Source organism: Paenibacillus sp. 1_12, from assembly GCF_900114475.1.
Lineage (GTDB): Bacteria > Bacillota > Bacilli > Paenibacillales > NBRC-103111 > Paenibacillus_S.
On the sequence record NZ_FOTE01000001.1, the window covers coordinates 428,649 to 486,319 of the forward strand.

The 57,671-nt window shown below is 44.7% G+C and carries 51 protein-coding genes and 1 tRNA gene (1 of these 52 only partly in view); 13 read left to right on the forward strand and 39 right to left on the reverse strand.

The genetic code is table 11. The features are described from left to right. Window positions 1–59: 59 nt before the first annotated feature. A complete protein-coding gene (glpK, locus tag BM210_RS01875) occupies window positions 60–1,553 on the reverse strand; it encodes a glycerol kinase GlpK (protein ID WP_091163904.1) in 1,494 nt (497 codons plus the stop codon). A 320-nt stretch (window positions 1,554–1,873) separates the two neighbouring features. Here glpK and BM210_RS01880 point away from each other — a divergent pair, with 320 nt between their 5' ends. Beyond that, window positions 1,874–3,550: a glycerol-3-phosphate dehydrogenase/oxidase gene (locus tag BM210_RS01880; protein WP_091164680.1), complete on the forward strand. Its 1,677-nt coding sequence runs from the start codon at window positions 1,874–1,876 to the stop codon at window positions 3,548–3,550. Window positions 3,551–3,560: 10 nt separating this feature from the next. Here the strand turns inward: BM210_RS01880 and BM210_RS01885 are convergent, their stop codons facing one another. The 14 genes from BM210_RS01885 to BM210_RS01950 form a co-directional block, all read right to left on the reverse strand. Further along, window positions 3,561–4,112, reverse strand: a complete 552-nt coding sequence (locus BM210_RS01885; protein WP_091163905.1) for a glycerol-3-phosphate responsive antiterminator — start codon at window positions 4,110–4,112, stop codon at window positions 3,561–3,563. A 163-nt stretch (window positions 4,113–4,275) separates the two neighbouring features. Continuing rightward, window positions 4,276–5,259: a YihY/virulence factor BrkB family protein gene (locus tag BM210_RS01890; RefSeq protein ID WP_091163907.1), complete on the reverse strand. Its 984-nt coding sequence runs from the start codon at window positions 5,257–5,259 to the stop codon at window positions 4,276–4,278. Between the two features lie 131 nt (window positions 5,260–5,390). Beyond that, window positions 5,391–6,497: a sensor histidine kinase gene (locus BM210_RS01895; RefSeq protein WP_091163909.1), complete on the reverse strand. Its 1,107-nt coding sequence runs from the start codon at window positions 6,495–6,497 to the stop codon at window positions 5,391–5,393. Between the two features lie 203 nt (window positions 6,498–6,700). Continuing rightward, window positions 6,701–9,085 carry a heavy metal translocating P-type ATPase gene (locus tag BM210_RS01900; protein WP_091163910.1) on the reverse strand — a complete coding sequence of 795 codons (2,385 nt, stop codon included), beginning with the start codon at window positions 9,083–9,085 and terminating at the stop codon, window positions 6,701–6,703. Window positions 9,086–9,258: 173 nt separating this feature from the next. After that, the gene (locus tag BM210_RS01905) at window positions 9,259–10,476 is read right to left on the reverse strand and encodes an MFS transporter (RefSeq protein WP_091163912.1); all 1,218 of its coding nucleotides are present in this window, start codon (window positions 10,474–10,476) and stop codon (window positions 9,259–9,261) included. Continuing rightward, window positions 10,473–11,081 (reverse strand): TetR/AcrR family transcriptional regulator, encoded by a 609-nt coding sequence (locus BM210_RS01910; RefSeq protein WP_091163914.1) that lies wholly within the window; start codon window positions 11,079–11,081, stop codon window positions 10,473–10,475. The genes BM210_RS01905 and BM210_RS01910 overlap by 4 nt, the downstream gene beginning before the upstream one ends. A gap of 169 nt (window positions 11,082–11,250) precedes the next feature. Then, on the reverse strand, window positions 11,251–12,318 hold the full coding sequence (locus BM210_RS01915; protein WP_091163916.1) for an HD-GYP domain-containing protein: 1,068 nt from the start codon (window positions 12,316–12,318) through the stop codon (window positions 11,251–11,253). 234 nt (window positions 12,319–12,552) lie between these two features. Beyond that, complete coding sequence (locus tag BM210_RS01920; protein WP_177237574.1) at window positions 12,553–12,990, reverse strand: MarR family winged helix-turn-helix transcriptional regulator; 438 nt, start codon at window positions 12,988–12,990, stop codon at window positions 12,553–12,555. 91 nt (window positions 12,991–13,081) lie between these two features. Beyond that, entirely contained in the window at window positions 13,082–14,815 is a 1,734-nt protein-coding gene (locus BM210_RS01925) for a hypothetical protein (protein WP_091163921.1), read from the reverse strand. A 63-nt stretch (window positions 14,816–14,878) separates the two neighbouring features. Further along, the gene (locus tag BM210_RS01930) at window positions 14,879–16,489 is read right to left on the reverse strand and encodes a DHA2 family efflux MFS transporter permease subunit (RefSeq protein WP_091163923.1); all 1,611 of its coding nucleotides are present in this window, start codon (window positions 16,487–16,489) and stop codon (window positions 14,879–14,881) included. Between the two features lie 13 nt (window positions 16,490–16,502). After that, on the reverse strand, window positions 16,503–17,825 hold the full coding sequence (locus tag BM210_RS01935) for an efflux RND transporter periplasmic adaptor subunit (protein WP_091163925.1): 1,323 nt from the start codon (window positions 17,823–17,825) through the stop codon (window positions 16,503–16,505). Window positions 17,826–17,842: 17 nt separating this feature from the next. Further along, window positions 17,843–18,496, reverse strand: coding sequence for an HlyD family secretion protein (locus BM210_RS01940; protein ID WP_091163927.1), 654 nt, complete (start codon window positions 18,494–18,496; stop codon window positions 17,843–17,845). A gap of 87 nt (window positions 18,497–18,583) precedes the next feature. Continuing rightward, window positions 18,584–19,021, reverse strand: a complete 438-nt coding sequence (locus BM210_RS01945) for a MarR family winged helix-turn-helix transcriptional regulator (protein WP_091163928.1) — start codon at window positions 19,019–19,021, stop codon at window positions 18,584–18,586. A 293-nt stretch (window positions 19,022–19,314) separates the two neighbouring features. Beyond that, window positions 19,315–20,916, reverse strand: a complete 1,602-nt coding sequence (locus BM210_RS01950) for an MDR family MFS transporter (RefSeq protein WP_371263413.1) — start codon at window positions 20,914–20,916, stop codon at window positions 19,315–19,317. Window positions 20,917–21,448: 532 nt separating this feature from the next. On the opposite strand from BM210_RS01950, the gene BM210_RS01960 reads away from it, so the two are divergent. Both BM210_RS01960 and BM210_RS01965 read left to right on the forward strand, forming a co-directional pair. Beyond that, a complete protein-coding gene (locus tag BM210_RS01960) occupies window positions 21,449–22,498 on the forward strand; it encodes a LacI family DNA-binding transcriptional regulator (RefSeq protein ID WP_091163933.1) in 1,050 nt (349 codons plus the stop codon). 265 nt (window positions 22,499–22,763) lie between these two features. Continuing rightward, the gene (locus BM210_RS01965; RefSeq protein ID WP_091163935.1) at window positions 22,764–23,417 is read left to right on the forward strand and encodes an AraC family transcriptional regulator; all 654 of its coding nucleotides are present in this window, start codon (window positions 22,764–22,766) and stop codon (window positions 23,415–23,417) included. Window positions 23,418–23,471: 54 nt separating this feature from the next. On the opposite strand, the gene BM210_RS01970 is transcribed toward BM210_RS01965, so the two are convergent. After that, the gene (locus BM210_RS01970; RefSeq protein ID WP_091163937.1) at window positions 23,472–24,377 is read right to left on the reverse strand and encodes an RraA family protein; all 906 of its coding nucleotides are present in this window, start codon (window positions 24,375–24,377) and stop codon (window positions 23,472–23,474) included. Window positions 24,378–24,877: 500 nt separating this feature from the next. Between BM210_RS01970 and BM210_RS01975 the strand changes: the two genes are divergently transcribed. From BM210_RS01975 to BM210_RS01990, 4 genes are all read left to right on the forward strand, one after another. After that, window positions 24,878–25,834: a carbohydrate ABC transporter permease gene (locus BM210_RS01975; protein WP_091163939.1), complete on the forward strand. Its 957-nt coding sequence runs from the start codon at window positions 24,878–24,880 to the stop codon at window positions 25,832–25,834. Further along, the gene (locus BM210_RS01980; RefSeq protein ID WP_091163941.1) at window positions 25,831–26,667 is read left to right on the forward strand and encodes a carbohydrate ABC transporter permease; all 837 of its coding nucleotides are present in this window, start codon (window positions 25,831–25,833) and stop codon (window positions 26,665–26,667) included. The genes BM210_RS01975 and BM210_RS01980 overlap by 4 nt, the downstream gene beginning before the upstream one ends. A gap of 266 nt (window positions 26,668–26,933) precedes the next feature. Further along, a complete protein-coding gene (locus BM210_RS01985; protein ID WP_091163942.1) occupies window positions 26,934–28,241 on the forward strand; it encodes an ABC transporter substrate-binding protein in 1,308 nt (435 codons plus the stop codon). A 114-nt stretch (window positions 28,242–28,355) separates the two neighbouring features. Further along, window positions 28,356–29,360, forward strand: a complete 1,005-nt coding sequence (locus tag BM210_RS01990) for a mannonate dehydratase (RefSeq protein WP_091163944.1) — start codon at window positions 28,356–28,358, stop codon at window positions 29,358–29,360. Between the two features lie 89 nt (window positions 29,361–29,449). On the opposite strand, the gene BM210_RS01995 is transcribed toward BM210_RS01990, so the two are convergent. Beyond that, complete coding sequence (locus tag BM210_RS01995; RefSeq protein ID WP_091163946.1) at window positions 29,450–30,889, reverse strand: mandelate racemase/muconate lactonizing enzyme family protein; 1,440 nt, start codon at window positions 30,887–30,889, stop codon at window positions 29,450–29,452. Window positions 30,890–30,977: 88 nt separating this feature from the next. Between BM210_RS01995 and BM210_RS02000 the strand changes: the two genes are divergently transcribed. Then, entirely contained in the window at window positions 30,978–31,991 is a 1,014-nt protein-coding gene (locus tag BM210_RS02000; protein WP_091163948.1) for an aldose 1-epimerase, read from the forward strand. An 84-nt stretch (window positions 31,992–32,075) separates the two neighbouring features. Here the strand turns inward: BM210_RS02000 and BM210_RS02005 are convergent, their stop codons facing one another. Continuing rightward, entirely contained in the window at window positions 32,076–32,852 is a 777-nt protein-coding gene (locus BM210_RS02005; RefSeq protein ID WP_091163950.1) for a MerR family transcriptional regulator, read from the reverse strand. A 185-nt stretch (window positions 32,853–33,037) separates the two neighbouring features. On the opposite strand from BM210_RS02005, the gene BM210_RS02010 reads away from it, so the two are divergent. Both BM210_RS02010 and BM210_RS02015 read left to right on the forward strand, forming a co-directional pair. Continuing rightward, window positions 33,038–34,570, forward strand: a complete 1,533-nt coding sequence (locus BM210_RS02010) for a MocR-like pyridoxine biosynthesis transcription factor PdxR (protein WP_091163952.1) — start codon at window positions 33,038–33,040, stop codon at window positions 34,568–34,570. 72 nt (window positions 34,571–34,642) lie between these two features. After that, window positions 34,643–35,860 carry an aminotransferase-like domain-containing protein gene (locus BM210_RS02015; protein ID WP_091163954.1) on the forward strand — a complete coding sequence of 406 codons (1,218 nt, stop codon included), beginning with the start codon at window positions 34,643–34,645 and terminating at the stop codon, window positions 35,858–35,860. A 184-nt stretch (window positions 35,861–36,044) separates the two neighbouring features. On the opposite strand, the gene BM210_RS02020 is transcribed toward BM210_RS02015, so the two are convergent. After that, window positions 36,045–36,117 (reverse strand) — tRNA-Lys (locus tag BM210_RS02020). Between the two features lie 106 nt (window positions 36,118–36,223). Here BM210_RS02020 and BM210_RS02025 point away from each other — a divergent pair. Then, the gene (locus tag BM210_RS02025; RefSeq protein WP_091163956.1) at window positions 36,224–36,406 is read left to right on the forward strand and encodes a hypothetical protein; all 183 of its coding nucleotides are present in this window, start codon (window positions 36,224–36,226) and stop codon (window positions 36,404–36,406) included. 123 nt (window positions 36,407–36,529) lie between these two features. On the opposite strand, the gene BM210_RS02030 is transcribed toward BM210_RS02025, so the two are convergent. The 17 genes from BM210_RS02030 to BM210_RS02105 all read right to left on the reverse strand — a co-directional run bounded on the left by BM210_RS02030 (window position 36,530) and on the right by BM210_RS02105 (window position 53,138). Further along, window positions 36,530–38,200, reverse strand: a complete 1,671-nt coding sequence (locus BM210_RS02030) for an ABC transporter substrate-binding protein (RefSeq protein ID WP_091163957.1) — start codon at window positions 38,198–38,200, stop codon at window positions 36,530–36,532. Between the two features lie 62 nt (window positions 38,201–38,262). Continuing rightward, a complete protein-coding gene (locus BM210_RS02035) occupies window positions 38,263–39,159 on the reverse strand; it encodes a carbohydrate ABC transporter permease (protein ID WP_091163959.1) in 897 nt (298 codons plus the stop codon). Window positions 39,160–39,183: 24 nt separating this feature from the next. Further along, window positions 39,184–40,143: an ABC transporter permease gene (locus BM210_RS02040; protein ID WP_091163961.1), complete on the reverse strand. Its 960-nt coding sequence runs from the start codon at window positions 40,141–40,143 to the stop codon at window positions 39,184–39,186. A 149-nt stretch (window positions 40,144–40,292) separates the two neighbouring features. Beyond that, complete coding sequence (locus BM210_RS02045) at window positions 40,293–42,623, reverse strand: helix-turn-helix domain-containing protein (protein WP_091163963.1); 2,331 nt, start codon at window positions 42,621–42,623, stop codon at window positions 40,293–40,295. Between the two features lie 195 nt (window positions 42,624–42,818). Continuing rightward, the gene (locus BM210_RS02050; RefSeq protein ID WP_091163965.1) at window positions 42,819–43,034 is read right to left on the reverse strand and encodes a DUF3006 domain-containing protein; all 216 of its coding nucleotides are present in this window, start codon (window positions 43,032–43,034) and stop codon (window positions 42,819–42,821) included. A 1-nt stretch (window position 43,035) separates the two neighbouring features. Further along, on the reverse strand, window positions 43,036–43,917 hold the full coding sequence (locus tag BM210_RS02055) for a ComEC/Rec2 family competence protein (RefSeq protein ID WP_091163967.1): 882 nt from the start codon (window positions 43,915–43,917) through the stop codon (window positions 43,036–43,038). An 87-nt stretch (window positions 43,918–44,004) separates the two neighbouring features. Next, the gene (locus BM210_RS02060) at window positions 44,005–44,811 is read right to left on the reverse strand and encodes a GGDEF domain-containing protein (RefSeq protein WP_256223233.1); all 807 of its coding nucleotides are present in this window, start codon (window positions 44,809–44,811) and stop codon (window positions 44,005–44,007) included. A gap of 2 nt (window positions 44,812–44,813) precedes the next feature. Next, window positions 44,814–45,167: a hypothetical protein gene (locus tag BM210_RS02065; protein ID WP_091163971.1), complete on the reverse strand. Its 354-nt coding sequence runs from the start codon at window positions 45,165–45,167 to the stop codon at window positions 44,814–44,816. 152 nt (window positions 45,168–45,319) lie between these two features. Continuing rightward, window positions 45,320–45,445 (reverse strand): hypothetical protein, encoded by a 126-nt coding sequence (locus tag BM210_RS35525; RefSeq protein WP_256223203.1) that lies wholly within the window; start codon window positions 45,443–45,445, stop codon window positions 45,320–45,322. 8 nt (window positions 45,446–45,453) lie between these two features. Further along, window positions 45,454–46,719, reverse strand: coding sequence for an MFS transporter (locus tag BM210_RS02070; RefSeq protein ID WP_091163973.1), 1,266 nt, complete (start codon window positions 46,717–46,719; stop codon window positions 45,454–45,456). 284 nt (window positions 46,720–47,003) lie between these two features. Next, entirely contained in the window at window positions 47,004–47,351 is a 348-nt protein-coding gene (locus tag BM210_RS02075) for a 4Fe-4S dicluster domain-containing protein (protein WP_091163974.1), read from the reverse strand. After that, complete coding sequence (locus BM210_RS02080) at window positions 47,348–48,955, reverse strand: FAD-dependent oxidoreductase (protein WP_091163975.1); 1,608 nt, start codon at window positions 48,953–48,955, stop codon at window positions 47,348–47,350. The genes BM210_RS02075 and BM210_RS02080 overlap by 4 nt, the downstream gene beginning before the upstream one ends. A 59-nt stretch (window positions 48,956–49,014) precedes the next feature. Then, window positions 49,015–50,049, reverse strand: a complete 1,035-nt coding sequence (locus tag BM210_RS02085; protein WP_256223204.1) for an ABC transporter substrate-binding protein — start codon at window positions 50,047–50,049, stop codon at window positions 49,015–49,017. 27 nt (window positions 50,050–50,076) lie between these two features. Next, a complete protein-coding gene (locus BM210_RS02090; RefSeq protein ID WP_091163977.1) occupies window positions 50,077–50,934 on the reverse strand; it encodes an ABC transporter permease in 858 nt (285 codons plus the stop codon). 68 nt (window positions 50,935–51,002) lie between these two features. Next, window positions 51,003–51,851, reverse strand: a complete 849-nt coding sequence (locus BM210_RS02095; RefSeq protein WP_177237622.1) for an ABC transporter permease — start codon at window positions 51,849–51,851, stop codon at window positions 51,003–51,005. A gap of 21 nt (window positions 51,852–51,872) precedes the next feature. Next, window positions 51,873–52,649, reverse strand: a complete 777-nt coding sequence (locus BM210_RS02100) for an ABC transporter ATP-binding protein (RefSeq protein WP_091163980.1) — start codon at window positions 52,647–52,649, stop codon at window positions 51,873–51,875. 195 nt (window positions 52,650–52,844) lie between these two features. After that, a complete protein-coding gene (locus BM210_RS02105) occupies window positions 52,845–53,138 on the reverse strand; it encodes a 4Fe-4S dicluster domain-containing protein (RefSeq protein WP_091163982.1) in 294 nt (97 codons plus the stop codon). A 354-nt stretch (window positions 53,139–53,492) separates the two neighbouring features. Here BM210_RS02105 and BM210_RS02110 point away from each other — a divergent pair, with 354 nt between their 5' ends. Continuing rightward, entirely contained in the window at window positions 53,493–55,097 is a 1,605-nt protein-coding gene (locus tag BM210_RS02110) for an FAD-dependent oxidoreductase (RefSeq protein WP_091163983.1), read from the forward strand. Between the two features lie 488 nt (window positions 55,098–55,585). Here the strand turns inward: BM210_RS02110 and BM210_RS02115 are convergent, their stop codons facing one another. Beyond that, the gene (locus BM210_RS02115) at window positions 55,586–55,789 is read right to left on the reverse strand and encodes a hypothetical protein (protein ID WP_091163985.1); all 204 of its coding nucleotides are present in this window, start codon (window positions 55,787–55,789) and stop codon (window positions 55,586–55,588) included. Window positions 55,790–55,879: 90 nt separating this feature from the next. After that, window positions 55,880–56,869: a hypothetical protein gene (locus BM210_RS02120; protein ID WP_143100978.1), complete on the reverse strand. Its 990-nt coding sequence runs from the start codon at window positions 56,867–56,869 to the stop codon at window positions 55,880–55,882. Window positions 56,870–57,072: 203 nt separating this feature from the next. Between BM210_RS02120 and BM210_RS35530 the strand changes: the two genes are divergently transcribed. After that, window positions 57,073–57,216, forward strand: a complete 144-nt coding sequence (locus BM210_RS35530) for a hypothetical protein (protein WP_256223205.1) — start codon at window positions 57,073–57,075, stop codon at window positions 57,214–57,216. A 237-nt stretch (window positions 57,217–57,453) separates the two neighbouring features. Here the strand turns inward: BM210_RS35530 and BM210_RS02130 are convergent, their stop codons facing one another. Continuing rightward, a protein-coding gene (locus BM210_RS02130; RefSeq protein WP_143100979.1) for a hypothetical protein crosses the window boundary here: on the reverse strand, window positions 57,454–57,671 show its 3' portion. Its footprint extends 70 nt past the window's final position; 218 of the gene's 288 nt are visible here — the last part of the coding sequence; its start codon lies off the right edge, out of view — the gene reads right to left on this strand; it ends in the stop codon at window positions 57,454–57,456.

Below are 57,671 nucleotides of genomic sequence, written 5' to 3' on the forward strand. Positions count from 1 at the left end.
GAGACCTGTGCTTATACGGCCTCAGGTCCCTGTTTTCGTATTATTTGATTGTATCTAGGCTAATTATCGCTGCTCCCCAGCTGGTACCCAACGGCCCGCTTCCAGCCTGCCACCGCCACCTCGCGTTTCGCTTCATCCATGCCTGGTTCATACGATCGATCAAAGCCCTTAAGCTGCTCCAGTTCGGACATATCCTGCCATACGCCAACCGCAAGACCCGCGAGAAATGCCGCTCCTAATGCCGTGGTTTCTATCACTTTGGGCCGTGTCACCGTCACGCCAAGTAAATCAGCTTGAAACTGCATCAAAAACTCATTGCGGACTGCTCCTCCATCCACACGAAGCTCACGCAGATGTATGCCCGATTCAGCCTCCATAATCTGCAGCACATCCTGACTCTGAAAAGCAATGGATTCCAGCGCCGCTCTCACGATATGCGCCCTCTTAGACGCACGCGTAAGTCCTGTTATCATTCCTCTGGCATCCGGTTCCCAATAGGGCGTACCGAGACCTGTAAATGCCGGCACAAAATATACGCCTTCCGTATGGTCAACGGATAACGCAATAGCCTCTGTCTCAGCAGCATTGTCGATAATGCCCAATCCATCACGCAGCCATTGGATAACCGTACCTGCATTAAAGACACTACCTTCAAGCGCGTAATAAACCTTGTCGTTCAGCTTCCAGGCGATCGTCGTAATCAAGCCATTTAATGACATGACTGGCTTCTCGCCGGTTTGCTTCAGTACGAAGCAGCCCGTACCGTAGGTGTTTTTGGCCATGCCTTCGGCAAAGCAGCCTTGACCGAATAATGCCGCCTGTTGATCCCCTGCTGCTCCAGCTATCGGGATGCTGAACCCGTCCCCCAGCAGCTGCGTATGTCCATATACTTCACTCGATGACCGTACCTCGGGAAGCATGGCTAGCGGTATATTTAAATCTCGTAATATGTCCTCATCCCACTGCACCGTATGAATATTCAACAGCATCGTGCGAGAAGCGTTGGAAACGTCCGTAACATGCTGACGCCCTTCGGTTAGCTTCCAGATCAACCACGAATCGATCGTGCCGAACAATGCATCTCCACGCTCCGCTTTTTCGCGAATTTCGGCATCCGAATCCAGCAGCCACTTAAGCTTGGTACCGGAAAAATACGCATCTAGCAGCAATCCCGTTTTACTGCGAATGGTCGGTTCCCAGCCCTTCAGTTTAAGCTCATCGCACATCGCACTCGTTCTGCGGCATTGCCATACGATGGCTCTATGCAGCGGCTTGCCTGTTATTCGATCCCAAACCACCGTTGTTTCACGTTGATTCGTAATCCCTATAGCTGCAATATCGGCGATTGAGAGCGATTTCACTGCTTCGCGAAGAACCTTAAGCTGTACCTGCCATATCTCTTCAGCATCGTGCTCAACCCATCCCGATTGCGGAAAATATTGTGTAAACTCCTGCTGAGCGGTACTTACAATCACACCTTGTGGATCAAATACAATCGCTCGACAGCTTGTTGTCCCTTGGTCAATTGCAACGACATAACGCGGTTTTGTCATCGTTTCTCTCCCCCATTTCAACCCTATTCACGCACATATTAGTTTTCAAGAAGCAATCTACCACATCCCGTTTTTAACTGTCAACCATTAGTTCAACCTTGTCATCATTCTTCAACAATCCATTTATTGATTAATCGTCCGGCTCATGATATGATGACGGTAATATTCACAAAAAAGACAAGTTAATAATGTGGTCAGAGACTAAGAGTAGACCGATACAACCTCTAGGGAGCCGTTTGGCAATTTCCTCAGAGGATGTGGCGGTCTTTTTTGTTGTATTTTTTAACAAATACACTATTATCGCAAAGGATGGGATAGCCATGAGCTTGAAATTTTCCGGGGAACAACGCACTGCATTTCTGAACGCATTGGGAACCGAAACCTTAGATATTCTTGTTATTGGAGGCGGTATCACGGGAGCAGGAATTGCACTGGATGCACAAACACGCGGCATGTCTACAGGACTTATTGAAATGCAGGATTTTGCCGCAGGTACATCCAGTCGTTCTACCAAACTAATCCACGGCGGTTTACGTTACTTAAAGCAGCTTGAATTTAAGCTGGTCGCCGAGGTCGGTAAAGAACGTGCAATCGTATATGAAAATGCGCCTCATGTCACAACGCCTGAATGGATGCTGCTGCCAATTATCGAGGGCGGAACCTATGGCAAGCTGGCTACCTCTGTCGGCTTGCTGGTGTATGATTTTCTTGCAGGTGTCACCAAGCAAGAACGTCGGGTCATGCTGTCTCTTGACGCTACGCTCAAGAAAGAACCGCTGCTGCGCAAGGATAAGCTGAAGGGCGGCGGTTACTACGTGGAATACCGCACCGATGATGCGAGACTGACAATTGAGGTTATGAAGGAAGCCGTACGGCGTGGAGTTAAAGCGGTCAATTATGCCAAAGCGAATGAACTGCTTTACGATGATGGTCGTTTGGTTGGCGTTCGTGTGCATGATCAACTGAGCGGGGAAATCGTAGATATCAAAGCTAAAAAAGTCGTTAACGCCGCTGGTCCTTGGGTTGACACGATTCGTGATATCGACGGCTCCAAGGAAGGTAAAAGATTGCATCTTACCAAAGGTGTCCATCTTGTGTTTGATCAATCCCGCTTCCCGTTAAATCAGGCAACCTACTTCGATACCCCGGATGGTCGAATGGTATTTGCTATTCCGAGAGAAGGCAAAACCTATATCGGTACAACGGATACCAATTATACAGGGGATATCGTGCATCCGAGAATGACACTTGAAGACCGTGATTATATTATCCGTGCGGCCAACTTCATGTTTCCATCGCTCAACCTGACACCGGCCGACATGGAATCCAGCTGGTCCGGATTGCGACCTTTGATTCATGAGGATGGTAAATCACCATCCGAGCTGTCACGAAAGGATGAAATATTCATCGCTCCATCCGGTTTGATTACGATAGCAGGCGGCAAGCTGACGGGATATCGTAAAATGGCCGAACGAATCGTTAACCTCGTTGCCTCCCAATTACAGACAGAGGAAGGCCGTAACACTTTCCCAGCGTGTTCGACTGCAAGCATCGTACTTTCCGGCGGCGACACTGGCGGTTCGCGCGTCTATAGCCGATTTGTTCAAGACAAAATTGCCTATGGTAAAAGTATCGGGCTCACAGATTCTGCTGCCGGCGTTCTGGTCCGCCGCTACGGCTCCAATGTGGATCAGGTATTCGAGCTATACAAGCTGCACCACAAGGAAGCTGAGCAGTATGCCATTCCCGGCGAATGGTTCGCATCGCTTCTGTACAGCATTGAAGCTGAGATGGTCGCCACGCCCCACGACTTTTTCATTCGCCGGACGGGTGCCTTGTATTTCAATATCGAAGCCTTACAGCGCTGGAAGCAGCCTGTTACAGCTTATATGGCTGAACGATTTGGCTGGAGCGAATCCGAAACGGACTCGCATGTTCAAAACTTAGAGCGGCATATCCGTGATGCTGTTGAGCCTTTGAGTACGGAATCGAAGTAAGTGGAAGGTTTTAATAATGTCTCCATATTTCTTTATGGGAGGTAGTTACAGCGACTGCACCTGCATGCAGGGCCAGCTCTACCTCCTCTACAGTACGAATTAAGCCACCAGCGAGTATAGGAATACTGAGTCTCGCATGCATCTCGGCAATAATATGAGGCATGACTCCTGGCAGCACTTCAATATAATCAGGTTGATTTTTCTCAGTGATTTTGTAGATCGTCTCGAGAGCCGTAGTATCCAGTAGAAAATGCCGCTGAATGGCAAGCACCTTGTGCTTTTTGGCGGTCACTACGGCTGAGCTTTTTGTGGAAATGATACCTGCTGGCTTTAGGGTCTGGCATAAAAACTCAATTGCATACTCATCATTTTTTAATCCGTGAATCAAATCGGCATGAATAAGCAGCTTCTTACCATTACTTCGGGCCAGCTGTGATACGCTTTGCAGTTGAGAAACATGGCTATCCAGCAATACTAAATAATTAAATGGGCTCTTGATCAGCAGCTCCAGATCTCTCATTTTCCGGACGGCTGGGAGCACCCTCTGCCCCATGAAATGCATTTGTAGCATCGCTCCTTTGACTTCATTTCCTCGCACACTATGTACCATATTACTTGGAAATACAGTTTTCAACAACCACTCTATCTACCAGCAAAGTAAAGCACAAAAAAACCATCACTTCCCCCATCTACAATTGGGTGTCTGCGATGATTTTTGCTTGATATCACTTTTTGTCTTTCTTGCCAAACAGCAAAGGAAATGCAAATTTCTTGGCACCGTCCTTTTTCTTTCCTTCCCGGTCGAAATGTAGGGTTGCATTGATCTCCCCGCCTAATATTATGAGAATACTCGATAAATACAACCATGTCAGCAGCACGATGATACCGCCGATACTTCCATAAGTTTTCGTATAATTACCAAAATTATTAACGTAAAACGAAAACAAGATCGAAGTAACTACCCAACCTATCGTAGCAAATAAAGCGCCCGGAATCACCTCACGAAAGCGAAGCCGTAGATTAGGCGTGTACTTATAGAGCAGCACAAACGCACAAACCATAGTAATCAGTGGTATCACATATTGGGCAATTCCCCACAGCACTTCAAAATTGCCTGGTATTTGCGCTATTTGATAAATATTCGCACCGATTACTTTACCAAATATGAGCAGAATCAGACTCAGAAAAATCAATACCGCCAAAATAATTGTGAAAATAAAGGAGATGCCTCTTGCCTTCCAAAAAGGTCGATTCTCTTCCACATCGTATGCCTTGTTTAGTGCTTTGATCACAGCATTGATACCGTTCGAGGCCGACCATAGAGTTGCCACAAGCCCGATAGAAAGAAGGGAACCATTGCGCGATTGCTGGAGCTCTGTAAATACATTCACAATGAGCTGATCGGAAAGCTGCGGCAGTACACTGCTAATATTTGTGATTGCATCACTCACGCTGATATCCGAGAAGCTAAGTACCGCAAACACGAAGATAAGGAACGGAAAGAATGAAAGAATTAAATAATAAGTCAGTTGGGCTCCCATAGCAGGAACGTCGTCATCTTCAAATCGGCCATACAAGCTTTGCGCAAAGCTCATAAACGAGAAATGTTTTTTCTTAACGCCGGGCCCTTCAGAGGATTGCGGTAATTTAGAATGCTGTGTCCATTCTACAGATGCTTGTTTTTTTGCAGGATCTACAGCTTTTGCCATACGACAGTTCCCCCAGTCTCAAATCAACTGATATCCTATACGGACACAGTGGTTGTTCTTCTTTCTTACCCTATTGGAGAGGAAAGTGACACAGCCTGAGTGAGAGAAATTCGGTTCTGGATACATGGGCATCATGAAGAAGCTTTACGAAAGGTTAGCTCAAAAACGGTCTCTTTTTCATTGCTGGTAAAGGTGATATCACCTTCATTATTAAGCATGATCTGTTTACATATAGCCAAGCCGAGACCCGTACCATTCTCTTTATGGGTCACAAACGGGTTGAAAATTGTGCTGTACAGCTCTTCAGGCACACTCGGTCCATTATTGGCTACTTGAATAATCGTGTTTGAGCTGTCCTCGACGACAGAGATGCTCATTTTTTTGTTGCTTTTCAATTCGGATACGGCGTCTATCCCGTTGTTTAATACATTGGACAGCACCTGCTGGATTCCCATTTTCTGAACATAAAGCATGGATCCCTGAGGGACGTTAAGGGTAAGGTCAACATTTTCGTTAATGAGCCTTGGATTCAGCAAGGATAAAATATGATCAAGCACCTGCCTGACAGAAATATGTACCATCTCTTCGTCCATAATCGGCTTTCTGGAAAAACTAAGAAATCCGGTTACCTGCATCAAAATTTGCTCACATTCATCTTCAATAAATCCAAGGTAGCTGTCAGCTCGTTCATAACTATTTTGGTTAATATTATAGCGCAGTAATTTCAAAAAACCTTTGATCGAGGTCATGGGATTACGAATTTCATGCGCCATGCTGGCCGCCATCTTGCCGAGCAACGAAATCCGGTCATCATGCTGCAGGGTGAGCGCTGACGAATTGTCCTGACCTAATTGTTGTTTTTTCCAATATTTTGTAAGAATCAAGGCTTCCATGTCATCAATTCTCGAACTCATCTGTTTGAAGAGTGCCAATGTCAGACTGTCCTCCCCAGCTTCTTGCAATGTATGCCGCCAAAGCAGCATCGCCCAAAGAATGAGCTCCAAGCCCTCCTCCTGCGTTTCAAGTATAAAAAAGCCATCCATCAAGCTATGCTGAAGCGAATGGGTATCGACAGCTATATGAAATTCTGTAATATAGTTGAACCCCGCCTCTCCAAGGCTCTGCAACATAGCTTCCTCATAGTGATCAGGAAAACGCTCTCTAAATAGCTTACACCAATAGGTAATATAAACAGGCTTCATGCTTCGAACACTAGTTAAGAAATTAGGATTATCCATAATTTAACCTTCCTGTTTATCAAGATGTAGAAATGGTATACGTGAAAAAACTGCCCGAGAGGACAGTTCTGCTTGTGTTTCGAAGAAATAAACAGGCCCTGATTAGTCCCCGTAAGTTATTGCTACACAGAAGATTTTATCACATTTTGGAAATAATAAGCTACAACTTTTAGCCCGATATCATCATAAATTATAAGAATTCCTTAGGCCCTGTTCAGTCGCAGCGCATTGCAAATAACGGTTACAGAGCTAAGTGCCATTGCTGTACAAGCCATCCATGGTGCAAGATAACCCATGATGGCAATCGGAATCGCCAGTACATTATATAACAGCGAAAAAGCCAGATTTTGACGGATGATCCTTATTGTTTTTTGGCTGATGACGATAGCGCGGACGAGCCCGCTTACATCATGCTTCAGAAGCACGATATCTGCAGCCGCTTTGGAAATATCGGTTCCTTTGGCGACTGCGATTCCGATATCCGCTGCACTCAAGGCAGGCGCATCATTCACCCCATCCCCAACCATTGCCACTTGATGGCCCTGCTCTCGCAAGCTTTTAACAAGATTTGCCTTATCCTCAGGCAGCATTCCCGCGTACACCTGACTAATTCCCGCTTGTTTGGCTGCATAATGAGCTGTCGATTCACGATCACCTGTCACCATTCTAATATCCAGCCCCATAGAAATCAGCTGCTTGATCGCTTTACGAGCAGTCGGTTTGACCGGATCGCTAAGTGCAAGAGCCCCAAGCCATCGCCCGTCGACTGCAGCAAATATGACCGTGAATCCATGCTGCTCCCATTGATCGACCAGACTGGCTTGCGGAAATACCCGACTTCCCTGATTGGCAATTCCCCCCTGCGGGAGGCCCACTATGCCTTCAGCAGCCAACCATTGACGCGTGCCTAACCATACTTCTCTGTCTTCCACCACAGCACGAATTCCACAACCTGGAATCGACTGAAAATGCTCGCACTGAGGAAGTGCTATCCCTCTTCGCAGTGCTTCTTCTACAACAGCCCTGCCTAATGGATGCTCGGAATGCTGCTCGGCTCCAGCGGCAATACGCAGCATGAACAGCTCATTAGCGGCAGATCTATCCTCGATATATAATTGAGCACCCCTACTGCGAGCTTGTTCGGCACGTTTCTCAAACTGCAAAGGCCGAGCAGAATCAAATCGTCTGAAAGAGTCTGCGGCCCATAAGTTCGTAACTCTGGGAGCCCCGCCAGTAATCGTCCCTGTTTTATCCAGCAAAATTACACGGGCCTGAGGCAAAATTTCCATCATTTTTCCTTCTTTGATCACAATTCCAGACTGTGTTGCCCTGCTGGAGCCTACCAGTATCGAGATGGGTGTCGCAAGTCCAAGCGCGCAAGGACAGGCAATCAGTAGAACAGATATCGCCTTCTCCAAAGCGCCGCCAAGCAGACCCGGCTCAAGAGCTAAGTACCATGTGATAAATGTCGCAGTCGCCAAGACTATAATGATCGGTACAAAAATTCCGGATATCGTGTCTGCCATTCTTTGAATAGGCGCTTTGGTGCTCTGCGCTTCCTCTACAAGTCTTATAATTCGTGCCAAAGTTGACTGCGTTCCTACCTCCGTCGTTCTAATCCTCAGCATACCGGTGCCATTTAACGTTCCAGCCGTAACCCGATTTCCGACAGCTTTGTCAACCGGCATGCTTTCCCCGGTAAGCATCGACTCATTGACGCTTGAGTATCCTTCTATAACTTGCCCATCTACTGGCAGAGCTTCGCCTGGGCGAACGACGACGATATCATGGACTGCAACCTGTGCTGCGGGAATCCGCTGTTCACATCCCTCTCTAATGACTGAGGCCATCTCCGGTCTGAGACGGTGAAGCTGGTGTAAGCCGCTTAGTGCTTGCCGCTTGGCCAATGCTTCAAGCCATTTGCCCAACCATACAATCGTAATGATCATCGCGCTGGCATCAAAATACAACGGGATATGTCCACCGGTCATAGGGCTTCCGTGGCTTTGCATAGATGCGCCTTGCATGGATATGCCATGAAACAACAAATAATGGCTGTATAGATAAGCAGCCGAGGTGCTTAACACAATTAATACATCCATGTTGACACTGCCGCTTTTTATAGAACGATAAGCGCCTGTATAGAAAGGTAATCCGAGAATGAATTGAATCGGAGTCACCAATGCCAGCTGAAACCACGGTAGAAGCAGCAGCTCTGGAACCCAGATGGAAGCAAACAGCTCATGATGAGCGGCCATTGCCCATAGAAAAGGAAGCGTAAGCAGCAGTGACATTGCAAACATCATCCCACTACTGATCCCGCTCCTACGATCAGCAGCTCCTGTGTTCCCGTCTAAACTACGTTCACGGGCTGTGAACCCCAACTGCTCAATTCTCGTTTCAATTCGATCTACGCTGATTCGATCAGGGACGATAACTACAGATGCGCGATTCAGAGCAACATTCACATGAATTTGTTCGATTCCATCCATTTTGGCCACTACTTTTTCAATCCTTGCTCCGCAAGCTGCGCAGGTCATTCCGGCAACATCCAGCGTCACATGCTGAAGATCATTGCGCTTGCCCATGGCTTCACCCCTTTCTCGACGAGATCCATGCCCGTACCGTTTCAATATATGGACTGGCCGCGTGGATCATGCCATGGGAATAACAAAAAATCCTTACCCGGAATCGAACAGGCAGTGACCTGCCCTGCCATTGCCGGGTAAGGATTTACAAATAATCACAGAAAAGATTCGTCTTACGACTTCTGCAAATCAACCGGAGTATCCGCATGCGTGATCTTACGTCCCCAAACGGAGGACAAGAAGAAGCTGATCACCAGTACAATCGCTCCGAATGCATAAGGCAGATTTAAATGAATCTCGTACAAGGTACCAGCCACAGCAGGTCCGAAGATGTTGCCCAAGCTCATGTATGCATTGTTCATTCCTGCTACATAACCCTGTTCCTCACCTGCCATTTTGGATAACAATGTATTGATTGCGGGACGCATAATGGAAGTTAAAGTGAAGAACAACATCGTCACGATGAGTACAAACCAGAAGTTTCCTGATAACAGCATGAGCACGAGACAGACCGCAGACAGCACAAACGTAATATTAATTAACATTTTCTCGCCGAACAGCTGTATCAATTTACCGATCAGCAGAGCTTGAACCAAAGCTCCGATTAAAGCGCCTATTGTAATCAGAATCGCTATATCCCTCACTGTGTAGCCATACTTGGCATCAACGAATAAAGGAAAAATGGCTTCAAAATTGGCCAAACCAAACGTCAACGCAAAAATTAACAGCAGCAATATAAAGTAAGGTGCTTTGAAAGAAAGAGCAAACTGCTTGAAAACACTTTCTCGCTTCACCTTCACCTGACGTGCAGCTAATTGCTTCTCTTTGGACAGTGCCTCCGGCAAGAACACCATGGAACCAATCAAGGCCAAGGCAGCAACACCGGCTGATACATAGAAGGGCGCTCTAATCCCAAATTCGGCCAGAAAGCCTCCAATACCAGGACCGATAACAAAGCCGAGCGACATCGCTGCCCCGAGAAGACCAAGACCCTTACCTCTCTTCTCTACGCTCGTTACATCCGCAATATATGCCATCATAGACGGAATCATTGCTGCTGCTCCGATACCACCGATAAGTCTGGACAAGTACAGCAGCCATATTTGATCAGCCATAGCAAATACCAGATTCGATATTGTAAACAATCCCATACCGGATACGATCATAATCTTACGTCCGTATTTATCCGACCATTCTCCAGCAATTGGGGAAAATATAAATTGAGTCAATCCGAAGGCCGCGATCATATACCCGGCAGCTTGCCCGCCCGCATTAAATGCCTTTAAGTATTCGGGTAGTACAGGAATAATGAGTCCGATCCCCAGCATCGCGATAAAAATATTGATCATTAAAAAAACAAGCGGCATGGTTTTATTTTCGATTGCATTCATGGTGAAATCTCCCTATCTTTTTTTCTAGTCTCAGGGCATAAGCCCGGTTGCATAAATTTCTTGAATATTTGTAAGATCTCCTCACTGCTAAGCGGAGCATGATTCTCTCCCCACTTATACAACAAAGCCGTATACAGCTCAGTAATTAGAAATGCAGTAAATTCCACATCACACTGCTCAATCGAGCCATTGTCCATCAGGTTATGAATGAGCTCTTGCAGCTGGTCAAAAGCAGTGCTCTCAATCCGTATGAGACCTTCCTTCACTTCAAAAGTTTGAAAGGCTTCGGCCTCCTGCTTCAGCTTGCAAAACAATGGATGCTGCTTTTGATAATTAACCACGTTACATATATAATGGTGCAGCGATTCAACATTCGTCCCATACGTATGCTGTGATTCCTCAGCAAACCGTGCAAACTGCTTGAGCTCATCATCAACAATACAGGTGAACACCTCTTCTTTGGTTTTGAATGAAAGATAAAAGGTGCCCTTTCCCATGTTAGCGTATTTCGCAATATGATCGAGCGTTGTAGCCTTATAGCCAAAGCTTTGGAAAGCCTCACGGGCGGCTCTAATAATTTGCTCACGTCTTCCGCTTCTATCCATACTTCTATCCTTTCTGATTCACACAAGGCGATCTGAATAATTGACCACATCGTTTTTTTGGTCACGACCTATTGTAACCAAACTCAGGCCTACTTGCAAACTTATATAGAAACTTCTAAAAAGCAAAAAAAGAGGCAGCCGTAGCTGCACTCCTGAATATCTGCTTATTTTATGACTTCTGTAGTGAAGGCAGAAGTCTCATTGATTCGGACTCCTCTTCTGCCGGTATCAGTCCATCCTCCATCAGTACCCTGATGAATGCTTTGGCTACAACAGGATCAAACTGTGTGCCGCTATGTCTACGGAGCTCCTCGGCTGCAGTTTCCATAGATAGCTTTTGGCGATAGGAACGATTGGTCGTCATTGCATCAAACGCGTCGCAGGCTGCCAAAATCCTTGCCCCAAACGGAATTTGATCACCCTTTAAACCATGCGGGTAACCATGTCCATCCATCCGCTCATGATGATGCCGTACCATATCTGTTGCACCCATATCCTGTAATTTTTTGATATCCTTAATAATTTGATAGCCATCCTCGGCATGTTTCTTCATCACATCGTACTCTTCTTCTGTCAAACGGCTTTCTTTTTGCAAAATAGACTCGGGCGTTCCAATTTTACCTATATCATGAATGAGTCCTGCCAGATGAACAGCTTGTATTTCCTGAGTGGATAAGCCCAGCTCGGCCGCAATTCTCTTGGCATAATTGGCGACATTGTTGGAATGAAAGGCTGTATAGGGATCACGAGCATCAATGCTTTTGGAAAATGACAAAATGGTATTCATAAACAGCTCTTCAAATTCCACTTTTTGCAAATAATTACGCTGGGATACTACCGTTACCCGACGGATGAGCATCGAGATCAGCAGCAGTGCGGCAGCACCGATTACCGGAATCCAGCCCACCTCGCTAAAATACAGCCAAATTCCCATGACAGCAGCTGCGAAAGTGGATACGAGAAATACATTGGCTACATACAAAGCAACAATGACCACAGGAACTGCATACAAGCCTAACAACAACGGAGAAGAGTGAAACATATGCAGCCAAATAGCAGCTCCTATAGAAAGCACCATCAATATCCAAAGTGAGACTGTCGTCTTTTTCCCAAGAGATACAGGACAAAAATGATCATTACCACTTAAGAACAGCTCACGGACGTCGGTATCTGCCCCATGCCCCTGGAGTCCCAGACTGTTCCTCGACAGCTTGTGCAGATCCATTTCATTTTTCAATAAGCTCGCCTCCTATCATTCCAATTACCCACACTATGTAGGAACATTGACCTATGTGAGTATTACCGTACACCTCATCCTTATACCTTGTCAATGCTCAATATTGTGAATAGTTAGCACTGAATGATAGGGCACTGTATAACCATAAAAAAGCTTCCAGCACCAGCAAAGTGGATTCGGAAGCTTTTCTCTAGAGACCTTCTTAGGCGACAAACCATTCGTATTACAATCCGGCTAAAACTTGTACGAGCCCTTTTTCTCCAATTGTGAATTCAGCAAGTCCAGAGAAGTCGAAATTTTATCCAGCTCGTCTGCTTCAAGATCGCTGAGCACAGTATGAAAAAATTGCTCATGATAAAATTCAACCTTGTTACGAATTTCATCCATTTTATCGGTCCTTTGAATCCAAATGACTCTGCGATCTGTCTTGTCCCGTACTCTTTGAATCCATTCATCTCGTTCCAAACGGTCAATGATACCGGAAACCGTGCTGTAGGAAAGCTGAACCGCTTCTGTGATTTGCCCAATGGTCTTCGGTTCTTTATAAATTTGACCGATAATTATACCCTGTGGCTTGGTCAGATTGAGCTCTTTCATAAAATTTTCAAGAGTTGCATTATATAAACGGGTCAGCGTATGAATAGATTTGGAAATATGAATAGCTTGATTCATAGACAAAGCCCCCATTCTGGCATCAAAGTAAATATTGTTCAAACTATATCATATTATTCGAATGTCGCCAAGAAGAGGGCCTGCTACTTTTTTATTGAGTCAAAGAAGACAACAAACGTTTCGCTTCGCCCGATGGCGTCGTTACCGTTTCATAGAATTTCACTTTAAGCGGTGCTTCCATCTGATCTGAACTTACATTATCAAAGTAAAGAATCTGATTACCGTTCATGATACGGTCCGGACCACTAAGCAATAAGGATTTGTAGGCGATGCGTTCACCAGCTGGATTCTCCAGCTCAATCAGCAGCTTGGGATTGCTCGCTTCCGTTACGACATTGTCCGTGGTGTTAATATCCATGACCGTTTTGAGTTTGTACGTATAATTATATGCTTTAGTAGAAGCATTCTGCGAAATAACCATCGATAAAGCCCATGAGTTCAATTTCAAATGATAAGGGTATAAATCCATTTCCGTATCGTTAGGCGCTGCTTTCTGCACACCTATATTCAATTGTCCAATCGTAGCCTTAAATCCAGAATCCCCTTGCGGTTCCTGCAGATTGAAGACAAACCGGTCTGATTCCTCGGTAGTCGGCATCGTGAAAGCATATGCTACTGACACTCCCATACCTGGCAGCACTTCTTTTAATGTGCTTGGTACCGGGTTTCCGGTGTAGGCTGTACCTGAACTATTCACAAGCTCGGTTCCGAGCGAAGGAATCGGCATCGGACTATCGCTGTAATTCGTGTATTTCAGATTGGCTACAACTGTTTTAAAGTTTTGACCCTCATTCTCAAACCAATCTGCATGGACCAATGAAACGGTCACCTTGGGATTCACAGCCTGACTGACGGCATCAATCGCAATCGGTGAGCCCATTTGATAATCAGGCAAGTTAACTGCATTCACATTATTCTCAGTAGGCAAATGGAATCCAATACGTCCGGTGTAATACGACTGAGGCGTCGTTTGACCCTGCTTCAGAAAGCTTTCAGGCGTTAACACATAGAAAGCCTCAGGCTTAATACCGGCATCTGTCGGAATCGTGTAATACAGATATTGGCTTTCGCCAGGATTCACGCTTATCGGTTTTTGCTCGACGCGTTGACCAACAAACGATTGTCCACTCGCTTTGCCGCTCAAAGTAAAATCAGGAACCGTTTCTGTGAAGCCTCCTGAATTATTTACTTTTAACTGGACGACATAGGTCGGCTTTTGCCCTGTATATTGCGTCGATAGGCTTACAGCAGAATAAGTAAGTGACGAGGTTATGTCTGGTAAAGTAAAAGACTGTCCCCAGTTCAGTAACGAAGCATCATTAATAACAGCATCGCTACCTTTCCAGACCAAGGATCCGATACCCGCGTCGGCAAGCACGGTCTCTTGTTTAGGGTATACATTCATATTCACATCTACCCACAATAAATCCGTTAGAGACAGCTCGTTCTTAGCGTCGATCTCTGTCATATAACTAAGCTCGACGTTGCTTTGCGGCGAAATCGATTTGACATTGGCTGCACTTGGCTGAAGCGTATAGGATGTACCGTCCGCAGCTTTGGCCCGCAGTTCGAAATCGGGAATACGTACGATAGCGCCCGAACGATTAGACAGCTTAATAACGGAGCCGATTCTCCAGCCGCCAGCGGTTTTTTCCAAGAGCACATTCTTCACCTGAGCTTGCGTCATATCGGTAATGGCATATGCTGGCGAATCGATCACTGTTGGCGCAGGTACTGCTGCGTCTGCGAAAGCAGGCGAGACAGCGAGCACGACCGACGAGGCAATCATCACCGTAGAAACGGCTTGTTTCCAAATTAATTTCATTGTAAATCCTCCCAAAATCTAATTTATGCAAGTGTTCAATATGTCGACTTTTCAAACAGCCTTTTAAGCTTTCAATACGCCATCCTTGGCCAAATTGGGTGCAGCAGTCGGCTTGGGCTCAGGTGCAGGAGCTGCTTTTTTCTTAGCTCTTAGAAAGAAGACGACCGGTATGCACAAGAATGCAGGAATCGCGGATATATAGAAAGTGTCGGCTATACCTCGAATCAAGGCTTCTTTCTGCATCATCCCTGCAAGGTTCATCGCTGCAACCCCACTCGCAGTAGTCGTATCTACACCCCATTGGTAAATAGCACCTGTCATTGCTGAGAGCACATTGCTCGCAGCCAACGAATCGACTGGGACGCTTTCGGAAATATGCTGGTAGTGAATGAGTTGACGATTGCTCATGATGGAAGTAAACAATGCAATTCCCATCGAACCAGCAACCTGCCGTACTACATTGGATAAAGGGGACGCATTCCCAACTTTATCGTTTGGAATGGACATCATACCCGCAGTCGTTAATGGCATCATAACAAGACCAATACCAATAGCACGAATCGTCAAAATCACATTAAGCCAATGGTTAGGCGTATCAGCCGTCAGCATGTGAAGCTCCATCGTGGTAAAACCAAGCGTTGCCAGCCCGATGATTCCGACGGGGATAATGCCGAACTTTTCTGTAAGTTTACCGCTGATCGGCATCATAAAGGCCATCGCAATGGACTGAGGCATCATAAGAAGCCCTGTCTCCATCGCACTCATGGATTGTATATTTTGCAAGTAAAGCGGAGTAAGAAAGGTTCCCCCCAGCATTCCCATCATAACGAGACTACCGGCAATGGTACTCATCGTAAATTGCGGATTTTTAAATATTTTCAGATCCAATAATGGATTTTTACTGCCAAGCTCTACCCAAATCAATAGCATTAGACTGAAAAAAGAGACGAATAGCAAACTAACAATAAATAGCGATGTCCAGCCTTCCGACTGCCCTTTGGATAAAGCGAGCAGCAGGGTACCAAAAAATAGAATAGAAAGTACAGCGCCAGCCAAATCAAATTTCACATCTAATTTTCTTATTGAATCCTTAAGCAAAATTTTGCCCATAATAAAGGCGAATAGGCCGATTGGAATATTAACAAAGAACAACCAACGCCAGCTGTAATATTGAATCATATAACCACCGACAGTCGGTCCAAGCGCGGGCGCTACCATTGCAGCAACGCCCCATAATCCGATGGCTGTTCCCACCTTTTCACGTGGAAATGTCGTGTAGATAATCGACATGCCGACCGGCATAATAAAGCCTCCGGCAAGTCCTTGAATAATCCGAAACATGATCAGAGTGGAGTCACTCCAAGCAATTCCACACAAGACGGAGCCAATGGTAAATCCAAGCACCGAGTAAATAAATACATTTTTGTTGCCGAACCTTGCTCCCAGAAACCCGCTCATGGGAATAACTACAGCTGATGCCAGCATATAGCCGGTAATAACCCATTGAACTGTAGGAACGTCAGAACCAAACACGGCAACGAATTTCAGCAGTGCCACATTCATCAGGCTGCTGTTCAGAACGGACACGAAGGTACCCATCACAATGGCGAAGAGGCCAAGCCACATGCTGCCGTTTTTCTCGGACTCAGATGGTAATGTCGAAGCGTCTGCCATAATTCTGCACCACCTATTCCACTTTCAATTTAGCGCCATCAACGATGCTGTCGTTAGGGCTCACAGCGATTTGCTGCTGGGCTTGCAGATTAGCATTCGCTTCTATATAGACCCAATCCTGATTTTTTTCTGTTGTCTTGACTTCGATCCTGTGAGCTGTACCGTTGTCTATTCTGATGACATATTCTTTGCCATCCTTCTTGATGATGGATGATTTAGGGGCCTCAAGGCGAGTTTTACCTGCATCCTTCAAATGCACCTCGGCAACAGTTCCAGCAAACAGCAGTCCATCCTTGTTGTCTACCGTTACTTTAACCGGGAACGTATTGCTATTGGCGTTCGATACAGGACTCACAAAGGAAATGGTACCTGGGAATGTTTTGTTCGGTACATTAGCTGCCTTCACTTCGACTGCTGTGCCTGCTTTAACAGAACCAATCTGCGTATCTGTCACACTGAGCTCTACTTGAACCTGATTCATATCCACAACGGAGAACAGTGCAACACCCGGCTGTGCCATCTCTCCAGGCTGTATGCTGCGCTTGATAACAATACCATCCGTTGGGGAAGTAATCGTTGCATTATTAACTGAATTGCTCGCTAACTGGACGACCGCGTTCAAGCGATCCAGATCTGCTTGCAGCGCCTTAATCGTGTTATCCGTAGCTCCTGCCTGTGTCAGCTCGAGCTTCGCTTTTGCGGCATCTACCTGTGCCGCTGCGGCTTGGCTTGCAGCCTGCGCTTGCTCATAGCCCGTTCTGGCCTTCTCGTATTCAAGCTTTCCACGATCCACATCCTCTTTTGTTACAGCAGAGGAGCTATCAAATTGGTTGCGAAGTCTGTTGTATGTGTTGGTTGCCAGTTCAAAACCTGCTTTTGCTTGCTCAACGGCTGCCGCTGATTGTCCCTGCGCCGCCTCAGCCGCGCGAACAGCACTTTGCGCTGCCTTCAGCTCTTGCGAACGTGCACCAGACTGCGTATCCGCCAGCTTCGCATTGGAAGCTACAACTCCGGATTCAGCTTGCTTCAGCTGTTGAACGAGATCATCAGTCTCAAGCTGTACGAGCACATCGCCTTTCTTCACTGCAGCTCCTTCATTAACATTGACACTGGATACCTTGCCGGATATTTTGCTGACAATTTTCACTTCTTGATCCGGATTAATTTTACCGCTCCAGCCGGTATCTGTAAGCTGACCCAGCTTCATTACTTTTACTGGCGCTTCTGCAGCTGCACCATTTACTTGGCTCGCTGTAGAAGAACCACAACCCGACAATGCGCTCACCAGTGCAAGCGACAATACCGCCGGAACCCAAATTTGCTGCCTTGTTTTCATCGTTTTGCTCCCCTTTATCAGTTAACCTTAATCTTGATCACAGTACTTAATCCCGGTGATAGCTCAACACCTTGTTGATCGTCGATTGATATTTTAATTGGAACCCGTTGTGTCACTTTTGTAAAATTACCGCTTGTATTCGACGCAGGCAGCAGCGAGAAGGTTGATGCTGTTGCTTTACTGATCTCTTTCACTTTTCCTGTCAAGGTTGTGCCTTTGAAGGTATCTACCTTGATTTCTACGGTTTGACCTTCTTTAATACGATGAATTTCCGTTTCCTCGATGTTGGCTGATACATACAGCTCTTTTTGATTGACGACCATCGCAACAGTTTGGCCTGGAGAAGCAATCTCACCTGGCTTAATCAAAGATTTAATAATCGTACCTTCGATTGGCGATCTCAAGGTAGCTTGCTCCAAATTGCTAATACTCAGGTTGTTGCTGTCCTGCTGACCAACAATCTGATCGGCTAGTACATGATCTCCTTCATTCACCTGCATCGAAAGAACTTTTCCTGTAACTCGCGGCATTACCTTATAAATATCGCCAGCAAGTCTGGAATCCTCAGATGATACATAGTTCTGACCCTGATACCAGAACATACCGCCAATGCCACCTCCGGCGATGACCAGTACCGTCAAAATAACAATTAACACCGATTTTCGCTTCATGTTTCTCCTCAATCCTCTTTCCATCTCTAAAATTTCTGTATTCATTATTTATTTCGAACACGAAATAAATAAGCGTAAAAAACAATCTTACACATTTTCTTCTCCAAGATTGCGCAGCAGATTCGTGTACAGCTTATCCAAAATCTGAAGCTCCTCTGCAGATATTCCTTGCAGCATTTTTTCAACAAGCTGGTTTTTCAATTCATTACTTGCTACACAGGCTTCCAGCCCTTGTGGACTAATTTCCAAATACACGCTGCGGCGATCACCTTCGTCCCGATATCTGAGAATTAAACCTTTCTCCTCTAGCTTATCGCATAATAATGTAAGTCCCCCTGGTGTCATACATAATCGTTCAGCAAGATCGGATACTCTTTGAATGCCTTCTTTGTGAAGCATATGAAGCATGTTAGCCTGAGGCAAACTCAAATTCATCGGACTGACCGCATTCCACTCGGATATGAATTTTTTATGAACCTGCCGATGCAGACGTTCGATCTTCTCCATATTAAAATGATCAATCAAGGACGTTCACTCCTTATTACAAACAAAATCATTTCCCCTTTAACATTTTCATCACTTAATCATTCCATTGAAAATATTTAGTACACGAAATAATATATCAGAAAAACGACTAATATAAAAACTCCAAAATAAGCCAATTAATCGCGTTTAACTCAATGTATCTAGCCCAGCATCCGCTTATCTCTGCCGCATGAAGCCACACGATATCGTGTGGCTTCAAAACCTCGTACTCAGCTCCGTTTAATCCTTGTTCATTGTAAAGAATGCCTTACTCATTTCAACCCTCATTTGAGCTATTGCATGGCTTCTTGCGGCTCCTCACTATTTCGTGTTCCTTTGCGATCCGACAACTGCACCTTGCCTACAAACAGGCTTAGAATGGCACCGAGAATGACGAACACAAGACCGAACATAAACACTGTATGCAAGGAATCAACCAGTGCTGTTTTTAAAATTGGTACAATCTGAGCCGTTAATGCCTGCGGCATTTGGCTAAGCGCCTCCGGATTGAGCAGTACCGAGTACAGCGATTGCGGGTCCGTACTGATTTTGGCAATCATGTCGCTTATGAATGTGCTGCCTTCCTGTGGAATTTGCTTGAGCACAGGAACCAGATTAAGCGTCAGCTGGTTGCTGGAATGATGGTTCATTATCGCTCCAAGTATAGTCATCCCAAAGGTGCCTCCAATTTGCCGAAAAAATTGACTTGAGGAGGTGACCACACCAAGCTTTGATTTTGGAAAGCTTTCCTGCAAAGCCAACGTAAGCAGCGGCATCACCAAGCCCATGCCAAGCCCTATAACCATCATAAAACTGGAGGCCGTCAGCTTCGAGGTTGTCATACTAAGAGTAGTCAGCAATATAAATCCGATGGCCATAATGACCATACCGATACCCATCTGTGTACGCACACCAATCTTTTGGACGAGCTGACCGCCAAGGACGCTTGCCGCGATCATTGTAATCATCATCGGCGTCATAACGGTACCGGACGCCGCCGGGCTGATCCCGACTATGCCCTGCATGAATAACGGCACAAACATGATCGCTCCGAACATGCCGACACTCATCAGGAAGCCGACTCCATTTATGATCGTGAACGTTTTATTTCGGAACAACGAAACTGGCAGTATGGCTTCCTTCGCTTTTGATTCGATAAAGACAAAACTAACCAATGAAACGACGGCTAGGACGATCAGTCCAATCACCTGCCAGGATACCCAGGCGAAATTTTTCCCGCCGAACGTTAAAGCGAGCAGCAAGCTTACAACACCAACAATCATCGTTGTCATACCGGCAATATCGAATTGCACCTTGTCTTTCTTTTGGAACTTCGGAAGTGCAATAGAAATCAATACAATAGCCAATATACCAACAGGTAAATTAATATAAAACACCCAACGCCAGCTGGCAGCATCGACGATCCATCCACCGACCTGTGGACCAATAATGGAAGAAAGCCCGAACAAGGCACCGAATACACCCTGCCATTTGGCTCTCTGCTTGCCTGTGAAGATATCTCCGATTATAATCATGGCCATCGGCATCATAATCCCGCCACCGATACCCTGCAAGCCGCGGAATAAAATAAGCTCCGTCATATTTTGCGACAATCCGCACAGTGCGGAGGCTATGATAAAAATACTCAAACCTGTTACATAAACAACTCTGCGTCCTAACAAGTCTGCCAGCTTTCCGGCAATCGGTACGATAACCGTAGAAGTAAGCATATATGCTGTCGTCAACCAGGTCATCAAACCTAGTCCACCCAGATCACCAACAATTCTTGGCATCGCTGTTCCGACAATCGTTCCATCCAACGCACCAAACAGCATGGCAATGATTAACCCCGCTACGAGCAATCCTTTCCGCTTGTTTGGATCATGGGCTTCCAATGAGGAATCTTTATCAAAAGAAGGCTTTTCTTCATTTAATGGACTAATCACTTTTTCCATGCTATCACCTCTCTATCATAAGTTTAATATTACACTGGGTAATATTTAAATTGTTTAAATATATAATAATGAAAACTTATCTCCTTTGCAAGAAGTTTTTTATTTCCACATGCTGCGTACTGCGCTATAAAATTTGTTTCTATATAAGCACTGCGATAAAAGATCCTTCTTCCCATCTCAGCAAAGGCGAACACTTCGTTTCTCCAGCAGGGTCCGCTCATTATCCTTGTATATAAATTACCCATAATGAAAAGAATTCTATCCAGCCTGAGAACAGCAATTACAAATATAATTTGTAATAACGTATGAATCACTGGAGCTGCTATTGGTTTCCCATGAATCATCACTGGATTATTCTGAATATCCGCACGTACTTTACAGAACTGACCATCGGTTTGCAAATAATAGGAGTTGATATTAGGTTTACAAGTATGTAAAAATTATATAAAAACCTATCATCGGAGTGAGCAACATGTCTCGAGTCAAAAAGGTCACTATGCAGGAGATCGCCGATAAATTAGGCGTATCCAAGTTCGCAGTGTCCAAGGCTTTATCAGGCAAATCAGGTATAAGTACAGCAACGCGGGAGAAAATACATAAGGTCGCTTCCGAATTCGGTTATAACAACCAAAAAAAAAGTCGCGATGCTAAGCAGCATCCTCCCGTAGATCCCGATCACAAAATAGTTGGTATTCTAATTCCTAACATCAGAAGTCAGAATAAGGAATCGGCTTATTGGGGTAAAATTTTGGAAGGTATCTCAATTAATTTGGAAAAAAGAGGAATTGGGACGATTATCATCACCGATGATTCTCCTCAAAATTTTAACCTTGTTATTAAACCCGAGGGATTAATGGGTGTTATCAGTGTAGGCCTTATTGCTCCTGAAATGCTGCTGGAATTAAGAAATTTATCCATTCCGTTCGTCCTGGTCGATCATGAGGATGATTTGCTCGCATCCGATAGCGTTTTTATGAATAGCTTTGATAGTTTGCGTAGGCTTACTAATTATTTATTTGACACAGGCCATACTCACATTCATTTCGTTGGGGATATCCATTACTCGAGAAGCTTTTTTGACCGGTGGTGCGGTTTTAAATCCGTTATGGATGAAAAAATAAAATCCTATTCGTACAACAGCAGCCTCCTGCAGATTAAACCGACAGTAGATGCAGATAATTACAATCGCCTTACAGCCGAGCTTGAGCTCTTATCCGAAAACTCCTTCCCAACCGCATTTGTATGCGCTAACGATCAAATTGCCCTGCATGTACTGAATGTCCTGAAAGAGCTTGCAGTCCAAGTGCCTGATGACTGTTCTATAACCGGCTTTGATAACAATGAAGACATCATTAAAAGATTCCCCGAGCTGACAACGATGATAGCAGAGGAAGCAGCGCTTGGAACGAAGGCTGTTGATTTATTGCTCTGGAGAATTGATAACCCAAGCATGCCGTATGAAAAAGTTTTGCTGCAAAGTCAGTTCATTGTCAGAGGCAGCACACAAACTTTTCAAAAATAAGCGTTACACACAATAACCTAACAAATAAATTTGTTAGGTTATTGTCGCATTATTTACACTAAAATTTGAAATTAACTCATTATATTTTCAAATATGCAATAAATTAGGTTGATATTCCTCCATTTTCATTGTACTATTATCATAAATTGGTAATGTAACCGATATCATTTTACTTTCGGATGCATCATTTAACTAACAAAATAACAAGTTACCTAACAAAAAAATGAAGACCTTATCCGGTAAACCATAGTTAGGAGTGAGGGGCATGTGTGAATATTCATACGTGAAGGAGAAAGAACTTTATGACACTTTCAAATCAGCCGTAGATTCCACTGAAGTCCAGCACGTTATTGACGGATTTTACGAATTTCTCGTTCAAAACGGATCCAGTGAAATGCTGGTCTTGTACGAAACTACCGTTCGCTTGCTTGTGGGCATAGAGAAAAGGGTATTGGCCGAGTTCGGGAAGGATACTACCTGTAACCAATTCGAAGTCATCTCGGTCGTTACCAAAAGAAATCTGGAGGAAGTTAAAGCATACGTGCTTGAATGCTTCTTGGAATTACGGGGCATTATCATGCGAAAGTTTAATGATAACCATACCAGTATTATTATGAAAACGATCCAGAACATGGAGAATGAATTCCAGCATGCCACGCTTGACAGCCTTGCCCAGAAAGTTTACATGACACCCTCCTACCTCAGCTTGCTATTCAAAACGAATACAGGCAAAACCTTCATCGAGCAATTGACCGACATTCGTATCGACAAAGCCAAACACCTGCTAAAAAACACACATCTCAAAAATTATGAAGTTGCAGAATCGATAGGCTATCAAGACTCCCGCTACTTCAGTCAAATATTCAAAAAAAAGGTTGGTTGTTCACCAAGCGATTATCGCGAATCAGCGATTCACTAAACTATGGGGCAATAGGCGGGTTCACCTATTTTGCCCCTTTTTGCTATGTTGCTTTTACAATCGAACCTGACTCGAATTTCCTTGTGACTCTGCTCTATTGGCATCCTCCAGCTCCTGATCCCAGCTCAGATGACGGTAATCAGCCGACGACTCCGAACTGTCCAGCCATGCTATAAAGTCACTCCAGATCGAAACGGTCCAAGGCGAATCGATTTGAGCTGTTGTATAGATGTCTTCCCGCAATCGAACGAAGCCAAAAATATCGCGTACCTGCGACTTTTCCGCCTGAACGACCGTAAGCTCTGCCAAGTGAGGCGGAATGAACAGGACACCTGACGGTGTTCCCAACACGACATCACCCGGAAGACAGATCGCTTTACCGATCCGACAAGGTGTGTTGATGCCTACCATCGTGACGTCAGCAATTGCTGTCGGATCACTGCCTCGATAAAACACGTTAATGCCTTCAATTTCAACAATTTGTTGATTATCACGGATACCGCCCCAAATGACAGCTCCTCCCCGCTTCGTTTTGGAAGCTATTGCTGTAGACAGGTTCCCACCCACAAAAGTCCCTTGGTGGACTTTATCAAACAAATCAACAACAACAATATCGTCCTCCTGCAGCGTGTCAATGACCCATTGATTGAAAAAGCCCTTTCTATTCTCGTGCTGATGACCATAATTCAGAAGAGTCTCATGAAGATCAGGACGTTTGGGAACCAATACCGAGGTCACCGCACGGCCTACCATGACTTGATTAGGATGAACCATTTTTAGATCGCCTTCAAATTGAAACGTATAGCCGTGATTCCAAAGCGTGCCCCAAGCTTCCTCTAGAGTAATTTTCGCCATTCGACGCAATACATCATCCGCTACGCGGGGACGGCCGTTTGGAAATCTCTCGCCCTGCCAAAGCGGCGTTAGCTGAACAATATCTTCGGGGTTATCATAGTTCAAGTGGAACCCTTCTTTCCCATCGATTCTATTTTCACCTCTTATGTTAAGCGAATTTATCGATTTGTCGATGCGGTTTTTTTACGCATTTTTCGATTTGCCTCTATAAATTTGTCATCCAATTGGCAAACTCTTATCATATTCCCCCCAACAGCCGATGATATTCCCCTATATAGAATGACTTACGCTCTGTATATTGGAATAGAAAGGAGACTTCTCATCCAAACACGCTTTATTCGCACAAGCATTTCTCCACTCTATCACACTTCTTGAATGCGTTTACATAACTTCCGCTTTTAATGACTCCTGATTCGAAATTACGACCTCAAACTACCGCATTGATGGTTTTACATCATGTGTATTTCCCCCTGCAGCAAGCTAAATTCACCCTGATAAGACTGGTTAAAAAATCAAACAATATCATAAAATCCTCACCTGTGCATGTTAAATTCGCTTTGCTACACTGTGAAAGTACAAGAATCATAGGATAAGGAAGTGGCTCAATGGGGGTAAAGGAAATCTCAAGCGTGAACACGATAGCAGAAACTCCAGTTCGCAAAAGTAAAAAGAACCTATTCAGCAACCAATTGGAAGGGTATATATTCATCTCACCTTGGCTGCTTGGGTTTTTACTTCTAACCGTTTGGCCGATAGGACGTTCCTTTTATTTGTCGTTTACGGAGTATTCACTTCTTGAGGAGCCTGTATGGGCGGGACTCGACAACTACACGGAAATCTTTTTAAAAGACAATCTGTTTACCAAGTCGCTCGGTGTCACATTTACATTTGTACTATTTTCGCTTCCTCTTAAGTTATTTTTTTCATTAATGGTAGCGCTCCTTATTAACAAGAGTCTTAAAGGAATGAATGCTTACCGTACCGCAATCTACTTCCCTTCCCTTATCGGAAGCAGTGTCGCAGTCTCCATCCTCTGGCGCAATCTGTTCGGTCTGGACGGCTATGTCAATCAAGTCCTATCGTGGTTTGGTGTTCAAGGCAAAGCCTGGATCGCCAATCCCGACACTTCGCTCGGCACGCTCATTTTACTCAATGTATGGCAATTCGGCTCCACGATGGTCATCTTTCTGGCAGGCTTACGGCAAATACCGAAGGATTTGTATGAATCAGCCTCCGTCGATGGAGCAGGCAAGGTTCGCCAATTCTTTCACATTACTTTACCCATGCTATCCCCGGTTATGTTTTTCAATCTCATCCTTGGCATCATCGGCTCCTTTCAAACGTTTACTTCTGCATTCATCATTACAACTGGCGGACCCGCAAACTCAACGTACATGTATGCTTTTTATCTTTATGAAAAGGCTTTCAAACATTATCAAATGGGATATGCTTCGGCGCTTGCCTGGATCCTGCTCGTTATTATTGCGATTATGACCGGCTTAAACTTTCTGGCATCTAAATATTGGGTATTTTATGAGTCGGAAGGCGGGAAAAACAAATGAACAAAGCTACTAGCTTCAACACGTTTCGAAGCCATTTGATCCTAATCCTATTTTCACTGATCATGATTTATCCCATTTTTTGGTGGTTGGGCGCTTCACTCAAAACAGTTACAGATATGAAATCCTCATCGATCTGGCCGACAACGTTTATGTGGGAAAATTACACCAAAGGCTGGGTATTTTCGCCCAAATACAGCTTTACTACATTTTATCTCAACACATTAATGATGGAATTCTGGAATGTGCTCGGTGCCGTCTTAAGCAGCGCAGTCGTCGCCTTTGGTTTTGCCAGACTCAATTTCAAGCTTCGTTCCTTCTGGTTCTCAATTTTACTGCTTACCTTAATGCTTCCCGGACAAGTTACCATCGTGCCCCAATATATCATGTTTAACAATTGGGGGTTGGTCAACAGCTATATCCCGCTAATTCTCCCGCACTTTTTGGGAGGCGGCGCCTTCTTCGTATTTCTAGTCGTTCAATTTATAAGAGGAATTCCAAGAGAGCTTGATGAGGCAGCCAAGATTGATGGGGCTTCTGTATACAAAACATTTTCACATGTCATTTTCCCATTAATCAAGCCTGCATTAGTTTCTGTAGCGATCTTTACCTTCATATGGAGCTGGGATGATTTTTTTGCACAGGTTTTATATTTAAGCTCGGTTGAAAAATTTACAGTCGGCTTGGCGCTTCGTATGTTTATCGATCAGTTTGAAATCCAATGGGGTCAGCTTCTGGCTATGTCCCTCCTGTCGATCATTCCATCCGTCATTTTGTTTATCACCGCACAAAAGCATTTTGTGGAAGGTATTGCAACAACCGGCATTAAAGGATAGGAGCCATTAGGTTTATGTTGATTTATCCGGCATGTAGGCCGCATCCGGATGTCAGAATGGAAACTGTAAGTTTCAAGATGAGCTCCAATATAACGTGAACGATTTTCAACATGATGATGTAAGAAACTGCAGGTTCATCGGCCTCACGGAGGTATAGATCCATTCATGAGCTAGCCATGCTTTGGAGTCGTACGCTGCGCTGTGAAGGCAGATCAACTAACTGATGGAACTTGTAAAACTATATGATTAAGGGAGTGTTATCTTAAATGAAATCAAATAAAAAGAAAAATATGATTCTAGCAGTGCTTGCCTTCTCATTGATCCTGACCGCTTGCTCCAAAACCGTTGAAACGACTGGGACTCCAGCTAAAGATGCACCTGCTGCTGCCAAGGCTGCTGACCTGAAGATTATGTGGTGGGGACCGGATGACCGCCATCAAGCGACTCTGAAAGCTCTCGAAATGTACTCAGCCAAAAATCAAAATATCAAATTCACTTCCGAATATATGGCATTTGATGCTTTTTGGACAAAGCTGCCTACGCTCGCTGCCTCCAATTCCATGACCGACATTTTGCAAATGGACGGAGCCTATATTAACGAATATGCGAAAAAAGGTTTGCTCATGGATTTGTCCGATATGGATCTGAAAGGACTAGTCGATCCGAGAATTGTCAACAACGTCAAGATTGACGGCAAATTATACGGAATTCCTCTCAGTCATAATGGCGCAGGAGTTGCCTTCAATAAAGCCGAGCTGGAAGCTGCTGGTGTGAAACTTCCGCACAAGGATTGGACATGGGATGAATACTTCACTTATATGAAGGAAGCTCATGATAAGCTGCCTAAGGGTAAATATCCGTTTACTGATAACACAAGCGTATGGGATTGGTATCAATTCTACCAAACGTCCAATGGCAAAGGACCGATCATGCAGGACGGAACCAAATTTAATTTAGATAAAGATCTCTGGTTTAAATTTCAAAAAATGCATGAGCAATGGCGTGCTGACGGAACGATTCCATCCGCAGAAGCAACCACTGCTTTTAAAGAAAATGATCCCAAAGCCGATGCTATGGTATCCGGTGTAATGGCAAGAGGCGTAACGGTCGGTTCTGTCGGAGTCATGGAGACACTAAACCCTGGCAAGATTTCAGTAGTCAACAATCCTATAGGGCCAGCTGGAGGCGGTTGGGCACAAGCTACAATCTTCTTTAGTTTAAGCAAAAATACGAAATATGCGGCTGAAGGCAAAAAATTTATTCAATGGTTTATTTCCGACCAAGAAGTCGGTAAAACACTCGGATTGACTCGTGGCGTTCCGATCAACGATGCGATTTACAAAACATTGGAGCCCAACTTAAGTAAAAAAGACTTGATGGGTAAAGAATTGTTAGGCAATGCACTGGATAAAGCACTTCCGTTCTATCCGGCTCCTCAAGGCTGGTCTGATTTTACAAGCTTGTACAAATCGGAAATGGAAACCGTTATGTTCAAAAAACAAACCATCGAACAGGCTTATGACAAAATCGTGGCCAAAGGCAAAGAAACCGAAACGAAGCTGAACAAAAAGTAAATCGTCTGGATCATGAACTAACCGTCCTGATTCTTACTTAAGAACAGGACGGTATATTCCGTAGGACAGTACCAACCATGTACAGGTTGTCAATATGAGGAGGTCGGTCTTTTCATGCTTCAGTTAGCAGAATTTTTCCCCGGATATCCAAGCAGGCTTTGGCATCTTGCCAAGCAAATGGGCGTTAACTATGCCGTCGGTCCTTTACCCAAGGAAGATCACGGAATGAAACCATGGGATTATATGAATTTGGTACAAATGAAACAGAGATTCAGTGATTTTGGGCTCGATCTTCAAGTGATTGAATCGGCGCCCGAGACAAACCGTATTAAGCTTGGCTTGCCTGGCCGAGATGAAGAGATCGATGTGATGTGCCAGTTCATTACGAATATGGGGGCTGCAGGCATTTCCGTGCTCTGTTATAATTTTATGGCTCAATTCAATTGGTTCCGTACCTCGACTACGATCCGTACCCGTGGCGGAGCGCTCGTCTCCGGTTATGATCATTCCTTAATGGCTAATGCACCGTTAACTGAAGCCGGTCATGTCAGCGAGGATCAATTGTGGGATAATTTGAAATACTATTTGGAGCGAATTGTGCCTGTCGCGGAAAATGCAAAGGTAAGGCTGGCTCTGCATCCCGATGACCCGCCAATCTCGCCGATACGCGGTGTATGCCGTATTCTGCGAAGCTCGGATGCGCTGCAGCAAGCCATAGATCTGGTGCCAAGTGAATATAGCGGTATTACGTTATGCCAGGGGACTTTAGCGACAGCTGGTGAAAATATACCGACTGTGATTCGCAAGTTTGCTGCACAGGATAAAATTTTCTTCGTTCATTTCCGTGATGTTCGCGGAACGCCCGAGAAATTCGAGGAAACGTTTCATGATGACGGCAAAACCGATATGCTGGAGGCTATGAAAACGTATTATGAGGTTGGTTTTCAAGGGCCGGCAAGACCTGATCACGTACCGACAATGGAGGGCGAGAATAATGACAATCCTGGCTATGAATTGCTGGGTCGCCTGTACGGAGTTGGCTATATCAGAGGATTAATGGAGGCTGCAGCTGCAGCAGAACGTGAAAGACGAATTCAGCTTGCCGAGTTAAAAGTATAATTTAACGCATTATCATTACAAAAAAGACAGGATTCAGATAGCGCATGACGGCTTTTGCCGATTGTTCGCTTTCTGAATCCTGTCTTTATTTAGCTCCAGAGACGATCGTTGGACCACGAGTAATTCCATTCGTCTGTCGATTCCCACAAGCCTGGAATGTTCGCATGCAGGTGCTCGGCGATTACCTCGTCATTCAACGAGTCGATGCCAAGTCCTGGCGCATCCGGTACAGTAATAAAGCCATTTTGTATTAACGGTTTGGGCAGTGAACGTCCAATCACGATATCATCCCACCAGGAGACGTGATCCGAATGGAATTCAAGCGCAAGGAAGTTTTCCGTAGCTGCTGCACAATGTACGGCAGCCAGGCAGGCAATCGGGCTTTCTGCCATATGAATGGCCATAGACACTCCGTAATCCTGCGCCATGTCGCCGATTTTTTTCGTCTCCAAGATGCCTCCAGTTGTTAGTAGATCCGGATGTATAACCGAAACTCCGCCGGATTCCAGCAGCGGTTTAAAATTTTCCTTCAAATAGATATCCTCTCCGGTACAAATCGGCGTCGTAACGGATCTGGCCAGTCTGACATACAAGTCAGTGTACTGCCATGGAATCATATCCTCCATCCAAGCCAAATTATATTTATCGATTCGGCGTCCCAGCTTGATGCAATCCTCCACCCCGATATGGCCAAAGTGATCGATCGCCAGCGGTACCTCAAAGCCAATGACTGAACGCACATCGCTAACATACTGCTCCAGCATATCAAGTCCTTTTTCAGTGACATGAATACCTGTAAAAGGATGTGCCACATTGTAGGCGTCATACATCCGATTGCGTGCGTGGATAATTTCCATTTCGGTCATTTGGTTGTTCTTTCGGTTTGCCCACACCTCCGACAGCTTTTTCATATCTTCAAAGTAGCCCAGTGGCGCGCTTAACGTTCCCGGCTCGTGGATGATTTGATTAATGCCCAAATCCATTTTCAAAAACGTATAGCCTTTTTCCATCCGTAATTTCAGTGCATGACCCATCGCAAGTCCCGTATCCCTGCCTTGCACATCAGTGTCACAATACATCCGAATTTTATCACGAAATTTACCGCCCAGCATTTGATAGATCGGGATCCCATATGCTTTTCCAGCGAGGTCCCAAAGTGCGATTTCAATACCACTCACGCCTCCGCCTTGACGGGAATGGCCTCCAAATTGCTTGATACGACGAAACAGCTTGTCAATATTGCAAGGATTTTCGCCAAGTAAGCGAGATTTCAGCATTAAAGCGTAGTTCTTGTCTGCTGCGTCTCTTACCTCGCCATAGCCGATTAATCCTTGATTGGTGTACACCTGAATTAAACTGCAATGCATGGGGGAACCGTCGATATCAGCAAATCGAATGTCCGTAATTTTTAACTCTGATGGAATTGAATATGTATTGACAAATGCAGTCGTACTTTCATAGGTTTCTTTGGCTAGTATGATAATCAGCTCCTTTCCCTCATTATATAAAGGGTTACTGCCAATTGGCATGCTGTAAAATTATCATTTTGTTTGTTTTTTTAGATCTTTTTCTTATAATGGGTATAGGCTATTATTCTTATCATTTCAGGAGGGAAATATGAACAATCAAGCGCAAGCACATGAAGGTATTTATCAAGGAGAACCGGCCGTATGGCTGCGTGCAGCGAATTATGAAGCTGCTGTTTTGCCGGGTGTGGGCGCCAATCTGATTGCTTTTCGCGATACAGCCAATCAGTACCGCTTCCTGCACGAGCCGGAGGAGCACGCGATGGAATCCTTCAAAGCCAATCCGATCATTCATGGCATTCCGGTATTATTTCCACCGAATCGTTATGAAGACGGCGACTTCCATTGGAACGGCAGCATTTATCGGTTTCCTGTCAATGAAGCTGCGACTGGCAATCACCTGCACGGCTTTGTTCATAACATCCCTTGGAATGTGGACGGATTCGGTACAACTGCAACAGAGAGCTGGGTAACCTTAAGCTTGACTGTAGCAGAGGGGCATTCTGTATATACATATATCCCGCATGCTTTTACGATTCAGCTACGCTATTCCTTAAGCAGCAACGGATTATCGCAGCACGTGCTTATTCGTAATGATGGTGACACGCCTATGCCGCGTCTGCTCGCTTTTCACACCGCGATCAATGCACCATTCGTTCCAGGCAGCTCGTCATCCGATTACCGGTTTAATATGACGATAGGCGAACGCTGGGAGCTGGATCAACGGATGCTGCCGACGGGTCAATTTCAAACGCTTACACAAGATGAGATCAACATGAAAGCCGAAGGCCTGTCTCCATTCTTTGAATCGATGGATAATCATTATACAGCCGTTCCGCAAAATGGAAGAAACCGTATGGAGCTAACGGATTTGCGCAGCAAGCTGACGCTGGTCTATGATGTCGGTACAAGCTTTAAACAATGGATGATCTGGAACAACGGAGCGACGCCAGGCTTCTTCTGTCCAGAACCGCAAATCAATCTAGTGAACGCGCCGAACATGAAGCAGGAGCTGGACCGTGAGCTGATCGGACTGTACGGACTGGAGCCTGGAGAGATCTGGGAAGAAACCAGCAGACTGTATGTTAAGGCTCCACAACAATAACTTTGTACATGTATCGTACAAGCAGAATTCATAAAACGAAGCCTCCTATATCCACTTTGACAGAGGATTTAGGAGGCTTCTCGTTCATAGATGAGGACTGGCTCCAAGTCTATCGCAATAGACCTGCATAGCTTCTCTAAGAAACACAGCCAAACCCGGCTTATGCTTATCAATGTTAGCAGTGAAACGCTCATCCATTACGTATAAATCACCGAGCCCGCGAAAAATTTCCGGTGTGCAGTCATAGTAATGATCCGTAATATGCTGTCTTAACTCGCCCACGGCAACCTGCACCTCGGGATCATCCGGACCACGATGCATGGCTGTAGTTATCCTTGTATGGATGTTGTCGTTTTCCGCTGTGATCTTCGCCCAATCTTCTTTCGTATAACGGTCTGTCCGCTTCTCAACCGCTTCCACTGCTGCGTTACCGTATTTTTGTCTCGCCTCTGCTGCATATTTTTTCTTATGCTCTTCGATTGCACTTTGATCAAAGCCCTCGAACTTATCTTTATTACTCATTTTCATTCCTCCTTGTGCAGATTGTATGCTTTGATTCACGGTTTCAATAATGCGCTCCAACCGCTTCTTTTTTTCCAGCAGCAGCTCCTTATGAGCTAACAATGCCCGGGTTCGATCAAATTCGGGATCATCCAATATGACTTTGATTTCCTTCAACGAAAAACCAATTTCTCGAAAAAATAAGATCTGCTGCAGCTTTTCAAGCTCTCTGTCCGTGTACAACCGATACCCTGACTGATTGATCGACTCTGGCGCAAGCAAACCGATTTCATCGTAATGATGCAGTGTTCGCACACTTATATTAACGAGCTCTGCGACTTCCTTTACCATATAAGCCATGCCATTGCTTCACCTCCTGAAATGATCATAAGCTATCACGTTACGTTAGGGTCAACAAAAAAATTGGTTGGCCAAAAAACCTGCCAATTGGTTGTTTTCATCTGTTCGTTTCGTGGTAAAATAAGAAAATGTAAGTGATTATTGATCATATCACCAACCAATTGATCACCATTGGAGTGCTATCCATGAATATTATGATTTCGCGAGAGCTTACCACGTCGATTTATATGCAAATTAAACAGCAAATACGTGAAGCTATATTCAGTGGCGAGCTTCCAGCCGGCAGCCTTCTTCCACCAGAACGAAAGCTGGCCGAGCAATTAGGTGTGAATCGCAGTACGGTATTGAACGCATACTTCGAATTAAAGTCAGAAGGTCTGATCGAATCCTTTGTTGGAAAAGGAACTGTCGTACTGCCCATGCATCCTTCCGATGCTCTTGCTGCTTCCACCACGCTTCCCAGCTATAGTGCGCCTCCATGGAGGCAGCTATTCAGTGAAAGATCGTTTTCAGCAGGTGACCCTTTAATCCGTGATCTGCTGTCTCTTTCCAAGCGCACGGATTCCATTTCGTTCAGTGTTGCGCTGCCAGACCCTGGGCCCCAGCTTACTGCCAAGCTCAGAGAGCAGCTGCAGCTGCTCGTGCAAGAAAAGAGCGATGCGTTATGGAAGCATACAGCTACGGAAGGAATTCTTTCCTTGCGTGAGGCGTTATGTATGTGGATGGAGAAGCGAGGGATTCATACCACTGCTGAGGAAGTGCTCGTGTTATCCGGCTCTCAGCAAGGTATTGATCTGCTTACCCGGGTGTTCATCGATCCGGGTGATACGATATTCGTTGAAGAGCCCAGTTATTTTAGCGCTATGCAAACGTTCAGATCAGCTGGTGCGAGATTAATTGGCATCCCAGCTGATACCGAAGGACAGATGAGACTGGATTTATTGGAGTCTATGTTAGCCAAATACCATCCAAAGCTAATCTATGTCCTGCCCACCTTCCAGAATCCATCGGGTCTGGTGATGAATCAGAACGTCAGGGAAAGTCTGCTTGAGCTGGCTTATCGCTATAAAACGATTATTGTCGAGGATGATCCTTATTGTGATCTGCGTTACTCCGGACATCATGTTCCACCGATCCACGCTATGGACCGTCATGACCATGTGATTTATCTCAGTACCTTTTCCAAGCTTATTGGCTCTGGATTACGTATGGGATGGCTGAGTGCACCCAAGTCTGTAATCCGCCAGCTGGCTATTGCCAAGCAAATGGCTGATCTGCATACTAGCACACTCTCGCAGTTTCTTATGGAGCGAGTGATTCGCAGCGGGCTGCTTGAGGAGCATCTGGATGAAATTCGAAATCGCTATCATCGGCGTAAGCAGCTTATGGTCGCAGCGCTTCATAAATATGAAGTGCCTGGAATGACTTGGCAGGAGCCTGAAGGAGGCGTATTCATCTGGTGTCGGATGCCTGCCGGACTCAATGCCAATGAATTGATACTTCGTGCAGCCGATCGTGGTGTCGATTACTTGCCAGGCAATCCGTTTTTTGCCCAAGTGCCGCAAACGGCCTATGTTCGACTCAACTTTTCATGTGCCGAGGAGGATTCCATCGATGAAGGCATTCGCAGATTTGCTGCAGCCGTTCACGACACCATGGATGCTCGTCGTTATCATCAGACAGATCATCGGACAGAAGGACTAGACCCTATCATTTGAATAACTCATGACCGATCTATTGAATCAACTCAATGACTATGACTGAACACATATTCCAAGGAGGATGGACCCATGGCTTTTTCAAGATTCGCTAAACGTATGGAGCAATTAAAAGCATCAGAAATCAGAGAGATATTAAAGCTAACAGAAAGACCTGAGGTCATTTCATTTGCTGGAGGGCTTCCCGATCCCGAGCTGTTTCCTATTAAAGAGCTTCAGCTTATCGCCATTAAGGTTCTTGAGGAGAGCGGTAAAGAAGCGCTGCAATATGCGACGACGGAAGGCTACCGACCTTTGCGCGACAAAATTGCCAAGCGAATGAACCGCACACTCGGTACGAACTGGACAGATGACAATATTCTGATTACGAGCGGCTCTCAACAGGGTATCGATCTGGCAGGAAAAGCTTTTCTCGACGAGGGCGATGTCATCTTATGCGAAAGCCCCTCTTACCTTGGAGCTATTCAGGCATTTCGTGCTTATGGCCCGGAATTTATCGAAGTTCCTACTGATGACGAAGGCATGGACATTGCACAATTAAGAGAACTGCTGCTAACGACACAGCGGGCCAAACTTATTTATGTCATCCCGGATTTTCAAAATCCGACCGGCCGGTCCTGGACACTAGCTAGAAGACAAGAACTGATTAAGGTAGCCAATGAATTCGATCTCGTCATTATCGAAGATAATCCGTATGGGGAGCTTCGTTTTGAAGGAGAATCTTTGCCTTCCCTGCAATCATTAGATACCGAAGGTCGCGTTATTCACTTGGGAACCTTCTCCAAAACCTTTTGCCCAGGACTGCGCATGGGTTGGACAGCGGCAGATTCCTCTATCATTCCCAAATTAGTGCTGCTCAAGCAGGGAGCCGATCTGCAAGCCTCAACGATTAGTCAAAGGCAGCTTGATGCTTATCTGGAAACTTATGATCTGGACGAGCAAATCATCAAAATCGTTGAGGTTTACCGTAAGCGTCGTAACACGATGATAGAGGCACTTCGTCGTGAAATGCCTGCCGATGTCCGTTTCACAATCCCTTCCGGCGGCTTGTTCACCTGGTTAGAGCTAGCTCCTGAGGTAAATGCCCGTGACTTGCTCGTACGCTGCTTGGATCATAATGTCGCTTTTGTTCCTGGAGGCAGCTTCTACCCGAATGGCGGCCATGAAAATACACTGCGACTTAATTATTCCAACATGACAGAAGAGCGGATCATCGAGGGGATTGCACGGCTTGGAAAAGTGCTGCGTGAATACACAGCCGATTTACAGGCAAGTCCATTGTCCATTTAACAAATTGTATGTGCGGGGCTCAGTCTCGGATTTCACATCCGGACTGTAGGCCCTTTGCATGCTACAGATACCGAATAAAAAATAACCCTTCATGACCACATTTAATGTGATCCCGAAGGGTTATCTTTCATGCTATGGGACTGCTGTATCCAGCAGAACTTTATGTACTAATTACATAAAAGTATAGGCCCGGTGGGACTCGAACCCACGACCAGATGATTAAGAGTCAACTGCTCTACCAACTGAGCTACGGACCTGCAACGTCATTTATAATAGCACATACATATTAAGAATGCAAACTTTATTTACAATTATTTAAAAACATCCTTTTTGTTTAATAATACTTATGAGGAGGTGTTCATAATGAATGCAGATATCAATCCGAACCTGCCACCGGAGATCAATCCAAATCCCATTCCTGATGTAACACCAAAGACTCCACCGGAAATTAAGCCGGATCTGATCCCAGAAATACCAGCTACACCACAACCATCGCCTGAAATCAGTCCCAAGGTAATTCCAGAAATACCAGAGAAACAGCAATAATCATCTGTACTTGATTGTGCTTTTCCACAAGTGCTACAGCCAAAAAGCAGTCCCAAGTCAGAAGGATGACCTTGGGGCTGCTTCTTCATGATTAGAATGAATGGATTGAACTGGTGTTAAGCTTTACTTTGTCTTTTTCTTCGCATCATAAGCGGTTTGATAAATTTCCAGATAACGTTTTAATTTCATATTATCCAGATTTTTAAGGTAACCGTCCCAATCTTTATCCAGCTTGGCATCTCCAATGATGAATCTCGCGATCATTTCCTTTACATGATCATTAATCGTTTTATCCAAATCGGCAAGCTCCGCTGCCTGCTCGTTGGTGAAGAAAAGCTGAGGAAGCACGGTGTCTTCTTTTTGTTTATAAGGCTCATACTTAGTTTTCGTTTCAGTGTAGAGAATGGATTCCTGAGGGAGCTTCGGATCAGGAACCAAGCCAAGACGAAAATCGTTCGTACGCAGCGACGGACCGGTCTGTGACCATTTCACATTTTGTACCGATGCCAGCTTTGCATCCGTATACTTCCAGATTGCCGGCTTACCATTTATCCCTATTTCCCCAGGGTCCGCTAATTTCCATTCAATATTCGGGCGCCCTTCTGCATTCCGCAGTGTCATTTCTTGATCGTACATCAAATCCGCCCAACGGAAAGCCGCTTCAGGATTTTTGCTTGCTTTGGTGATCACAAATCTGCCTTGGCTCACACTGTTGTTTAAAGGCGCTACCTGAACACCCTTCGGCCCTTTTAACGCTGGCACAGCGACATAATCCAGCCATCTTCCAACATTTCCTTTGCTTGTATCCGTAAATACACCATCATGCTGAGCTACAGCTGCCCCCAAAATCACGGTTCCCGGATTCTCGCCCATTTGCTTCGCTTGATCCCGATCCTGGGTGAACGATTGCGGCGCGATCAGTCCCTCTGCATACAGCTTGTTCAGGTACTCTAAGCCGTCTTTAAATTCAGGTTTGTTGAAGGCGACATCGACTTTTCCGTTATTGATAAACAACCGTTTTTCACTACCGTTCACGATGCTGGGGTTAAGAACAAATGCATTCATAATAAAAGAGTCAATATTGACATTCGGACCTACAGCTGCGCCTGCCAGTGGAATTTCATCAGCTTTTCCGTTTCCATTCGGGTCCTTGGTTTTAAACGCTTTAAGCACATTATAGAATTCCTCCGTCGTGGTCGGCACCTGCAATCCCAATTTATCGAGCCACGGCTTATAAATCCACGTTTTTTGTGACAGGGAGCAATGGAAGCATTCATTTACCAACGGCAGCCCATAGATTTTACCACCCGGCGCTGTAATGGCATCTTTTACATAAGGAAGCTTCTCGAACATTTTCTTCGTTTCGATGCCATATTGATCGATATATTTGGTCAAATCGAGAAATTCCCCTGTATTCCCATAAATCAGCTGCTGTGTAGGACTAATATCAAAGCCCATGATAATATCAGGCAAATCCCCACTGCCCAGCACCAAATTCAATTTTTCTATCGCAGACTTCTCCGGTGCGACATCCCATTCGATGTGAATGTTGGTCTTCTCTTCCAGAAACTTCGTATATTCATTGGTAGCAAAATCCTCTACGAACGCGCTGCCCTTAACGAGTACTTTAAGTGTCGTTTTTTCTTTCATTATCGGGAATTGCCCTGCCGGATTAATTTTCGTTGCGGTGGCCGCATTGTCTTTTGGGGGCTCTGCCGCCTTATCTGTACATCCGCTCAATACAGCTACTGCTGCGATCGCTAAGCTTAAACTGCCTATCCAAACCTTTTTCATTTTTAATGCCTCCCTTTTTTGTACGAACCCAAATGCTTTCAGACTGTTTAAACGGTAGGGAGTTATCCCTTAAGTGATCCAATCATGACCCCTTTTACGAAATGTTTTTGCACGAAAGGATAAGCGATCATTAACGGCAGTGAGGAAACGACAATAAGTGAATATTTAAGCAAGGCCCTTAAGCCTTCACGATTCGCTTCTTCCCCTAAATTGGAGAGCATACTCGCATCGACTTCATTTTGCACAAGGATTTCTCTCAGCACGAGCTGGAGTGGAAATAATGCAGGATTTTTCAAATAGATCAGAGCGTTAAAATATTGATTCCAATAACTTACCGCCGAATACAGAGTAATAACCGCTATAATGGGACCTGATAAGGGAATCACGATCTTCCAGACGAATTTAAAATCATTACACCCGTCGAGCTGAGCAGCCTCCAGCACTTCTTCGGGAATCGTTGTCCTGAAGTAGGTTCGTGCGATAATCACATTAAATACACCCATTGCCGTCGGTAAAATCATTGCCCACATCGTGTTTAGCATGTTCAGATCCTTGACTAGGAGATAGCTTGGAATCAGTCCACCATTAAACATCGTGGTGAATACCAATAAGAGCATGATCACATTTTTTCCATACAAATCCTTACGGGCCAACGGATAAGCCGCCATAATAGTCAAGCTTACATTAATAACCGTACCCACGATCGTATAAATTAACGAATTGCGAAATGAGCTCCAAATCAGCTTGTGTTTGAAAACAGCCGCATAGCCATCCAGCGTCGGTTCCACAGGCCATAGAAATACTTTCCCTGCTATAACTGAACTCGGGCTGCTAAAGGATGCGCTTACAATAAAGATTAGTGGATAGAGCACTGTAATTAAAAACAAAGATAAAATTATATAATTAATGACATTAAATAAACGATCGGTGCTCGCTTCCCGAATATTAATGTTTTCCACTGCGATTCCCTCCCTCAGCTATCACTACCATAGGCTCTCCTGCTTGGATTTCTTAGCGATTTGATTGACGGTAATAAGCAATACAAGGCCAATGACAGATTTAAATAAGTTGATTGCTGTTGAGTAGGAATAATTCATCGCCTGGGATGCAAGTCCCACCTTATACACATAGGTGTCGATAACCTCCGAAGTGCGTGCGTTCAGCGCATTTTGCATCAAAAGTACCTTTTCAAAACCCAGATCCAATACATGGCCTGTATTCAAAATCAGGAGAATGATCATAACTGGTAGTATGCTTGGCAAATCGATGTGCAGCATTCGCTTGAACTTGCTGGCGCCATCCATAACGGCTGCTTCATGCAGCGAAGGATCAACACCGGCTAGTGCCGCTAAATAGATGATGCATGAAAATCCGACATTTTGCCAAAGACCTGACCATACATAGATCGAGCTAAAATACTCCGGCTTTGCGATAAAATTGATAGCTTCCATTCCAAATGATCGAAGGATCATATTAACAAGACCGTTACGCGGGTCCAGTAATTCCAAAATAATCCCCACCATAACCACGATGGATATAAAATGCGGTGCATAAGTAATCATCTGTACCGACTTTTTGAAAGCCTGGTTTTTCACATAATTCAGAGACAACGCCAAAATAATCGGAAAAGGAATACCAGCAATTAAGCTGTAAAAACTAATAATTAATGTGTTGCTCATCAATTTTCCAAATTCATAGGAATTGAAAAACCGAATGAAATGTTTGAAGCCTACCCACTCACTGCCATTAATTCCTTTAAAAGCGGAGTAATCCTTAAAAGCAATTTGCGCACCATACATGGGATAATACTTAAATAAGAAAATGTAAAGCAACGGAAGCACCAACAGTACGTACAACTGCCAACATTTACGGATACGCTTCCATACAGATAGTGGCTCTAATCTTGCTTTAATTCCCGTCTTAGAAGCTGCTGCCACTCTCATCCTGGTCATTCACCCCTTTCGTTCTGTGTATTTCCACGATACGATCAGGGCCAAAATTAGTAAATAAGAAAACGCTTTCTTGATGTGCGAAAATTAAGATTGGCAATGTGCATCTGTTTTCTTTATGTGCAGTTGTTAAGAACAGACGTTTATTCAGACTTGTTTAAGACCGTTTGCGATTTTTTATAAGCCGTTGTACTTACACCGTGAATCCGTTTGAAAGCTCTGCAAAATGTATTGGAAGAGCTGTATCCCACTTTGTTTGAAATTTCATTAATGGTAAGACGCGCAGATTGCATCAAAATTTTGGCTTGCTCCATTCGAATGTTTTCCAGGTAATCCGAGAAGTTGATTCCAGACTGCTCTTTAAAAAATTGGGAGAGATATACCTTGGAAATTCGCAGCTGATCCGCAACCGTATCGAGGCAAAGATCGTCATGCATATAGTTCTCTTGAAGGATGGTTATAATATTTCCAATCAATTGTACATTTTGGCTCTTTTTGTGTTCATTCGCACTGTCGCAAATCCATCGATAGGTGGACATAATCAACTGATAATTTTTCCGCATATTCTCAAAGGAATGAATTTCGCCGTTTAAGGTTTTCATGTGATTAAATACAGGTTCCCGCTCTAATTCCATTTGCGGCAGCAGCTTCACAATACTTCCCCATACTTCATATAAAAACAGCTGCATTACCGAGAACGACAGACGGCGTCGCTCAAAATTTTCACGATAAATTTCCTCCAATGTATATTGAACTTCCGCATAGTCACCGGCTTTTGCCAAATTCATCAGACGCACTTCAAGCTCAGAAGGAAAATAATAATGATTCGGGTCGTCAGGCAGCTCATCAAACCACAAAATACCCTCGTTATTTTGCCATATTTGAAAACTCAAAGCTTGTCTGGCTTGCTCATACGATCTGGATACCCCAGTCAAACTATCATACATACCGCCTACACCGTAAATGGGAACTAATTTTAGCAAGGGGTTGATCTCTTCTTTAGCCGCTTCCAGCTTGCGTTCAATATGCTGTTTGTAATGTTCCGATTGTGTTGGATTGCAGCAAAACAGCACGGCGATTTGATCCTCAGCCACATCATACACGAAGCCGTCATGATCCATCTTTGTACGCAGCATCTCCTTGGCCAGAACCCGCTTCATATCCAGCTCTTCCAGAAGATCACCGCTGTAGCCGTTATCTAGACCCCGCAAATGTAGGATGGCGACCACATAAGTCATACCGGTTACATCCAACCCTACATGCTTCAGGAGCGCATTCGCATCATGAACCGATAGAAACTCCCCATTCAATAATCGCTGAAAATACGCCGCGCGAAGCAGTGGAGCCTGCTGCTCGATTTCTGATTTCAACCTATGATTATTGTAAATTAAGCCGGATACCGTATCTCCAATCAAGCCGTAGGCATCCCGGTGCTGGGGGCTGACTTCCGATTTTTCCAAAATCATGTTCACAATATTACGGAGCGGCTTACTATTCCGATAAGCTAGCAGGTAAGCGATAATCACCCCGATGATTAGAAACAGAAACGTGAAGGAAAACGTAATTTTTTGAATATAGCGAACCTTCTCCAGCACCATATGCGTAGGCTGCCCTACCAGATAAGTCCATCCGTTAGAGGTCGATTTTACATAAGTAATCATCATCGGCTTCTTATCTATCGTTTGCTCAACGACGCCTTTAGAGCCTGCCAGACTGGCAATATTGACGGGAAGCGGTATAGTGCCAGCAGACAACGAACTGATTAATTGCCCTTGATCATCGACAATATAAGCCCAACCGTCACCAGAGATATCCAAGCCGTGAAACAGCTTTTGCAGCTCCCTATTATCGATCATCACCGCAATCGCTCCTTGCGGATTTCCCGGATAACCCAGCGATTGGATGTACGTCAGCATCGTATAGGAGGTGTTATTCACCACAACCTCCTGTGAGGGAATGTACTTACGGGTAAAATATTGATCGAACAGCAGCTTGTACCAAGTTGTGTAGTCTTGCTTGCTGTAACGTGCTATATTTTCATAAAACTCCTTGATCGAATAGCTCGAGCCAGGGGTAAGCACAAGCCCGCTATTTTTGAACAGCACATAGTAGTTAAAAATAAAATTATTGGATAATTTATAGTTATAAAGGCTTTTGTTGGTATCTAAAACACGGTAAGTATTGGTTCCCTCGAACGGATCAATCACTGGTTGAAATTGGATAATGCGCGTATCCGCTGCAAGCTGCTGAGCAATGGATGAAATTTCCTCCAGCCTCCGCTCCAATATATCCTTACTCTGCTCAAGCACATTCATATGATTGGCGGTAATTTCCTTTTCCATCGTTTTAATGGTCTGGTTATAAATAATCCAGCCAACGACCATGGGCAGTATTAGAAAGAGAATATACGGAATAAGCAAACGAACAAATACACGGTGTCTGCCTTTACTACCGATCCATTTTCCTTTAAGCATGATAGACCGATCCTCCTTCTCCCAAGCTGGCTTTGCAACCGATTACACTACTTATTTAGTTAACCACATAATGGATGCCTTGTGAACTGCCAACTTGTGTCGGCTGAGCGAATTTAGGCTGCTTGCCCATTCATATCAAAAAACCCTGTCGTTGAACCACAGGGTTTTATTTATAACGTATTAGGGTTTTAGCAGCTATTCATCCGCCCATACATCCTTCATCAGCCTTTTGATACGGCTCTCTCTCTCTTTCGTAGCTGTTGCGTCCGTTACCCAGACCCCCTTCTGCTGAACGACCGCATGACCCGGCTTCACACCGGCTGCAACCTTGCTCTGTGGAACATCGGTCATCACGCCCGCAATCTCAATGACGTAATATTTGCCTTCAATACGATCTACAATTCCTGTCAATCTACTTCCCCTTCCTTTCCGTAGAAATCGTGACGTTGGTTCCATCCGATACCAATGAAACCGTCCCCTGCAGATCATTGCGATACACAACGGCTCCTGCTTTTTTCAGGCGGGATAAGATCGTCTCATCTGGATGCCCATAATTGTTGTCTTTGCCCGATTGAATGATTGCGTATTGGGGGTTCACCTTATTTAAGAAGCTTAAGGAAGTCGAGGTCTTCGATCCATGATGACCAACCCCGAGCACCGTTGCTGACAGATCCACACCCGATTTAATCATATCCTTCTCACTTGCAGACTCTGCATCACCGGTAAGTAAAAAGGAAGTCGTGCCATATGTAATCTTCACCACAGCGCTCATATTGTTGGCATTATCGTACACAGCAGCAGGTCCAATCATCTCCACTTGAACTGCTTTGTCCCAATCCAACGAAAGACCGGCTTTGGCCGTTTGGACTTTAAGCTTTTTATTGCTGATCGATTCCAATAAGGATTCAAAGGTACGGGTATTGGATGATATCTTAGGCATATAGATACTGTCCACAATCGTATGATCAATGACCTTATCCAAACCTCCGATATGATCTGCATCCGGATGTGTTCCGATTACGATATCGAGCTTTTTGATTTGATACTGCTGAAGATAATCCAGCATCATTTGCTCTTTGTCATTATTTCCCGCATCAATCAGCATTGTTTTCCCGGATGGGCTGATCAGCAGCTGACTTCCACCTTGACCAACATCCAAAAATAATACCTGCAGCTTTCCATCTGCTCGCAAAATCGTCGTTGCACCCGCAGATTCAGTGTCCATAGTCATAATAGAACAGCCCGTCATTGCAAGCAGGACGAGACCCATCATCCAAACCTTCCATTGTGCCATACTTAAGTAAACTCTCCTCGTGATGATAGTAGGACATTGGAATTCATAAAAGCCCCTAAGCTAGTTTATAACTCGGAGCCGTTCTTTTCAATGTTTTCCATGTAAAACGCGTTCATCATAAGCAGGCTTTAAGCTGGTTGAAATCATACTGGCCTTGCTGATCATCTCTCTAAAGCTGGATGAAGCGTAATTGTGGTCGAATCCGTTAATATAACCAACTGCTGCCGAAAGGGTAATATTCATCACCTGCATAGGCTCCGACAAGTGCTGAATCAATTTCTCTACTTCCTGCAATTTTTTGGTTGAAATGATGACGAACTCGTCGCCGCCATATCTGCATATGTAATCCTGTTCATTCGTTATGTTCTTAAGCATGGATGAGAAGTGAATCAGCACATCATCACCGACAGGATGTCCGTACCTTTTATTAATCAGACCAAAATCATTCAAATCTATAAATAAAATATGAAACATCCGATTCAACGCAACAAAATGATTAAACACATACTCCATATACGCTGATCGATACAAACCTGTAAGAAGATCCTCGTATTTGCCTAGTGTTGTCTTCAATACCTCTCTGGTTACAATACCTTCCACATGATTTCCATCTTTGACGATCAACCTCTTGACTTGGTGCTGTTCCATCAAGGTAATGGCATCTCCAATAAAGGTTGACTTGGGGATACAGATCGGATTCTCTGTCATAGCGTCTGCGACGATCCGATTCGGATGAACGGAACGTATGTCCTTCGAAGTCACAATACCTGCAATCTTTCCTTCATCGTTCACCACAAGCGAATTGATTCCGAGCTCGTCCATCAGCCTTGCTGCGTATTGAACACTTTTGCCAGAAGTGATGTATTGCAGCTGCTCCGATATCAAATCCTCCACTTTCAATTTAATTCTACCTCCCGCTCAACGAACATTGTAAATTTCAACTCGGCTCGCAGTACCATGCATTCATTCACCATACAATTGGCTTCCTCCATAATAATTTCCAATAACAGCTGTTGATCCATCATTTCCAATAAGGAGCGACGAATTAATATGCCCTCCACCTTGGGATGTTCAATTTTCATTATCGTATATTGTTCGGGGGAAAGTGCTTCCGCCATGCGCATAACAGCTTCGGATCCCACTGGAGCCTGCTTGCCGATGATTAATAAATCCTGCATGGGGGGTAGTTCAAATTCACTGATTACCATGGACAAATTAGCTTTTCGGGAATAAGAAGATTTATTTCTCATCAATGACATCCTTAAACTATTTTGACTTGGGGAACATTAATAAATATGTATTAAATATACATGAAAGTGCTGCCAAAATCCACTATTAAGCTACAAAGATTACCAATTATTAGGTATTAATTACCTGATTATATTTCTCCATATATGGCGAACTAGTCATCTTTAAAAACGATACATGCTTCAATTTCTAATGCCAATTCGTATCGATTTGGATCTAACAAACAGACTGTTCCTTGGCTGTGTCCATCTGCAATTGCAGTCTGTTTGTTATTGTTCATTCAACCCTTCATCCCAATCCCCGCGATGCTGCATGAATCTGCCTTATCCTTTTCGCTTTATACATCATGTAGTAGGCCGCAGCAGAAAAAGCAGTCAAGCCTATATCTATAGCAATCAGTAACTCATAATTGTTAAACATATCGTAGTTAACGCCTCCCAAATACCCCGAGAACACACCGCCAATATGATGCACGAGTATCAATACACCAGTCTGAAGTCCCATCGATTTATAGGAAGTCTGCATAGCTTCCGTTGCTACTAGAATACCTCCAGGAATAGCCCCTAAATAGCTTGCACCAAACAGCAGAGCAAACAAAATCGGCGATAATTCAAAATGCATCATTAAACATGCAAAAGCAATAATTCGAGTGAAATACAGAATAGCTAAAGCTAACAATCTGTTTATACGATCAATAAGGAATGAAAAAAATAATCCCCCTACAATTTCAAGCAAACCAAGCAAGCTCAGAGATGATGCGAATACAGTCTCGTGCACATGTGCAACCTGCTGAATGGCAATGAAATGTCTCTCTACTGTTCCCATATTAAAGCCGCACGTAAACAAAGCAATCATGACGACGACAAGGGTAGGATTTTTGCAATATTGAATGAAGTTAGGAACCCATTTTCTTGCATTCTCTAACAGTTTGAGATCTTTTTTGCTTGGCATTTCCTGATGATGAAGGCCTGCCTCGGCACCAGGCTTTACCCGATTCGGACGGACAAAAAAGAGGATGAAAAAAATCGATCCCCAGCCGATAAGTAATAAAATCCAATATAATTTCATCCAATTCAACCATTCGCTATAATAAACAAAAATGGGAGTCAAAACAGCAAGCCCCAGAGAGCTTGCGCTGCTTGCAATCATCAATGCTTTGGCCCGATGATTGGTAAACCAATCAGATACTAATACGTAAATCGAAGATGCATTCATCCCTCCTAATCCTGAAAGGATGCCAAAACCAATAAAATAACCTACCAAGGTATTTGCGTATAAAACGGTTAAAATAGCAATGTTGCCTATAACACCTGTAAGAAGCATGACCTTTTTGTATCCATATTTGTCTACCAATAAACCACCTATGGGTGCACATAATGCAGAAATGAATATATTTACGGACCACGTTAAACCAAGAAAAGCTCTACCTACATCTAAATATTCCGAGATCTCATTCTGGTAATAAGACTGAACAAAACGACCGATCGATCCAAAAAAACTGAACAACCACAGCAAAGAGATCAGCATCCATGCATAATTTTTTTCCTTTAACATGTTGGACTCCTCCTTAGTTTGCAGTACCTCTTCTCAGGTATTCCAAAGCTGAGCATTTTCAATTCAGGGACATTAAATGTCCCTCATAGACATTTTACGTCCCACAAGGACAAAAAAATATCGATGTACAACCGATATATGCGTGTTTCTCTAATATGAACAATACCTTAAATTGGTAAAAGATACAATACACAAATCTGTTGTCGCGAGCCTATTTTTTTACCTCGACAAGACAAAAAAAAGACCAGCCAATAAGGCCATGGTCTCTAATAGTTAGCTATCCATTATCCCGTGCGTTTTGCGGGTAAAATGCGGTCAATAAACGGGGTCGTATCGATCTCGGCAAGTTTAGTTCGGCCTTTGCCCCAGCCAATGGTCTCTCTCCAACTGCCCAAGAGGTTATCCTCAACTAATTGTTCTTCCGTAGGAGCAGCTTCCAGAGGATCTGCATAAGGAGCAACATAGAGCGCATCCACAGGGCAATAGGCTTCGCATATAAAGCAGGTTTGGCAATCTTCTTGACGTGCAATAACGGGAATCCCATCTGCACCTTTATCGAATACGTTAGTTGGGCATACCTTCACGCATACCGTGCATTGGACGCATCGATCTGAGCTTACGAATTCTATCATCCGCGCACCACCTCCTGTCCGAGCTGCTGTTCCGTCAATTGCTCCGCATGAATCCGAATATGATCAATACCGGAAATGATAAGGCGATGCTGCTGAGCTGTATCCGTTGTTGGGTACTCTTGAAGCATATGCAATCCGCGCGTTTCTTTTCTTTCCAGCGCAGCCGTATACATCCATCTGGCTGTTGCAATCATCCCTGCAACTTCCCTTGTCCGCAAGCGGCCCTGCACCGTAGGCTGCACCGTTCCCTGCATGCCTGCCCACAGCCTGTGCAGGCGCTCCAGTGATTGACGCAGCACAGGCTCGCTGCGGAAATAATTAATGTCCAGCGGAAACACCTCTTGCTGGACAGCTTTCACCAACGCCGCCGAGTCGATCTCTTCCGGCGACTGGTTGCGGCCTGCCAAGCCGTAACGTCCGGCTGGCTGCAATTTCCGCGAGGCGGCGCTGCGCTCCTGGGCCAGCGAGAATCGCGCTGCTCCGGCTCCGGACCAGGTGCCGGAGGAAATCGCCCAGGAGGCGTTGAACGCGCCGCCGCCGGATTTGGCCCCCGTGACACGTTCACGGGTTGCCGCATCTCCTGCGGCATACAGTCCTGGGACGGTGGAGGCGCACTCGTCATTCGTCAAGCGAATACCGCCCGTGCCGCGCACGGTACCTTCATAGCGCAGCGTCAGCGGAAAACGCTGCGTGAACGGATCGATACCTGCACGATCCAACGGCAAGAAGAAAATGGCATGCGATTTGCGCAAAATCTGCTGCTTCTCTTCGGTATCCGCGTGATTAAGCACGGCGTACACGGGTCCTTTACTCAGCATGGTCGGCAAAAAATCGCCAGCCCTTGGACCTCCTCCTTGCAGCACTGTACCCTCCTCCGAAGTATAGGTTGCCCAGTTCAGCAGCCTTCCGCGTGTGACTGTACTGAAAGCTGCACTCGGTGCATATTGTCGGGTGAATTCCATTCCTGACAATTCGGCCCCCAGCTCTGTCGCCATCAGCAGACCTTCACCAGTGAGTACATTGCATCCGAGTCCCTTACTCAAGAAGGCACAACCACCGGTCGCAATAACGACCGCGTTGGCACGTACCTCCCACTCTCCACCATCCAGACGCGATATACCGCGAGCTCCTCCAACGCCGTGCTCATCCACCAAGAGCTCCAACGCAGGCGACTGGTCAAGGATGCGCACGCCAGCTCTACTCACCTGCCTACGCATCAACTTCATATATTCTGGTCCTTGCAGATGATCCCTCAAGGGAACGCCATCCTCGTCACGTCTGAACGGATACCCCCAACCTTCAACCAACACAAGGCTTTCATACACCTGGTCCAGCACCCGATGAATCCACTCCGGCTCGGCCAAATAACCACTTTCCCGATATCTTTGCTGCACGGCCTTCTCACGCAGCTCACGATCCGGAGGAAGATACAATAAGTTGGTTCCTCCTGGCGCTGTAGCTCCGCTCGATCCCAGATACCCTTTGTCGGCCAGAATGACCTTGGCGCCCTGCTTGGCTGCGCTCCAGGCTGCCCAAGCCCCTGCCGGACCCCCGCCGAGTACCAACACATCAGCTTCCATTTGATTGATTGGTGCTGAACTCATACGCCTACCCCCTTGAAGTTGTTACACAGTCAGTGACTTGATTAGCGACAGCTATAGCGTTATTTCAAAATCCATTGATTCAGGTCAAAATCTTTCTCCGCCAGCTTCTCATCAACGAGGAACTTTTTCGTGCCTTCCAGCAGCTTAATGCCTTCATCCGTAAACGGAACATCCTTAATACTGCTGATAGGGGTTACCTTCTTCATAAGCTCAGGCGTGGAATTATTCAATTCCGCCAAAAACTTGTAGTACTCATCCGGCTTCGCTTTCAGGTCGTTCAAAGCTTTTAGACGAATTTCGTTCCAGATCTTAGGGAAATCTGTTTTTTTGCTCAAATAATCTTCAGAAACGACCGTTGCGCTAGTTCCAAGCAAGTTCGGATGCTTCGTTGCATCATCAATCAAGGTATAGCCTTGTTCGATCTGTTTGAGCGCGAACACATCGGTGTTAGTCATCGCATCAATCTCTCCACGAGCCAGCGCAGCTTCCGCATCAACACGCAGCATATGCACAATTTTCACGTCGGTAATATTACTTTCTTTCAGCAATCCTGCCAAGTAACGATGGTGGAAGGAGCCTTTTTGTGTAGAAACCGTCTTACCTTTTAGTTCAGTGAGTGTTTGAGGACCGTTCTTTTTACCGATCAAATACCCGATGCTGCTGATGGACCCTTGCGTAATAAAACGTGTTTTGGCGCCTGTTGATCTGGACAAAATAGCAGGTGTATCACCCAAGCTGCCTACATCCAGACGACCGCTGATTAACGATTCACTTAGATCCGGGCCATTTGGAAATGCCGTTAATTTCACTTCAGTGATACCATATTTTTTTAATTCTTCTTGAAAGATACCTTTATAAAAGCCCCAACCCTCAGCCCCGCCCGGGAAATTCAACTTACTTGTTCCGATATAACCGTAATTTAACGTCGTTGGACCTTTAACAGCCGTGGAGGCAGCCGGCGCAGCTCCAGTTGAAGCCGTCTGTTGTGCAGTACTTCCGCAAGCTTGCGTAAACAACATGATGAGAATAAGTGCCAGAAATCCCCCTGCGTAACGACTTTTAAAAATACCCTGTTTGTTTGCTCCCTTTTTCATTGTGCTCTCCCCTTTTATGTTATTCAATTAACCTTGAAAGCTATCTCTCCATCTTAACCACTTGCTTTCCAATAAACGGACCCCTGTATCCACAAGCTTGCCAATGACAGCAAATATAATGATTCCTACAAAAATGAGCTCTGTATCTGACGTTTGCTTGCCGTAATTAATAAGGAAGCCGATGCCGGCCTGAGAGCCGATGAGCTCTGCTACGACAAGACCGAGCCAAGAAATAGAAACGGATAAACGTAATCCAAGCAAGATGCCCGGCAAGGAGGCCGGAAGAATCAAGCGAAAAATTTGTTTTGTTTTACTGAAATTGAGAACCTGCGCCACTTCAAAAAACTTACGATCGACATTGCGAATCCCTATAAACGTATTGATGTACATCGGGAAAAAAGCGCCGTTCGCGATAATGAATATTTTGGAAACCTCGCCAAATCCAAACCACAGAATGATCAGCGGAGCTATCGCCAAATGAGGGATCATCCGCAGCATCTGAAACGAGGGATCGAGCATAAACTCCAATCGCTGCATAAAGCCGACGAGGAAGCCGAACACAAGCCCCGATACGCCTCCAATAATAAAGCCCACAACAGCGCGCTGCAGCGAAATCGATAAGTGCTGCGTTAATTCACCGGAAACGATCAGCTTTTGAAATTCGGATGTGATGCTGAGCGGCGTTGGTAGAAACGTGGACGAGAACACACCCAAGTCACCAAGTATTTGCCATAGCACCAATATCAATACGGGCAGTATCGAGCCGATAGCAAAATCGTTTAGCTTTCCCTTGAACCATTGGCTGCGAAGGAGCAGCAGTTCTGTCCTATCGGCTCTATCGCTTGGCTGCGACCGTTGTGTTAGTGCTTTGACTACATTGCTCATAAGTGTTCCTTCCTCCTCATGGGTTTGCTTAAATCAAGCTTTTAGAAAGCTTGCATCGTAGGATCGGCTTATCGTCCATTGTAATTTTCCCGCCAAGATAGCCACTTCCGTTCAAGCAACCTAACCAATGAATCGGAGAGAATACCAAACGTTGCAAAGATTAAAATACCAACAAATACAACCGGCGTTTTGGAAAATTGTCTGGCATCCGACATCAGGTAACCGATACCTGCTGTTGAACCCATCAACTCCGCTACAACCAGACCGAGCCAGGATACGCCCAAAGATATACGAACTCCAAGCAAAATATTGGGCAGCGCTGCCGGTAAAATCAGCCTTAGTATCTGCTTCCATTTACTGAAACCAAGTACGCGAGTAACGTCAAACAGCTTGTTGTCAACGCCTCGAATGCCAACGAACGTATTGATGTAAAGCGGAAAAAAGGCTCCTTTGGCGATCAGTAAAATTTTGGCTGTCTCACCAATACCGAACCATAAAATAAACAGTGGGGCTATTGCCAAATGCGGTACCATGCGGATCATCTGTACAGTAGGATCTAATGTTCTTTCCGATCTGCGGAATAAGCCGACAAGTACACCAAAAGCAAGTCCCAAGGCCCCACCCATAAAAAATCCGGACAAAGCGCGGACTAGACTGATTTTTAGATTGTCATACAGCTCGCCCGTCTGTACCAATCGGATACCTGCTTGAAAGATCCGCAGGGGTGTCGGAAACAGCAGCGATGAAATGACGCCCAGATCCCCAAGAATTTGCCACGCGATCAAAAACAGTACGGGAACTAACGCTCCAAGAGCAAAACGGTTTACCCGCTGTTTGAGTTTTTGCTTTCTTTCTGATAAAGCGGGCCTTTGCACATATTCCAATTCAACTGTCGCTAACTGCCTTTGCTGGCTCATCATGATTCCCCCGCTTCAGTTCTAAATACCTGAGCTATCTATTAACTCCAGCTCTTCAATCCGCTCAAACTCGCTCAGCACCTTCAAGCGCAGCTGTTGAAACGACGTCGTTGATTTTTTTCTGGGTATTGGTAAATCAATGGGAACAATATTGCGAATAGCTCCCGGACGAGGCTTAAGAATCACAACGCGATTCCCAAGATAAATCGCTTCATCGATGTCGTGCGTGACGAAAATCATTGTGGTTTTATTTTTTTGCCAAATATCGATCAGCACTTCCTGCATGTGTGTTCTTGTGAATGCGTCCAGCGCCCCGAAGGGCTCATCGAGCAGCAGCACTTTAGGATTCCTAAGTAATGCTCTCGCAATGGCTACGCGCTGCGCCATCCCGCCAGAAAGCTCTCTCGGGAACGATTTTTGGAAGCCTTCCAAACGAACCAGCTCGATAAGCTCATCAACCTTCTTACGCACTTCTGGATCTCGCAGCGAAAGATCGGCAGCTATATTTTTCTCTACAGTAAGCCATGGAAACAATCGCGGTTCTTGAAAAATAAATCCTTTATCGATACCGGGTCCCTTGATCGGCTGCCCGCCAAGTTTTACATCTCCCTGGTATTGGACATCCAATCCCGCGATGATCTTAAGTAACGTGCTCTTGCCGCAGCCACTGGGACCAATAACAGTTATGAACTCGCCTTCCTTGACATGAAGCTGAATGTTGTGAAGCGCTTGAACGGATCCTTTGTTAGATTGGAACGTCTTGTTTAAGTTGTCGATTTTCAGTAATGGTTCAACCATAACGTTCATCCCCTCTGAAAAAATACGGACTATTTTGAAATCAAATTCAAGCAGAACAGTCTCCGTTGGATACGGTAGAAGGCTAATTACTTTAAAACCAAGTTATCCTATCGGATATATAATTGATCATATTAACAGCCTTACCTCATTCTGTCAATACATAAATATTTGTCATATATATGGGGACAATTGAATTTAAGAAACCGATTTTTTTTTGTTCACTGCCCAGCCTACCACAGCTCGATAGCCGCCAATCACCCCTTGCCTTTCCAATTCAGCTTCGTCCAGTTTACTCTGCGGTTCAGGATTAGGGTCCACGAACAAAGCATCAGCAGGGCAGTACAGCTCGCACATAAAGCATGTTTGGCAATCGCTTTGTCTTGCAATAACAGGAATTCCGTTAGCTGTCTTGTCAAAGACATTAGTTGGGCATACCGATACACACATGTTGCATTCAATGCATTTGCTTTCGCTGATGATTTCAATCATGCTGCCATCTCCTTTGGATAAAAAAAGAGACACCCTTCTCTGTAATAAGAGAAGTAGTGTCTCCGCTCGTACGGTAGTCACTTCAATATTGTGTTAAGACAAAATCACCTAATCAAAAGTTAATGCATCGGAATAGATTGAATAATATATTTGTATTCATACATTACCATCTCAAGTCAAAGTCCGTCAATCAATTTCTTTAATTCCCATCAAAATAATCGGAAATATATTGACAGCTCTCTTTTATGGATAGTAGTATATATGCATTACAACAATTCGACCATACCCATGGAGATGCGTTTCTATTGAGACGTGTCTTTTTTATATGCAAATCACAGGCAAAGGAGACACGTTATGAGCAACCATTCCAAAAACAATGAGCGTTCCTTAGAAGCAGATGTACTTATTTTGGGAGGTGGTCCTGCGGGCACTTGGGCAGCTGTTGCTGCCGCCGAAGCCGGGGCATCCGTCATTTTGGCCGACAAGGGCTATTGCGGCACTAGCGGAGCCACCGCGCCGTCAGGCAATAATATCTGGGTGGCGCATCCAGACCCTGAGCTTCATGAGAAAGCCATGCAGGATCGTCATCGGCTAGGCGGTTTTCTATCGGACCGCGCTTATCTGAATCCGGTGCTTGCACAAACCGTTGTAAATAGGTCGCGACTGGAAGCGTGGAAGTTTCCATTTCACTACAATCAGGCGGGAGAGACGATTTACTCACTTCAGGGGCCCGAATATATGAAAATGATGCGTTCGCGTGTGAAGCGAGCAGGCGTAAAAATTATGGATCACTGCCCGGCAACCGAGCTGCTTGCCGATGATGAAGGCGTATGCGGAGCCGCCGGGATCATGCTGGACAACGGGGAACGGTGGAGTGTCAAAGCCCATGCCGTCATCATCGCAACAGGCGGATGCGCCTTCCTCAGCAAAGCACTCGGCTGCAATGTGCTCACTGGCGATGGCTTATTGATGGCTGTTGAAGCAGGTGCCGAGCTATCAGGTATGGAGTTTTCCAACACTTACGGCATCTGCGCAGCGAATTCCTCCGTGACTAAGAACGCATTCTTTTCGTATGGTTCCTACACGTATGAAGACGGTTCGCGAGTTGAGGGCACGGATGCGGCAGATGATGCAATTGTACCCGCCAAAATCTTTACGATCCAATCCGCTATTGCCAAAAAATTAAAGGATCATACGATCTACTGCAAATTTGATAAAGCCGGCGAAGCCATGCGCCCACAGATGCGAAAGGGCCAGCCTAATTTATTTCTAGCCTTTGATCGACTCGGGATTGACCCATTCAAGGATCGTTTCCCTGTTACTTTGCGGCTGGAAGGGACCGTTCGCGGGACAGGCGGAATCAATATCCTCGATCAGACTTGCGCCACACGTGTTCCTGGTCTGTATGCTGCGGGGGATGCTGCTACACGCGAGCATATGGCAGGCGGCTTCTCAGGAGGCGGCAGCCATAACGCAGCTTGGGCGATGTCCTCCGGTGTCTTCTCCGGTCAAGCTGCCGCACGGTTTGCGTCAACACTTGGACAGCATGGAAGAAAGCGCAATTTCAAAGGCTTGGCAGGTGGTTCCGAGACTGGATCGGGTCAACGAACTTACCAGGCTGAGCGTAATACCGATTACATTCGTGCTATTCAAGAAGAAGTTATGCCGTACGATAAAAACTTTTTCCGCTCCGAGACCAAGCTGCGCAGCTCCTTGTCCAATCTGCATGAGGTCTGGTCAGCCCTCCGTGCTACTTCTGCGCCCACTGGCGTGCAGCAAGTCAAATTCCGTGAAGCCACAGCTATGGCCGCTGTCTCCCGATGGATGTATACATCGGCATTAAACCGCACCGAATCACGCGGCATGCATCAGTATGAGGATTATCCGCATCTGGACCAAGCCCAGCAGCGCCGCCTGCTGTCAGGCGGGTTAGATCAAGTATGGGTGAAGCCTCTGTAGGCTGCTCTGATTTATAAAAGATAATAACAAAAGACGCTATTTTCAAAGGGCAAGAGCAAAATTCTTACTCCCAAAATTTGAACAAAGGAACCTTCAAAACCATTTTAAATGGGCTGAAGGTTCTTTTCTTACTGTAATTGCTTGTCTATGGAGGTTAAATTTACTCAAGATCATGTTGTTTAAGATTTGTTTCATCCAAACAAAAAAAGAGACCCGCCAACGGGGCCGAGGTCTCGGGATTTTGATGAGTGTTTGAGTGTTGAGAAGTGAGGAAAAGCTTGCTCTAAACCCTTATGTATCAAGGGTTTAGAGCATTTTTTTTAAAATGGCTACATTTTATTTCCAATGCGCCGCAGAAAACCGAATGGCTCATTTCCTTCCAATTTTCCTTCCAATATCCTCCTAGTAAATCTTAAAGGCACTAAGCAATAGTGCGTTAGTTCCGAGTTTTGGTGATTTTATTACATTAGATCACATATAAACTTTCTTTAATCCCAGATTACCTCTTTTCTTATATTACTGAGGCGAAGAAATCTAAACCATTCATCTGCAAACGATATATTCATTCGAAACATCTCATTGATTTTTTCCAGATCATTCAAGTCCGAGCTCTGGTACGGATCATTTTGAGCGACGACCTTCTGTATAAGTATTAGTGCAATGGTATTGTTTGTATATTTGTTTTTGTTCATTCTCTCAACGATCCCTCAAATGATAGTTTTAGTTCAGAACTGTTGCTCGAATTGTTATTGGTGTTTGAAAAGACATATGCAACGTTCTGCTTAATCCTTCGAATCGGTGTAATATTCTTGTGTTGAAGAACTATCCTGAGCAAATTCATATTTAACAATGCCTAAATCCTTATAGTAATATGCCTTTGTCTTAATAATGCTTTTATTGATTGTTTGAGAGGTTTCCACAACCATACAGTTTTCGAATTTCCGTCCTGATAATTCAACACTTTCGAATCCTTTTAAGACCATTTTCTTTTCAAAGATATCGTCTTTTACTGTATATTCCTTATTGGGTACCATTTTTCCTAATAGAATTACTTTAGGTTCCTTCTCCCACTTAACTTCTTCTTTTGAATTAATCTTACCTACTAACTGAACATCATTATTTTCGTTATATATATAGAGACTTGTTGTTACATCAGACGAGTTTTTTGGTTTCGAAGATATTGCAAATACGTCCTTACCTTCAATCGTTTTTTTGCCAAGATTCTTCTTTATCCAATTTCCGCCTTTTCCATCGGTTGTAGTCATTTCTAATATCTTTTCAACCGGATAATAACCTTTAGTTCCAGTATCAGCCTCAGCTTTAGCATCCGCTTCTGCCTTAGGTTTAGCGTCAGCATCTTTCATAGCTTTTTCATCAGCTTTAACTTTCGCATCGGATTCCTTTTTGGTCTTCTCCTCTACCTTCGCTTTTTCAACAGCATCTTTCTTGTCCTTATCTTCAGCTTCTTTCTTAGCTTTTTCCTTATTCTCAGTTTCTTTCTTTGTCTGAACTACCTCTCTCTCCATTGCCATTGCAGCCTTCTCTTCGGGAGATAACGCTGGGACGGTAGCTACAAAAGCGACAAAAAATACAAGAACAGCCAATCCATAATATAGTAGGACCCGTTTCCTAGTTTTCTTTTCGTTAGTTCCCCACAATATTATGGTCTTTGGTCTAATCAAACCTATAATCAACGCAATGATTGTGAGCAAGGCAAGTAAGAAAAACACAATGGACAATCTTTTCATCTCCTCAACAAATTCTGAATTCATAATATTTCTACAAATAAACACAATATCCTGCATAATATTTGCCAAAAATAGTTGAATAGACCTACTTCTTATAGCCTGCAAAGAAGATGCTGAGAACCTATATAGGGATTGTGCTGCTCCACTAACCTTTCATATTTCTATGGCCATCTTTTTATTTACAGGCTTTATTAAGTACTATTCCCAAAAAGCTGGACGACGCTGCAATGATAGATGGGGCAACAAAGATAGGATTATTTTTTCGGATTATCCTGCCAATTTTAATGCCAATTACCGCGACGGTTCTTATTATGAACGGTGTTTCTATATGGAACGATTATCAATTCACAGTTTTTTTCTGCAAAACTTGAATCTCGCACTATCACCGTTGCCTTATCCACATTCATTGGTGAAAATAATGCCAACATTGGGTGGGTGGCAGCCGGTTCATTATTGGCAGCTCTCCAGTATTTCCATGTACTTATTCATGCAAAATTACTTTATATAATATATGGCTTCGGGGGCCGTGAAAGGATAATTGTGGAGATGGAGTGCCCAACAAATAGGGCTTTCTCAAAAGCCTCCGGCGGTTCTATTACATCGGCCCTTCAATCCATCATAAAGTCCTTAAGCTTCTTCAATATCTCCATACCATCTTTTGTCCCAGCTAAATACATCCATTCTTTTTCGACTGCATTACGAAAATTGGAATACTCGTCCCACTCCAGTAGCATTTGATACTGCGAATCTGTCAGTTCGCCACTTAGTTGCTTCATTAGTCCTTCTTGCTTACGGTTCAACAATTCGATTTGATTTTGTCTTCCAG

What these genes read in the sequence shown, in the direction of transcription:
- BM210_RS01985 (WP_091163942.1), top strand. Translation starts at nt 26,934, where the DNA reads ATGAAATCAAATAAAAAGAAAAATATGATTCTAGCAGTGCTTGCCTTC.
- BM210_RS01980 (WP_091163941.1), top strand. Translation starts at nt 25,831, where the DNA reads ATGAACAAAGCTACTAGCTTCAACACGTTTCGAAGCCATTTGATCCTA.
- BM210_RS02075 (WP_091163974.1), bottom strand. Translation starts at nt 47,351, where the DNA reads ATGATAGAATTCGTAAGCTCAGATCGATGCGTCCAATGCACGGTATGC.
- BM210_RS02000 (WP_091163948.1), top strand. Translation starts at nt 30,978, where the DNA reads ATGAACAATCAAGCGCAAGCACATGAAGGTATTTATCAAGGAGAACCG.
- BM210_RS35530 (WP_256223205.1), top strand. Translation starts at nt 57,073, where the DNA reads ATGATAGATGGGGCAACAAAGATAGGATTATTTTTTCGGATTATCCTG.
- BM210_RS02065 (WP_091163971.1), bottom strand. Translation starts at nt 45,167, where the DNA reads ATGAGAAATAAATCTTCTTATTCCCGAAAAGCTAATTTGTCCATGGTA.
- BM210_RS02105 (WP_091163982.1), bottom strand. Translation starts at nt 53,138, where the DNA reads ATGATTGAAATCATCAGCGAAAGCAAATGCATTGAATGCAACATGTGT.
- BM210_RS01965 (WP_091163935.1), top strand. Translation starts at nt 22,764, where the DNA reads ATGTGTGAATATTCATACGTGAAGGAGAAAGAACTTTATGACACTTTC.
- glpK (WP_091163904.1), bottom strand. Translation starts at nt 1,553, where the DNA reads ATGACAAAACCGCGTTATGTCGTTGCAATTGACCAAGGGACAACAAGC.
- BM210_RS01935 (WP_091163925.1), bottom strand. Translation starts at nt 17,825, where the DNA reads ATGAAAACAAGGCAGCAAATTTGGGTTCCGGCGGTATTGTCGCTTGCA.
- BM210_RS02030 (WP_091163957.1), bottom strand. Translation starts at nt 38,200, where the DNA reads ATGAAAAAGGTTTGGATAGGCAGTTTAAGCTTAGCGATCGCAGCAGTA.
- BM210_RS02015 (WP_091163954.1), top strand. Translation starts at nt 34,643, where the DNA reads ATGGCTTTTTCAAGATTCGCTAAACGTATGGAGCAATTAAAAGCATCA.
- BM210_RS01930 (WP_091163923.1), bottom strand. Translation starts at nt 16,489, where the DNA reads ATGGCAGACGCTTCGACATTACCATCTGAGTCCGAGAAAAACGGCAGC.
- BM210_RS01940 (WP_091163927.1), bottom strand. Translation starts at nt 18,496, where the DNA reads ATGAAGCGAAAATCGGTGTTAATTGTTATTTTGACGGTACTGGTCATC.
- BM210_RS02115 (WP_091163985.1), bottom strand. Translation starts at nt 55,789, where the DNA reads ATGAACAAAAACAAATATACAAACAATACCATTGCACTAATACTTATA.
- BM210_RS02120 (WP_143100978.1), bottom strand. Translation starts at nt 56,869, where the DNA reads ATGAATTCAGAATTTGTTGAGGAGATGAAAAGATTGTCCATTGTGTTT.
- BM210_RS02055 (WP_091163967.1), bottom strand. Translation starts at nt 43,917, where the DNA reads ATGGCACAATGGAAGGTTTGGATGATGGGTCTCGTCCTGCTTGCAATG.
- BM210_RS01900 (WP_091163910.1), bottom strand. Translation starts at nt 9,085, where the DNA reads ATGGGCAAGCGCAATGATCTTCAGCATGTGACGCTGGATGTTGCCGGA.
- BM210_RS01910 (WP_091163914.1), bottom strand. Translation starts at nt 11,081, where the DNA reads ATGGATAGAAGCGGAAGACGTGAGCAAATTATTAGAGCCGCCCGTGAG.
- BM210_RS01905 (WP_091163912.1), bottom strand. Translation starts at nt 10,476, where the DNA reads ATGAATGCAATCGAAAATAAAACCATGCCGCTTGTTTTTTTAATGATC.
- BM210_RS02010 (WP_091163952.1), top strand. Translation starts at nt 33,038, where the DNA reads ATGAATATTATGATTTCGCGAGAGCTTACCACGTCGATTTATATGCAA.
- BM210_RS01995 (WP_091163946.1), bottom strand. Translation starts at nt 30,889, where the DNA reads ATGCCAATTGGCAGTAACCCTTTATATAATGAGGGAAAGGAGCTGATT.
- BM210_RS02005 (WP_091163950.1), bottom strand. Translation starts at nt 32,852, where the DNA reads ATGGCTTATATGGTAAAGGAAGTCGCAGAGCTCGTTAATATAAGTGTG.
- BM210_RS01890 (WP_091163907.1), bottom strand. Translation starts at nt 5,259, where the DNA reads ATGGCAAAAGCTGTAGATCCTGCAAAAAAACAAGCATCTGTAGAATGG.
- BM210_RS02040 (WP_091163961.1), bottom strand. Translation starts at nt 40,143, where the DNA reads ATGAGAGTGGCAGCAGCTTCTAAGACGGGAATTAAAGCAAGATTAGAG.
- BM210_RS01880 (WP_091164680.1), top strand. Translation starts at nt 1,874, where the DNA reads ATGAGCTTGAAATTTTCCGGGGAACAACGCACTGCATTTCTGAACGCA.
- BM210_RS01975 (WP_091163939.1), top strand. Translation starts at nt 24,878, where the DNA reads ATGGGGGTAAAGGAAATCTCAAGCGTGAACACGATAGCAGAAACTCCA.
- BM210_RS02070 (WP_091163973.1), bottom strand. Translation starts at nt 46,719, where the DNA reads ATGTTAAAGGAAAAAAATTATGCATGGATGCTGATCTCTTTGCTGTGG.
- BM210_RS35525 (WP_256223203.1), bottom strand. Translation starts at nt 45,445, where the DNA reads ATGAACAATAACAAACAGACTGCAATTGCAGATGGACACAGCCAAGGA.
- BM210_RS02110 (WP_091163983.1), top strand. Translation starts at nt 53,493, where the DNA reads ATGAGCAACCATTCCAAAAACAATGAGCGTTCCTTAGAAGCAGATGTA.
- BM210_RS01990 (WP_091163944.1), top strand. Translation starts at nt 28,356, where the DNA reads ATGCTTCAGTTAGCAGAATTTTTCCCCGGATATCCAAGCAGGCTTTGG.
- BM210_RS02090 (WP_091163977.1), bottom strand. Translation starts at nt 50,934, where the DNA reads ATGAGCAATGTAGTCAAAGCACTAACACAACGGTCGCAGCCAAGCGAT.
- BM210_RS02025 (WP_091163956.1), top strand. Translation starts at nt 36,224, where the DNA reads ATGAATGCAGATATCAATCCGAACCTGCCACCGGAGATCAATCCAAAT.
- BM210_RS02100 (WP_091163980.1), bottom strand. Translation starts at nt 52,649, where the DNA reads ATGGTTGAACCATTACTGAAAATCGACAACTTAAACAAGACGTTCCAA.
- BM210_RS01925 (WP_091163921.1), bottom strand. Translation starts at nt 14,815, where the DNA reads ATGAAATTAATTTGGAAACAAGCCGTTTCTACGGTGATGATTGCCTCG.
- BM210_RS01960 (WP_091163933.1), top strand. Translation starts at nt 21,449, where the DNA reads ATGTCTCGAGTCAAAAAGGTCACTATGCAGGAGATCGCCGATAAATTA.
- BM210_RS02085 (WP_256223204.1), bottom strand. Translation starts at nt 50,049, where the DNA reads ATGAAAAAGGGAGCAAACAAACAGGGTATTTTTAAAAGTCGTTACGCA.
- BM210_RS01885 (WP_091163905.1), bottom strand. Translation starts at nt 4,112, where the DNA reads ATGCATTTCATGGGGCAGAGGGTGCTCCCAGCCGTCCGGAAAATGAGA.
- BM210_RS02045 (WP_091163963.1), bottom strand. Translation starts at nt 42,623, where the DNA reads ATGCTTAAAGGAAAATGGATCGGTAGTAAAGGCAGACACCGTGTATTT.
- BM210_RS02095 (WP_177237622.1), bottom strand. Translation starts at nt 51,851, where the DNA reads ATGAGCCAGCAAAGGCAGTTAGCGACAGTTGAATTGGAATATGTGCAA.
- BM210_RS01920 (WP_177237574.1), bottom strand. Translation starts at nt 12,990, where the DNA reads ATGAATCAAGCTATTCATATTTCCAAATCTATTCATACGCTGACCCGT.
- BM210_RS01895 (WP_091163909.1), bottom strand. Translation starts at nt 6,497, where the DNA reads ATGGATAATCCTAATTTCTTAACTAGTGTTCGAAGCATGAAGCCTGTT.
- BM210_RS02080 (WP_091163975.1), bottom strand. Translation starts at nt 48,955, where the DNA reads ATGAGTTCAGCACCAATCAATCAAATGGAAGCTGATGTGTTGGTACTC.